Below are 55,173 nucleotides of genomic sequence, written 5' to 3'. Positions count from 1 at the left end.
GTTGACACCCTTACTGACAAAGAAAAAACTGAAATCAAGTCAGGATAAGGGTTGGAGTGCTTACTGCAAAAATTGTTAAGAAAGATCCCTATAAGGGATAGCTTGATAAGGGGGGTGTCTGACAGTTTTTAACACCTAACTACTTAAGCTTGTTGGTAGTGAGGATCAATTGCGATTAATTTATTAACAGTTTGATAGAATTCCTGCTGATAAAATTCCCGTTGATTGCTGTCGAGAGCATTAATTAATTGTTCTTGACAGTAGCGACGATATTCCATTAAACTAATTTTTTCCAGAGCTATAATAGCATTTTTTATCTGTTCTTCTGGCTGAAATATTTCTTGACTGGTATGTTCATTTAAGTGAAATAAAGAATTGAAATCACGATTTTTGTCTGTAGTTATCATCAATAAATGATTCTGTAAAGCTGACATCAAATCTCTTGGTTTAGTAATTTGGGTTTCTAACTCTAGAATTACTTGCCATAACCAACGATAATCAGGGACATTAAAAATTAAATCTTTTTCATCCAAAGATTCTAAAATTATTTCCCGATATTCAGGATAATGGAGATAGATTAATAATAGTAACCATTCGGCTGCTTCTGAGCCGTTTTTTTCGGATTTATCTAAGATGCTTTTCCTCTTGATTGCCAGAGATTTTCCCTGTGGACGGTGAGCTTCGTCGAACCGAGGTTTATTAACCTGTTTAGAGAGATTTTTTAAAATATATGGCAAACGAGTAGCATCTTTTTGAGCCAAAATTTCAGCACAATAATCTAGATAAAAAGTGCGTTGATTGCCATCGATTAACTTTTGCAGTAAACTCACCATACTGCTAGACACTTGTTGAAAATGTAGTCCCTGTTTTAAATCTTTGTTCACCAACATTTGCGATATTTGCCAATCAATCCAAAAAGGAGATTTTTCGATCAGTTCTCGATAACTAAGATATCCGTCAGCACGAGATTTAAGAAATTCATCGGCATCTTTACCATCGGGAAGATTGAGGATTTTTAGGTTAACTTGTCCTGAATAAACTAGGGAGTTAATTTCCTCGATCGCTCTTTGTGTCGCTTTAATTCCCGCTTGATCAGCATCAAAATTAAAGATTATTTGTTTACTTTCACTGTAGCGCAAAAGTAATTTAATTTGCTCTTGACTTAAAGCTGTTCCTAAACAGGCAACCACATTAGTAATACCAGCAGCATGGAGAGCGATTGCGTCAAAATAACCCTCGACAACTATCGCTAAATCTTGCTGAATAATTGCCTGTTTAGCTCGATCGAGAGCAAAGAGAGTTTTTCCTTTTTCAAATAGAGGAGTATCGGGAGAATTTAGATACTTTGGTTGTTCATTACCTAAAGTGCGACTACCAAAAGCGATCGCCCGTCCTTGACTATCAAAAATAGGAATCATTAAACGATCTCGAAATTGATCGTAATAACCACTACCATTTTGACGCGCTTTAATTAATCCCGCTTGTTCCACTAAAGCCACAGGATAGCGCTTTTGTTCCACTAAATAACGATAGAGCGTTTCCCAACCTTCTGGAGAATATCCCAGTTGAAAAGTTGTGATAGTTTCTGGGGTTAGTTGTCGTTGTACCTTGAGATAATCTAACGCTTTTTCCCCTTGGAGTTGACTAAGGGCGTGTTGATAAAAACTCACCGCCACGGCCATTATTTCGTATAATTGTTCTTTGAGGGATAATTTCTGTTCTAATTCCTGACGCTGTTCTACTGCTAGAGTTTTAATCGGGATTTGATACCTTCTAGCAAGATCGAAAACCACTTCACTAAAAGATTGTTTCCCCACTTCCATGAAAAATTTAATCCCGTTTCCCCCCGCACCACAGCCAAAACAGTAATACATTTGTTTGGCAGGACTAACCGTAAAACTAGGGGATTTTTCCTCGTGAAAGGGACATAAACCGACGTATTCCCTTCCCCTTTTTTTGAGGACGACTCTCTCGGAAATTAAATCCACAATATCAATTCTTTGTTTAACTTCTTCGATCGTATCTGGATGTAGTCTCGGTGTATCCATAATCAGTTATCAGCAGTCAGGAGTCAGATGTGAGTTTTAAGTGAGCAGTATATATTAAGTGAGCAGTATTAAAGCTGATCACTGAAAAATCTCCCCAACACCTACCACCCCCACTAACACCCTTTTTGACTCCCGGAAATTCGCACCCATAAGTAATAAGAAAGGACTTGACTTTGGCGGGGGCTTGTGCTACGCTTTTCTTATAATGGTAATCTGTGCAAATCCCGTTTAACTCAAATATTTCAATTATGAATAAAATCTTTTAAAAATATTATCTCAAAATCTCCCGACAAAAGCAAGCAAAATTTTGCCAATAATTGTTAAGTTTTGTTAAAAAGAAATGCAGAGACGGGCAGGAAAAGAACTGATTACTGATCACTGAAAAACTTCCCCACTGCGATGGCTGCATTTTGTCCTCCGAAACCGAAACTAAGACAGAGACAATTGTGCAGGGAAAAATTAACAGCCGATCTAATTAAATTTAATTGAAAAGGCGACTCGCGCACACCGACACAGGGGGGAATTAGCTGATTTTTCAGAGCCATTAAACAAAAAGCCACACCTAATGCCCCCGAAGCCCCTAAAGTGTGTCCTGTTGCGCCTTTTGTCGAGCTTACAGCCACTTGCGAACCAAAAATGCTGGCGATCAGGTTTGCCTCCCGTTCATCGTTTAAACGGGTGCTAGTGCCGTGGGCGTGAATGTAATTAATTTCATCTTTTCTTAATTGACTTCTGTGCAAACATAGTTCTATGGCTTTGGTAGCACTACGATTATCGACCGCCGGGGCGCTAACATGATCGGCATCACAGGTAAAACCATAGCCCAAAATTTGCCCGTAGATGGGGGCATTTCTGCTTAAAGCCAGTTCTTCCGATTCAAGGACTAAAATTGCGCCACCTTCGCCCAAAACTAAGCCCTCCCTAGCTCTATCAAAAGGATAACAGCCCGTTTTCGCCAAAGCTCCCATCTGTTCAAATCCCACCAGAGTTAAGGGAGTGATCGGAGTTTCGATCGCCCCGGCTAAAACTCGATCGCATTCTCCCATTTTGATTAATTCTATACCCTGAGCGATCGACCAGATGCCCGTGGCACAGGCCGCCATGGGTGCTAAGACTGGGGCGCTGGTTTCTATCAATCTAGCGGTCAATACCGAGGCGCGATCGGGTAAACTATCTAACCAGTTTTCTACTATTCCCGTCGCTGCCATCCGTTCCCATAAACCCTGACAACCGCGACTAGAACCGATAGTGACAGCACAATCCTTTAAGGGAGGGGTTAACTTCGCGTCTTCGAGGGCAGCAATCAGGGCAATTTTGGTTAAATCCTCTAAAAATGCTGGTTTGTGACCGATTAAACCCAGGGGTAACGCGGGTAAATCAGAAAAGGGTTGTTGTCTAGTTATACCAGTTTTGCCCTCTAGTAATCTTTGCCAACTCTGACTTAAATTTCCCAGAGAACTGATCAACCCAATTCCCGTCACCACAACATTCATTGATCAGTTATCAGTTATCAGTTATCGGAATATTAAATGATTGGGTGGGTGACGGCGAACATTAAATTATCGTCCCGCGAACCCACCCAATCTGAGGGCTATTTTTTCAGATTTTCTGCACCGGAAATAACTTTGGCCGAGTCAATTTTATCCCCTTGTTTAATCGTATCGATCACTTCCATTCCCTTAGTGACATAACCAAAAACGGCATAATCACCATCGAGGAAATTGATATCCGACAGGGCAAAATAAAACTGAGAAGAAGCGGAATTAGGTTGTTGAGAACGGGCCATCGCGATCGCACCGCGTTTATGGGGTAAAGCGACGATGGGAGTGCGCGACGTGGCCTGTTGACCGATTGCTTTCCCATAAATCGGCTCTTTTTCGTCTTTAAGGAGAATTTCTAGGGGAACATAACGAGGTTGCTTGGTTTCTGGATCAACAAAACCACCGGTTCCGCGACCTTGGGGATCACCACCTTGGGCGACAAAAGGCTGCGGTTCTGTAACCACGCGATGGAAAGTTAAACCATTATAAAAACCTCTCTCCACCAGATCCACAAAATTACCGGCAGTAACTGGGGCCGCATTGCCATCAATTTCGATCGTTACCGGTTTACCTTTGATGATCATCTCGACGACAGCAGTTCCATCTAAGCGGGGTTTGTAATTATCCATGTTGACACTGCCCGAACTGGCAGGTTGAGAGGTTTGGGTGATACTAGAATTATCGGGGGTGGAGTTAGCTTCTGGGGAAGAACAGCCGAAAAGTGTGGTCGTTGTGATTAAAAAAACACAAACCACAGACAGCCAGCCAGATTTTCTTATCTTCATCATTTTATAGCCAAAAAGAGCGAAAAAAGGCCTACAATCCCTCTAGAGGAATTTCCAGAAAACGAGCGAGTTCCGCTCCTTGATTTTCCAATTCCGAGAGGGACATGGGATCACCGACGCGAGTTAGAGGGATATCGCGACGCTGTTTAATCCGTAGGAATAGTTCCCGTTTCGGGTTGAGTCCTTCTCGCACTTCGGCCCGCACAGCTTGCGCATCTTCCAGGGGCCAATCGAGATCAATGCGACGATTTTTGCCGGGGTAGCCCCAACGAAAGATTTTAACTTTGCCGGTTTCCTTATTAAACTCGTTGTAACCACCTCCGACATTCCAGAGGAGAGATAACCAGAGATAGATGGCTAAAAGGGTCCCCGCAGTGCCATAAAAGAGGAGGGCGACCCCTTGGGGAATGAATTGTAAGGCACTGGTATCGCTAACGAGAAGTAGATTGACCTTAAAATAACTGGAAAGACCGGCAAGGAGAAACCCTAGACCGCCAATAGAGACGATTACAGCCCAAAAATAGTTACTAGGGCGACGCGCTCCCACTACTTCTTGCCGTAGGATCAGGCTATCTTTACTTGTTGTTTGCGCTTTCATGAATTCTTTTTAAGGTTGCCTAGAGTTATTTTACCAGCTTTTTTCTCGCCACTTCCCCAACCCCGCCCCAGGGATACAGCCGTTGATTTTTCTGAGTGTACCCATGTTTGTCATAATATTTACTTATAGGTGAGTGGGGGAAGTTTAGGGGAAAATTCCCTAATCGTAATTCTCCTCGGCAACAATCATGCGTTATATTTATTCGGGGTTTCCTTAATTTGTACCCAGTAACGGCACATTCAGATACAGCACGGGTTATGGTCTTTTGTCAAGGGGGAAGTCTAATAATAATTATAATTCCTATGTTGATGTTAACTTAGCACCCCACAGACAAGGTGCGTTACATTTTATGGTTCTTCGTTACTTGGTATGGTTCGATAGGGTGGCGTAAATCGACTAAATCCTTATCTGGCAAAAGATTTAATTGATTAGTTCGCTCTAGATCAAAAACAATTGACAAAAATCGCTAAATGCCTTTCTCTATAAGGGTTCCATCCCTTATAACCCTCGTCCATTGCATAAGACAAACCGAAGAACCCATTTTATTAAAGCACCAGGTAATAGCGGCGTGCTGCTACGCAGTGCCTTGGAAACCTCACTATCGTTCAACACTTCTCATCCATCATCCATCTTCTCCTTGCTGCCTCACGATCTAAGTCGAACTTAATTTTGAACTTATTATTCTCCAGAATTTCCTGAATTGATCTAAGCTCATGATCCCCTAAATGGTCTGCTAAATAAGCTTCTATCAAAACCTCCACCAGTTGAGTAATAGTATCTTTCGGCATTTGAATATGTTGCCGAATATAATTTATTGCCTTTCTATCATCGGTCAGCACTTTGCCACCGATACGTCTGGCGACAACAAAACAGGACAGTTCTGCATCACTCGCACGTTTTGATTGAGGGACGTTTGACATCTCAACTAAATCCTCGATCTCTAGAGGAAATGTTGTAATTTCACCATAATCAATTAGTTTTTTGTAATAATTTAAACTATCAGAATGTCCCTGCTCAAATTCTAATTGAACATACACTGTAGTAATCACAGAGTATCCAAGCAATTTAAGAAGATGAAAGCGATTAATGTACATGAAGTGAATAATCGCACAAGTATCGATAGATACTACGCCCATCATTAACTACTGACCTCCAAAAACGTTAGAAGTTCATTTAGAAGCTGATAACCATCTTCCAAAGGTAGCAGTAGCATATCTAGGAGCTTATGGTGAGTAATCTCTCCTCTTCTATATGCCTCCGTACACAAATCAATGAAATGCCAGGATAAACCTTGACGTATAATTTGTGCAGATTTACTTCGCATACCTGAAGATAGCGTCGGTGGAGTCTCAGGATCAAATTTCTCGTCATGTTTAATAACCAAAAGTTTTTCTTGCATTAATTGATCTTTTAAAGCTTCATTGAACCATTTAAGATCAGATAAACGGATAATTACCACTTGAGAACTGACTCGAAATCGTTCAGCAATTTGCCGAATGAGACTAACCCAAGCTTCGTAGCTTTCTGCGGGTGAGTAATCTGACTCAATTCTTTGTTTTGGAACTAGAAAGTTGCCTGCAAAACTATTGGCTCTCCACTCAAGTTTAGACCGATCATTTGAAGATTTTAAGTATGTAACTTCCTGCCCTTCAGAAGAGTCAAATAAAGCATGACAGTACTCATGAGCGGCAGAAAAATTTTGTCGGTATAAATCATCAAGATAGTTGATGAGAATACAGTGACCAGCGACCGGATGGTTAATATATAGTCCAGATATATTTTCATCTTCCAATTGACGTTTGAATATATGAATGCCTTGATTTCTGATTAACTCAAATATATTTTCTACTGGCTGTTGCCCTAAACCCAAACGTTCTCTCTCCAAAGAAGCTGCTTCTTCACCTTGTCTTTTGAAGTAGCTATGATTAAACGGATATTGTGCGTAATTAGGAATTTTTGTAGGCTGACGCTGAAATACTTCCCTTTCTAGGAAATCTTCGTACTCACAAAGCCGAACAAATTCCTGAATAGCAATGCGATCGCTTTTGGAAAGGGCAGCGTTGCGACGAAATATTTCTTGAACTTGGGACTCTGCTGATGGGTAGTCGCCTGTAACTAAGTACCTGAAGTCACGGCGGTACATCACAGATAACAACACCAACTGGTCGCCAGTAATTCTATTCCTGCCTTCTTCAATATCTAGATATTCCTGCAAACTTATTTGAAGACGCAATGCCGACTCTTGCGGAGTAATTGAAAGACTTTCTCGCGCATCCTTGAGCTTTCTGCCTAAAACTACATAATCAAATGCCATCGCTAATGAGAAAAACAGGAATCCAGTCCCATTATATTGGGAGCATTTCATTTATGCAAGTGAGTAATTATATAGTCATTTCAATTAAAGGTGAGATGCTCCCCTATTTCTAGCTCGGATTCACTCTTGCTAAAAATTCTACCAGACAAATAGAAAAAAAGGGAGGTCTAAGAACCCCCCTCAATAGTTAATAATTAGATGACAGCCAAATTAGTAGCGGCCGGCGTTGGGTTTATGAACAATAAAGCTCATGGTTTGACATTGTTTGATGTTGTCAAAAGCGATAACGCGGATGTAGCAATCAGAATACTCGGTGCGGCACTCGCGAACTTCATTAAGAACTTCTTGGGGGCCAGAAACAGAGAATAAAGGCAGTTTCCACATCGTCCAATGATAATCCGCGGGTTTGGGATCTTTTTCAAATTCCACAGCAGGAATATAACCCTGATCGATCATGTATTGAATTTGTTTAGCAATTTGTTGATCGGTGAGGGGGGGCAAGTAGGAGAGAGTTTCGTAACGCTTCTCTTTAGGTAAAGTTTTCATGGGTTTCTTGATTCCTTATGGGTTGGGTAGATCATCAACATCGAGATTTAATTCCGATGTCTCTGGTTGACTTATAGCAGTACGGGTGAGACGTTCCAAAAGTTGCCGACGATGTTCGGTATTGTCATTAATAATTCCCGTTTTTACCATCTCTGGCAAGAACTCTAAAACCTGTTCGGCTAGATGTTCTCTTACCGTCATGATCCGCAAAACTAACTCTTTATTCTCAGTCATTAACCCCGCAATATAGGCCTCGCCATCCTGAATGGAATGGCTAGAAGTATAGTGACTCAGCCAAATAGCCAAAGTCGGATTAGTTTCTGACAATTGATCGATAATCGTGCGAACCGCTTGGTAAGTTAGGTAACTTTGTAAGACTTTCGCGGTATCTTGAACAACTTTTTTCGGATACATTTTATACAGTTTTCAGTTATTGGCTAGACAGTTATCAGTGTTGAAATTCTAGCGACTGCTTGCCGATTTTGGGCAAGTCCCCGGCATTATTTTGCACCGATAACTGCTAACAACCTTCTGAAGGGCTGTATTAGAGGGTATCCATAGCCTCGAACTCGAATTTGATTTCTTTCCAGAGTTCGCAAGCGGCAGCCAGTTCAGGACTCCAACGGCAAGCTTCCCGGATAACGTCGTTACCTTCGCGGGCCAAGGAGCGTCCTTCGTTACGAGCTTGGATACAAGCTTCCAGAGCCACACGGTTAGCGGTGGCACCAGGTGCGTTACCCCAGGGGTGGCCGAGGGTTCCACCACCGAACTGTAAGCAGGAATCGTCACCGAAGATTTCCACCAGCGCGGGCATATGCCAAACGTGGATACCACCAGAAGCAACCGGCATTACCCCGGGTAAGGAAGCGTAGTCTTGGGTGAAGAAAATACCACGAGCGCGATCTTCTTCTACATAGTCTTCACGCATCAGGTCAACAAAACCCATCGTGATTCCGCGTTCACCTTCAAGTTTACCGACAACGGTTCCCGAGTGCAGGTGATCACCACCAGAGAGACGTAAGCACTTAGCTAAAACGCGGAAGTGGATACCATGATTTTTCTGACGGTCGATAACCGCGTGCATTGCCCGGTGAATGTGGAGCAGTAACCCTTTGTCGCGGCAGAATTTAGCCAGGGTGGTGTTAGCGGTGAAACCACCGGTGAGGTAGTCGTGCATGATGATGGGGGTTTTGATTTCGGCAGCGAATTCAGCCCGTTGCATCATCTGCTCGCAGGTAGGAGCAGTTACGTTGAGGTAATGTCCTTTAACTTCGTTGGTTTCTGCTTGGGATTTAACGATCGCCTCTTGTACGAAAAGGAAACGATCGCGCCAACGCATGAAGGGTTGAGAGTTAATATTTTCGTCGTCTTTGGTGAAGTCTAAACCACCGCGAAGACATTCATAAACGGCACGACCGTAGTTTTTAGCGGAAAGGCCGAGTTTGGGTTTGATGGTGCAACCGAGTAAGGGGCGACCGTATTTGTTTAATTTGTCCCGTTCAACGGTGATACCGTGGGGAGGACCTTGGAAGGTTTTGATTAAAGCGACGGGGAAACGGATATCTTCTAAACGGAGACCGCGTAGAGCTTTGAAACCGAAAACGTTACCAACGATCGAGGTGAGGATGTTGGTGACGGAACCTTCTTCAAATAGATCTAAAGGATAGGCAACGAAACAGAAGAACTGGTTATCTTCGTTGGGTACGGGTTCGATATCATAACAACGGCCTTTATAGCGATCGAGGTCGGTTAAGTTATCGGTCCAAACGGTGGTCCAGGTACCTGTGGAAGATTCCGCCGCTACCGCCGCACCTGCTTCTTCAGGAGGAACTCCTGGTTGGGGTGTTACCCGGAAGCAAGCTAGTAGATCGGTATCTTTGGGGGTGTAGTCGGGGGTGTAGTAGGTCAGGCGGTAGTCTTTTACGCCGGCCTGGAAACCTTTGGATTTGGCTTGCACCATTGGGATTATTCCTCCATAAACTGCATGATTAGTCGCACCTGTAAAATCTCGCCGTCAACCGACATAGATTTTTCTTAAGCTCCTGTCCCCTGCTGCTAGGAGCGAAGTTAGGGAGCAATTTTCACTAATGTTTTTTTCAACTGATCATCTTAACACGAACTTTACCCTATTCTGATCATTTTTTTTCTCTATCCCTAAAATTTTGATTGTTTTTTTTTCTCGGGGGGATTAGTTTCTTTAATCTGTCGTCATCTAACTTTGACAATCTCTACAAAAACACAAAAAAATCAACAAAAATTTACCTGATTGACACGCAGAAACTTCTGCTCATCAGGCTTTGAGCGATTAAAGCTAATCCTTAATTGAGGAAGATTATCAATAATTACAACCTCAAAAAATGTCGGCAATCGCTAAAGATGAATTAGATTTCTAAGCAATTATACCCAGTACCTAGAGGACAGTTAGACAGCAGTGAACTCTAGATAAATTAGGTCTAATTACTCAGTAATTATTGTTGAGATTTTTGGCTTGTGAACGATTATTTTCCCCTTCAAGAATTATGGTTATTGTTGCCATTAAAACGATGACGTTCTGGAAATAGCGTGACCAATAACTGATTGATATAGACCTTTCCGACCACCGATGCTTGATTCGGTCGGTTAGTAGTAGATGCTTGTTCTCTGGTTTCCGTAGGACCTGCCTCGGCCACCATTTCCTCGCCATCCCAAGGACTGGCCACGGTTTCGGAGACCACTTCCTCCACTGACGGCACTGGGGACACTTGACTGACTACGGGTTGCGGTTCCGGTAAAGGGGGTCTTTCCGGTTCCGATGGGGTCGCTGACACCTCGATGGTAATTTGACGGGAAGTATCTCCGATCAGGGAACCGGACGGCACGATCGACATCGCTGCCACAGAAGCATTAAAAATCGTTGTGGTTGACCCGATACAGGCATTTTCACCGATTTCACCCCGACCGACGACGAGAACACCTGTACCTAAAATTGCTCCCGCACCGATAGCAATAACACCCTGATAGGCGGTTAAAATTGTTCCCATACCCAGGCAAGCACCCGCACCGATAATTATTTGGCTATTGGGGGCTGCTCGGAGAATCACCCCCGGAGCCACGATCGCACTCTCATCAATGGTTACATCACCATTGACATAGAATTCCGAGCGGCTAATAGGTTGAACGGGGGGTAAGGACATAATTGACAGTTATTCAGTGATCAGTGATCAGTGAGCGGGGGTTAGGGGGTAGGGGTTAGAGTTTCCGGTATTTTTCCCGGTCTGCCAACACCTAACACCTATCTCCCTTCACCGATCGCCGAGTCCTGAAATTAAGGGCGTTGAATAATCGATTCGAGAACACGACGTTTCGCTTGGGAGTCAATCCCGATCAGACGAACGTATTCCCCTTGATGGTCGCGCAGACAGGTTTCTAAAGCGGCCACCACATCGGATTCGCGACTGCTCTCGATCGGGGTGCAGCTTTGCCAAGAACTGGTTTTAAAACGACGTTTATCCGCGTGTTCGGCCCCGATTTTGTGACCTTGGTTCAATAAAGAGCGAATTTGAGTGATCGTTTCTGCGGTTAAGGTACTGGTTAAAGTGGCAGTACCGCCGCCAGAAGAACCAGAAGCATAGCTTTTGAAACTCGGTTCAGCAACGGTGGCGGTTTTACTGCTGCCATTACTACTCACCGAACCATCGGGACGCTGAATCACCGTTTCTAAAACCCGTTTTTTGGCCTTAGCATCGATACCCAGTAAGCGGACGTATTCGCCGCTATGTTCCCGTAAACAATCTTCCAAAGCAGTAATTACATCGGATTCGCGATTGCTTTCGATCGGGGCGCAACTCTGCCAAGAACTGGTTTTAAACCGGCGTTTATCCGCGTGTTCGGTGCCGATTTTGTAGCCTTGGGCGAGCAGGGAACGAATTTGAGCGATCGTTTCTCCACTTAAGCTACCACTGCTGCTATGACTGGCTCCGTTACTAGCGGGGGCGCTGTAGCTGCTGGCTTTGCCGCTGCCGTTACTAGCGGGGGCGCTCCCGGGGCGGTGAATAATCATTTCGACGACGCGTTTTTTCGCTTGCGGGTCGATCCCGATCAGGCGGACATACTCATCGCTATTTTCAGTCACGATCGCTTCAATATCGCGAATGATGCCCGCTTCGCTCTTGGTTTCGATCGCCGGTCCGGTTAACCAAGAACTGGTTTTAAACCGGCGTTTATCCGCGTGTTCGGTGGCGATTTTCAGTCCTTGGGCCAGCAGGGAACGCACTTGTACCGACAGGTCGGAATGGCCGTTACCGTTGCCATGACCGCCGTGGACGGCGGTGGTGGTGCGGGCCGGTTCTCCCGGGGTGTCTTCGGGGCGTTGGATAATCATTTCCAGTATGCGCCGTTTAGCGGCGGGATCGACTCCGATCAGGCGGACGTATTCGCCTTGCAGGTCTCTCAGGGATGCTTCTAGGGATTGGGATACCTGTTCTTCGCGGCCACCGTCGATAAAGCCGGCACTTAACCAAGAACTGGTTTTAAAGCGGCGTTTGTCAGCGTATTCGATGCCGATCTTGTAGCCTTGGGAGAGGAGGGAGCGAACCTGCGCTCGAATGTTTGTATTTAAACTCATAGGTGTCACCGAATTTCTATATAGCGTCTCATTAGCGATGTTTATAGCGGCTGCTGGTGCAGGAGTCGCTGGGCTGTGGGCTTTGACCGGGACGCTGGGGGCGAGGTCGATATCGACAATGTGACGGGTGAAGGCTCGATCGATTTCTGTGACATCGGGTAAGCGATCAGCCTGCTGTTGGCTGGTGATCACGGAACCGGATGGCACGAATTTACCGGCGGGGATTTCCACGTCTTGAACGAGGGCGTGCATCATGACGATGCAATCGGCCCCGATGCGGGCATTAAAGACGGTGGAGCGAAAACCGATAAAACAGCGATCGCCCACATAGGCTGGCCCGTGAATGAGTGCCATGTGGGTGATGCAGCTGCCCCGGCCGATCCACACCGAATATTCTCGGCCGTCATCTCCCACCACACGGCTTTTTTCTAAACCGTGGATGATTGCCCCGTCCTGAATTTTGCTGTCGTCGCCAATGTGAAAGGGGGTTCCTTCATCGGCGCGGATGGAAGTCCCCGGAGCGATCACCACTCGCGCCCCGATCTCGATAGCGCCACTGAGGTTAGAGAAGGTGTGGACTTTGGCACTTTCGTCTATGCGCGTTTCCTCTGGGGATTTGGTCCGCTTTTTCGGACTAGCCGCCGTTGTGCGGACGACCATAGTTAGTCTTCCTCCATACTGAATTTGGCTGGCTGGTTGTTAATTAACTGTGTTTGGGTTCTATCGATGTTTAACCGGATTGACGAAATTCGTCTCTCTTGCTGTAGAGGGTGCGATTTTCTACGGTTATAGTGTCAATAATCCCCACCACCATCGCGTCAAGGGGGCGATTGTTCTGTCCGTCTTCGATACGGGCGGCTCCTCCCCGGGACACTAGCACCCATTCATTAATCCCCGCTCCGACAATATCACCCGCTACTTCATATTTAGGCAAAAGTTGCCCTTGGGCGTCGATGAATTGCAAAAGCAGAAGTTTCACTCCCGTCATACTGCGCGGTTTCAGGGTGCTAACGACGGTTCCGCAAACTTTGGCAATTTGCATGGAATTTGTTTACACTAAAAGTTAGTTGCGCTCTAGATTCGTCTTAAAGGTTGTGGGTTAACACTTTCACGAAACTGTTCCACGGCTTCTGTATAACGCATGGGAAGAACGTATTCGAGGTTTTCGTGGGGACGGGCGATGATGTGGGTCGAGAGGACTTGACCACCTTTAACACGATTAGATGCCGCTTCTGTCCCCGCCGATACGGAGGCCTGTACTTCCGAAACGTCTCCCCGGACGATGACGGTGACGCGACCACTACCAATTTTTTCGTAACCTACTAGGGTTACGCGGGCGGCTTTCACCATGGCATCAGCCGCCTCGACGACGGCTGGGAAACCCAAGGTTTCCACCATGCCCACTGCAATTGACATAATATTTTTGTCTCCTAATGGTTGGCTTTCTTCGACTCTATAGATGCTGACCCCGATCAACGGTGTTTAATAGCTGCGGAATTGCTCTACTTCTTCGGTGTAGCGAATGGGCAGCACGTATTCGAGGTTTTCGTGGGGACGAGCGATGATATGGGTAGATAGCACTTGTCCTCCGTTAACCCGGTTGGCGTTTTCCACTCCAGCGGCTACAGAAGCTTGCACTTCTGAAACGTCTCCCCGGACAATGACAGTGACGCGACCACTACCGATCTTTTCGTAACCCACTAGAGTCACCCTGGCGGCCTTGACCATGGCATCGGCCGCTTCCACAACGGCGGGAAATCCTAGGGTTTCAATCATTCCTACTGCAATTGGCATTTTTTTGTTCCTCGCTTGTCAAGCCAAACTAAACTATTAATTTCGTTAGCGTTATCAACTTTGTTTCAGTCAAATTCTTTCCTTGTTACTTTTCCTGCTCTAGCTTTGGTGGCAGTCGGGATCGTGGCAAGGTGGGGGTAAGACCATCCTAAATTTTATCTCGATCGTGACCGTTTTCATCCACTAATTTTATTTTCTAGGGCTGGTTGGTAAAAATTTGACGAGTCAGGCAAAATTATCAACCTAAAAAAAGCATAGGAAACTATGACACCTTTGACAATATAAAACATTATGATTATTTCTCATCTTCAGGTTAATGAAAGTTAATCATTCCTTTACTTCGCTCATCAGCCTCAGCAATTCTCAGGACATTGACAGCTAAAACCTTTGCTATGACTGCATTTGCGCTTTAACTTTTCTCTTGGCAGCTCAATTGTCTCTGCTGGATTTACTGGCAGATAAAAGCCTATTTTTCCCTGATTTCGGCTTTTTTATAATTTTTTTATACTATATACGGCTGGGGTTGGGTAGAGGGGTGAGGGGAGTGGGAATTATAAATTATGAATTATGAATTATGAATTGGGAGCATTCCACTTTTGCCATAAGCAATTATACTTAGATGCGAAATGCTTAGATGGCAAGCTTTTTCGGTAGTTCTGGGAATTATAAATTATGAATTATGAATTATGAATTGGGAGCATTCCACTTTTGCCATAAGCAATTATACTTAGATGCGAAATGCTTAGTGGGCTGCTCCCTTATGAATTGGGGAGACGGGTAGCCTTTTTCAGTGATCAGTAATCAGTGAAGCGAAAACTCACCTCTAATCACTGGTAACTGATCACCGATCACTGACTCTAGCGATCGATCTCGCCTTCGTAGGGTTGGACACCGATCGAGGGATAATTATCGTGGTTAGGGCTGAAAACTTCTAAGACTGCATGAGCTAACTTTTGGAAAAAGTCGGGACTCTCGTGCAAGGATTTAAGTGCCGCTTCTAATTCCGGACGGGAGAAATCGAAGCCTTGGGAGCGAGCTATCTCTAGTAATTGCTGAGGATCTTGGGTTGAACGCATTTTTTGACCTAATTCTTCGTTTTTGGCGGCTAAGGCGAAGAAATCGAACACTTGATTTTTAGACATATAAATACTTTTCCTTTGATGATTAAAGGTTTGGCCTCGGCGGCGTGGAGGTTAAACTGCCTAGTTATGGTTTATTTTTATCCTACCAGTCAGGAGATATCCTCAAAGCAAAAGTTTCGTTTTTATTTGCTTGTATGGCTGAGTATGCTTTTTCTGGGGTGTGGGCTTCGGCCGTGAGCTCAGCCGAACGGGTGTGGGGTGTGGGGTGTGGGGTGTGGGGACAATAAATAAAAATAATCTCCTGACTCCTGACTCCTGACTCCTGACTCCTGACTCCTGAATCCTGCCGACCGCCGACCGCTTCTTTCAAGTCAGAGAATAAATAGCCTAAAATAGAAACCTGCACTCTTGTTTCTGTAGCCAGCATCATGAATAAGTCCCCACGTCGTTACCATATCACCACCTTTGGTTGTCAGATGAATAAAGCTGACTCCGAACGCATGGCGGGTATTTTAGAAGATTTGGGGTTTCAATGGTCTGAGGATGCCAACGAAGCCGATTTAATCCTCTACAATACCTGTACAATTCGCGATAATGCCGAACAGAAGGTTTATTCCTATCTCGGCAGACAGGCTAAACGCAAACAAACTCAACCCGACCTTACTCTAATTGTCGCTGGCTGCGTGGCTCAACAGGAAGGGGAACAATTATTAAGACGGGTTCCCGAAGTGGATTTAATTATCGGTCCCCAACACGCAAACCGCTTGGGAGACTTATTACAACAAGTTTTTGACGGTTCCCAGGTGGTGGCTACCGAACCCATCCACATCATGGAAGATATCACCAAACCGCGCCGGGATAGTAGTATTACCGCTTGGGTGAACGTCATCTATGGTTGTAATGAACGCTGTACCTATTGTGTGGTTCCGGGGGTGCGCGGGGTGGAACAATCGCGCACTCCTGCGGCAATTCGAGCAGAAATGGCACAATTAGGACAACAGGGGTATAAAGAAATCACCCTTTTAGGTCAAAATATCGATGCCTACGGACGGGATTTACCCGGAGTGACGGCAAGCGGCCGACATCTGCACAATTTCACCGATTTACTCTACTACGTTCACGATGTGGCCGGCATTGAACGTCTCCGTTTTGCCACCAGTCACCCCCGCTATTTTACCGAACGTTTGATTAAAGCTTGTCAGGAATTACCTAAAGTTTGTGAACATTTTCATATCCCTTTTCAATCGGGGGATAATGATATCCTCAAGACCATGAAACGGGGCTATACTCAGGAAAAATACCGACAAATTATTGCTAATATTCGCGATTTAATGCCGGATGCTGCCATTAGTGCCGATGCGATTGTCGGATTCCCCGGAGAAACAGAGGCACAGTTCGAGAATACTTTAAAATTAGTCGATGAGATTGGTTTTGATCAATTAAATACGGCGGCCTATTCTCCCCGTCCCGGTACTCCTGCCGCTATTTGGGATGATCAATTAAGTGAGCAGGTAAAAAGCGATCGCTTACAAAGATTAAATCATTTAGTGGCCACAAAAGCCGCTGAACGTTCCCAAAGATATTTAGGCAGAATTGAGGAAATTTTAGTGGAAGACGTTAACCCTAAAGATGCTGGTCAAGTTATGGGAAGAACTAGAGGCAATCGCTTAACTTTCTTTACGGGAAATATTGAGGAATTGCGCGGCACATTTGTTAAGGTTAAAATTACCGAAGTCCGTCCCTTTAGTTTGACGGGAGTGATCTTTTAAGTAGTGGTGCAAAACTAATTTCTTGGTTAGGAGAGGCAATAGGCAATAGGCTTCGGCCGTGAGCTCAGCCGAACGGCAAAAGGTAGTTAAATATGTGTAACTAATTTTGCTTAGGTACTTAATAGTTCACAGTGACCCCTCTTATTCAGGGGGATCCCCCCGCCTATCGGCACCCCCCTTATCAAGGGGGGCAGGGGGGATCAAAGGCAAAATCTATCTTCAATTTAATTATAACTAATTACTTACTTTATGGATATTATCGCTATTTTGCAGCAAGATTATCAAAGATTTCCCCTCGATCAAACCTATGATATTTATGCTGATAACGTTTATTTTCAAGACCCTCTCAATCAATTTCGGGGGATTAAACGCTATCGGGAAATGATTGGTTTTATGAGTCAATGGTTCCAAGCTATCAAGATGGATGTCCACGCAATTGAACAGCAGGGAAATATTATTAATACCCGTTGGACATTGCACTGGACAACCCCTTTACCTTGGCGGCCTCGCATCGCTATTTCTGGACGCAGCGAATTAACTCTCGATGACAATAATCTGATTATTTCTCATATCGATTATTGGGATTGTTCGCGCTGGAATGTGCTGCGTCAGCATTTACCTTTTCCCGGTTCTTAACTAGATTTTTTAACCAGAAAATGCCGACCAACGAGCGCTCGTTTGCTTGACAAAATCCTGTAAAAATGCTAGGCGTTGATTTTGTTCCCAGACCTGTTTAACTTTATTCTGCAAACTCGTCCAATTCCAATCATTATTCAGTTGCTCGTTAATTTCCTGTTCTTGGAAATATTCAACTAAACTTAAACCTGCTAAACGAGTTAGATAGGCTGCTCCAATTCCCTGCACTGTACCACCGGCAATATAAGTAATCGCATTTCCCTTGAGAATCGTTCCCAATGCCTGGGTTGTCACCTCTACCATGCCCAATTGTACCATCATTTTACCCAGGGTAGTCATGGCTGTTTTTGCTTGTTCGAGGGACATTTTTTGTTGATAAATTGCCCCTAAATCCACTAACATTTGAGCGTTAGTGGCTGCCGCTAAAACTAAATCTAGGGCTGCGAGAGGATTAGCAAAAGTGGCAGTAGCGGCTATCCATTGGTATTGTTCGATAACAGGTAAAGCCTTTTTGCGTCGGGATTGATTAAGTAATTGTTTGGTTTCCTTGGCTAATTCTAGCGCTTGTCTCCAGATAGTTCCAAGAACTAATTCGGACTTTTCTTGTTCGATAATTTGTCGGAGATAATTATCTAGATTATCAATAACAATAGCTTGGGGTTCCGTCCATTCCTTGATTTCTCCATTGCTTTGATGTTGACGAACTTTTAGGGGTTCAGGGGCAGCAGCTATGGCTAAAATATGATGAGCGGGAATAGTTTCTTTTAGTCTTTGTTTCAGGGAAAGAAGTATTTCTTCTCTGGTTTCGGCAGGTAAACGATCCTGTTTATTCAGTAACAGGATAACACGCTGGTGCATTCGATCGAATTGCTGGAGGATTTGCCATTCGGAATCGCTTAAATCCCCATTGATCAGATACAAAACTAAGTCGGCTGCCAGGGACTTTTTCTGGTTAGCGGTGGAGTCGAAAGTTAGAAGCGGTTCCGTTTCCAGAAAAGCGATAGATTCCCCAAAGTTGCCGCTTTCTAGTAGTTTTTTTAAGGCAGTTTTACCAGTTTTTCTCGCACCGGTAATGGCAATTTTCAGGTCTTGGCGACTAAATTCTTGATTTAATTGGGTTAAACTGGTTTTGAGAGGGGTTAAGTCTTGATTAGGGTCTTCTTTGGCCAGATAATTAATTATCTTCTCGGCTTTGCTAATCGCTTGTTTAACCTTTTCTAGACTCAGGGGAGTGGGATGGGAAAAATCGATTTTCGTGTTGGGTTTTTGCCAAAACCAGATACCAGCACCAAGAGCAATCACACCGAAAATACCCCATGAACCGATTTCGCTCAGTGTACTATTGAGAGTTTCCCCCAGGGTGAAAGCGATGGTAATGCCTATCCCCGTCACTAAAATCGGTTTACCCAATCTTACCGTCATTTTTCCTCATCCTCGCCAACTGCTGTGATTATTCTAGCTTTTTTGTGCTGGATTTCATCCCAAACTCAACTTTTTAGCCGACAATTCCTCGCAGGTGTCCCGGCCGCTCTTGCCTAAAAGGCCCCAGATATGTCATAATGATCGATTGCGTGTAAATTTACCCGATCCCCTGTTGTTATGGCTAGTAAAAAAGGCGTTCGCCTGATCATCACTGTAGAATGCACGGAATGCCGCAGTAATCCCGATAAGCGTACCCCCGGCGTTTCTCGCTACACCACCAGCAAAAACCGTCGCAATACCACCGGCAGACTGGAAATCAAGAAATACTGTCCCCACTGCAATAAGCACACCGTCCACAAGGAAATTAAGTAAGCACACTTTAGTTAAAAAGTCAAGCAATCTTTACAAATCTATGAGCTACTATCGTAAACGTCTCTCCCCCATCTCCCCCAGTCAACCGATTGACTACAAAGATACCGAACTCCTCCGCAAATTCATCACCGAACGCGGCAAACTTCTACCTAGACGCATCACCGGTTTAACTTCTAAACAACAGCGAGATTTAACGGAAGCGGTGAAACGCGCCCGTTTAATGGCTTTATTGCCTTTTGTCAACCAAGAAGCCTAAATTCAGTGATCAGTAATCAGTAATCAGTGAACAGTGATCGCTGAAAATAACACATATAAGTAATAGGACAAAATTAACTTCTTGGTGAGGATAGGCACTCATGCACTTATGGAAGAGGTAGTTAGATATGTGTAATTAATTGTATCTAGCTACTTAACTTAAAACTTAAACCTGATCACTGATAAGCGATCTCAGTATATTGGGGTTGCTTTCTCGTTTTTGCAAAGAAATATATCGAAATCGGCAGCGGATAGGAAAATTCGTGCGAGAATCTTAAAAAATAATTAAATCGCCCTAGGAGTAGCCAACGATTTTGTGATTATCGATCCAAATCCACCAATTAGCACAATGGGAGGCTCTTATGGAAAAGCAGCCGTCAGAAATCGATACCGAGTTGGATGCACAGCTAAAAGAGGAGGATTCCGAGCAGTTTCTGCGTAGTATATTTAATTCCGTGCAAGCGTCGATTTTTGTGGTGGACGTGCTGGAAAATAGAGATTTTCGCTATGTGGGTGCAAACCCCGTTCATGAACGCTGGACAGGATTGCGCTCATCAGAGATTAAAGGCAAAACTCCCGAACAAATCCTTCCCCCCGATGATGCGCGTAGTGTGCGGCAACACTACAGTGATTGTGTGCGTTACGGAACGACTATTTCCTACGAACAGTATTTACCTTTTCAAAATATACCCTACTGGTGGCTAACAACTTTAACACCCCTACGGGATAACAATGCGCGCATCTATCGTTTAGTGGGAACCAGTACCAATATCACCGAACGCAAACAGGCTGAAGAAGCTTTAAGATTACAAGCAGAACGGGAACAACTACTGGGGGTAATGCAGGAAAGAATCCGGCAATCGTTGGATCTCGATCGCATTTTGCAAAGAACTGTTAAAGAAGTGCGACAATTTCTCAACTGCGATCGAGTGTTAATTTATCGTTTATTCCCCGATCATAGTGGCATGATTGTGGTGGAATCCCATACTGCGAGGATTAATTCTGTCTTAGGAAACAGGATCCAGGATCCCTGTTTTAATTTATCCCCAGAACGTCTGGAAAATTATCGTCGCGGGAGAATTCAGGTTATTGAAAATGTCCATAATTCGGGACTTGATCCCTGTTATCGCAGCTTACTCACCTCTTTGCAAGTACAGGCTAACCTGGTGGTGCCAATTATCTGCGATAACCAACTTTGGGGGTTACTAATTGCCCAAAATTGCCAAAAAACTCGCTCTTGGCAATCCCAAGAAATCGATCTGCTCAAACAATTAGCCATTCAAGTGGGAATTGCCATTCAACAAGCGGAACTGCACCAACGGGTAAAATGCTTGAATACTGCCTTAGAATCGGAGGTTCAGCAAAGAACCGCCGAATTGCAGATGACTTTGAAGTATGAAGCATTAATCGGACGGATTACCGAAAAAATTCGCGATAGTCTCGATGAAAATCATATTCTGCAAACCACCACTAGGGAATTAGTCCAGGTTTTACCCGTAGAAAGGGCCCAGATTGAGCTTTATGATCCCAGTCGCAGCAAAGCCACCATTGTCCACGAATATACCACTCAAGAGCTTATCTGTCAGGGAATTACCCGTCAAATTAGCGATTTTCCCGAAATCTATCAACCGCTGCTGCACAAACAAATTTTACAATTTGTTGATCGTCTTCCCCTTGACAATCCGCAAATCTGTCGTGTTAACCGTTGCGCTTGTGCTATCTTTGACGATCAGGGCTTTTTGGGCAATCTTTGGCTAATTCGACCAGCTAATCAGATTTTTAACTCCTTAGAAACTAATTTGATTCAACATATTGCCACCGAATGTGCGATCGCTATTCGACAAGCGCGACTCTACGAATCTTCCCAAGCACAAGTGAGGGAATTAGAAAAACTGGAAAGATTAAAAAGCGAATTCCTGAAAACCCTTTCCCATGAACTGCGAACCCCGATTACCAGCATTCGTCTAGCGGTGGAAACCCTAGAAAGTCTCCTAGAAGATCAAGGGATCGAGATCGATCCAGAGAATTCGATCGGTCAACTGTTGCAAATTCTTAACATTGAATCTCAGCGTCAGAGTAAGTTAGTTAATGATCTGTTGACTTTAACCTATCTGGATGCGGAAAGCGAACCCCCGGCGATCGAAGCGATCGACTTACTTTCTTGGCTACCCTTATTAGTGGAACCTTTTCGCACTCTCACCCGCGAGCGACAACAGCAGTTAATTTTAGATATCGATGGGGATATACCGGAGATTAACACCAGTCTGTGTCATATCGAGCGCATCATAGCGGAATTACTGACCAATGCTTCCAAATATACCCCAGAACAAGGAATAATTCGGGTAAATGTGAGGCGTGCGGACGAGCAAATATTAATTAGTGTGAGCAATTCAGGGGTAGAAATCGTCCCAGAGGAATTATCAAAAATATTCGCCCCTTTTTATCGCATTCCTAACCACGATCCCTGGCGCTACAGTGGTACTGGTTTAGGTTTAGCTTTGGTCGGCAAACTGATTAAACCCCTGAATGCTACCATCGATGTCACCAGTGCCAACGCTGTCACCACTTTTACCCTCACCCTGCCAATCTAGTCGAGCAGAAAACTTTTTAGAAAAAAACCTTGCAATTATTTCGAGGGCGTGCTATATTGAGAAAGGACTGAAAAACGCCGAGATAGCTCAGTTGGTAGAGCAGAGGACTGAAAATCCTCGTGTCCGCGGTTCAAATCCGCGTCTTGGCATCGGAAAAACAATAAAATCTGCCCTGTATTTACTTTCTAGTCTGCTAGGTTTTGTAAATGCAAGAATAGGCGGTGAGAATGCGTCTTAGCTTATCAGTGATGATACGGGCTGCCTATCTTCGCTCGGATTTGGATATTCAGTTCACTGATTACTGATCACTGAAAAGTCTCCCCAACCAGCAATTACTTTTTGATTTTGGGCTTGACGTAAGCGGTCACGGATTAAGATAATCTAACAAGTATGTACGACAATGAAATCCTAGACTCTAGCAACTCCTTAAATAATCCTCTCGATGGGAGCGATCCGGATCAAGCAGCGGAAATCCCCCCCGATCCCGAGGAAATGCTTTCATTGCTTACTTCTGCTCATGTCAGCGAGAGGATGATCGCGGCCCGCGCCTTTTGTGAATTGCGTGACGAAAGAGCGATCGCCCCGTTACTAGAAATGTTAAGCGATGTCTGTCCCCTAGTGCGTGTCAGTGTCGCCTATGCTTTGGGACGAAATCCCAGTCTTAGCGCCGTGGAGCCTTTAATCGATTTACTGGCCAGAGATTGGAATGGTTACGTCAGAAAAGGGGTAGTTTGGGCCCTGGGTAACTGTGGCGATCGCAGGGCGATCGAGCCTTTGGTTCATGCTCTTAAAACTGATATTTCGGCGGTGCGATTATGGGCTGCCAGTAGTTTGGCTCAGATTGCCAAGGTCAATTATGAAGATATCATCACCGTGTTGCCACCTTTAATTGAAGGATTGCGCCGAGATTTAATTGCAGCGGTGCGGAGTAATTGCGCCTGGTCGATCGGTCAATTATGCCGAGAATTGCCCTTCAATGTGATTTATGCCACGGCGATCGATGCTTTGATCGAGGCCTTGGTGGAAGATGAGGATTTAGGTGTCAAGGAAGATGCGAGAGGTGCTTTATTAAAAGTGGGCGACCCGAGAGGATTACAATTGATCGAGGAATTAGAGCTTGAAGGAATTATCTAAACCGCTAATTTTGGGCGTTACAGGGGCATCAGGGCTGATTTATGCTGTCCGTACTCTCAAATATCTACTTTTAGCCGACTACACGATCGATCTAGTGGCCTCCAGATCAGCTTACACTGTCTGGCAAGCGGAAGATAATATTCGGATGCCGCCAGAACCGGAGCTGCAAGAACAATTTTGGCGCAGTCAATGCGGGGTGATGGAAGGGGGAAAATTACGCTGTCATCGTTGGGGTGATGTGGGGGCAACGATCGCCAGTGGTTCCTATCGCACCCTTGGTATGGTAATTATTCCCTGTAGCATGAGTACAGTGGCCAAATTAGCGGGGGGGTTAAGTTCCGATTTGCTAGAAAGGGCGGCGGATGTGCAGATTAAGGAGGGCAGAAAATTGGTTTTAGTGCCGCGAGAAACCCCTTTTAGTTTAATTCATCTGCGTAATTTAACCACTTTAGCCGAGGCGGGCGTTAGAATCGTGCCAGCAATACCGGCATGGTATCACCATCCCCAATCGATCGAGGATTTAGTCGATTTTGTCATCGCTCGTACTCTCGATCAGTTAGATATCGATTGTGTGACAATTAATCGCTGGCAAGGACATTAACAGTTATCAGTTATCAGTTATCAGTTATCAGTTATCAGATGTAAGTTTTAAGTTAATTAGTTAGTTAGTTATCTTTATCTTTATACCTGTTTACTGTTTACTGATCACTGTTTACTGATCACTGTTTACTGATCACTGAGTCAAGGGAGGTAAAAATGGGCTGGATTATGGTCTTATTTGCAATCGCTGTAGGCGGATTACTGATCTGGCAGAATCTGGGGGTGATCACTTTGGTCTTTTTTGGCGGTATTATGACGGTAAAACTGCCCCTAGCGGTCTGGGTGTTACTTTTCACCTTGGCGGGAATTATCAGTGGTTTAACCCTGCAATTTCTCTATAGTTTTGGTCGTCCTTTGGCTGCCCCAAAAGCTTCCCCTCGTATAGGAAATAATCCTACAGTCCCACCGCCATCTCCCCGACCTACCTATATTCAAGATTCTGCTCCGTCTCCACCCCTTCGACGTAGCTCAGGGCAAGCGAGTAACGATTGGGAAAGAGATAGCGGTGATGATTGGAATTTTGATACACCCCCCCTTCGACGTAGCTCAGGGCAAGCCGAAAAACCGACGATCATTCAGGAGCGGGAAGATTTCTCGTCTAGGCTTGCCGATCAGGAAAGAGTTGATTTTGTCAAGCCACCAAGTGACAGTTCTCAAACTGGCTCGGTTTATTCCTATAGTTACCGCACGGCCAAACAGACTCGCGGGGAAAAGGCCGATCAAGTGTACGATGTCAATTATCGGATTATTACGCCCCCCGCCCAGGATCAAAACCAAGATCGGGAGGTAAACAAAGGGGATGAGGAAGAGTGGATTTAACTTTGACAGAGACAGAAACAGTGCTGATCGGCTAAAAATTGCTAAAAAGACGGTAAAAAAAGGCTAAAAAACTTAACAATGCCCAAAAAAGCTAATTGGGGCTTGCTCAATAAATCTAAAAACCTTGTTGGGTAAGACTTTTAGACTTTTTGGAAACCAAAAAGTACCAGCTCTGGGAGTGATCGGGTGGAAAATTCAGGTACTTTTTCCCTGAAAATTAGGTAATTGACCAGATGAAAATCGCTAAAACCCTACACCCTACACCCTACACCCGTTCGGCTGAGCTCACGGCCGAAGCCCACACCCCACACCCGTTCGGCTGAGCTCACGGCCGAAGCCCACACCCTGCCCCCACCGAAAAACTTTTTGCCGCAAACCCTAATTATGTCCCTTGTTGGCTCTCTGGTTCGTTAAAGAAAAATCTAGGCTAATCCGATAATAACCTACTTGCAAATCCTGCTAGGGGGGCTTTATCTGTTAAAATTTCTTGTCGTCGTGAAGTAAAGCGGGAAGAATATGCGAATTCTATTTGTGGGTGCCGAGGCCGCCCCAATTGCCAAAGTTGGGGGAATGGGAGACGTAATTGGGGCATTACCGAAAGTCTTGCGTCAGCTAGGTCATGATGTGCGGATTTTTCTACCCTACTACGGTTTTCTTGCGGAAAAAATGGACATCCCTTCCGAACCCATTTGGTCAGGATTCGCCATGTTTCAGGATTTTTCAGTCTATGAAACGGTTTTACCCGATACAGATATTCCTCTCTACCTCTTTGGTAATCTAGCTTTCTCTGGACGCAGTATCTACGGAGGCGAAGATGAGGCCTGGCGATTTACCCTATTTGCCAATGGTGCGGCGGAATTCGCCTGGAATTACTGGAAACCGCAAGTTATTCACTGTCATGATTGGCATACGGGCATGATTCCCGTCTGGATGCACCAAGACCCCGATATTAGCACCGTTTTTACGATCCATAATCTCGCCTACCAGGGTCCTTGGCGGGAGGCGTTAGAAAAAATGACTTGGTGTCCTTGGTATATGCAGGGCGATAATACTATGGCCGCGGCGGTTCAATTTGCCAATCGCGTCACGACTGTCTCTCCCACCTATGCCCGTCAAATACAGACCCCCATTTATGGCGAAAATTTAGAGGGATTATTGTCCTATATTTCCGGCAATCTGGTGGGGATTGTCAACGGCATCGATACGGAGGTGTATAACCCGGCTAAAGATGTTTATCTTAAGCAGAATTTTACCCCAGAAACCATCGAAAAACGTCTGGCTAATAAAATTGCCCTGCAAGAAGAAGTGGGGCTACAGGTCAGTAAAAGTGCCTTTGTCATGGCGATGGTGACGCGTTTGGTGGAACAAAAAGGTATTGATCTAGTGATGCAAATTTTAGATCGCTTTCTCACCTATACTGATGCACAATTGATTATTTTGGGTACAGGCGATCGCTATTATGAAACCCAACTGTGGGAGATGACTTCCCGTTTCCGGGGGCGAATGTCCCTGCATCTTCTCTATAGTGATGCTCTTTCCCGTCGCATCTATGGGGGGGCCGATGCTTTGTTAATGCCTTCCCGTTTTGAACCCTGTGGCATTTCCCAATTAATGGCCATGCGTTACGGTTGTATTCCCATGGTACGCCGCACCGGTGGTTTAGTCGATACGGTATCTTTCCACGACCCAATTCAGGAAAAAGGAACAGGATTTAGTTTCGATCGCTATGAACCTTTAGACCTGTTTACCTGTATGATCCGGACTTGGGAAAGTTTCCGTTATAAACAGGATTGGCAAAAACTACAGCAAAGGGCAATGACTCAAGATTTTAGTTGGTATAAATCCGCTTTGGAATATCTAAAAATCTACAAACAAATCACCGGACAATCGGAGCAATTATCCGATGAAGAAAAAGATAAATTTGTCGCCCTGACTAGCAGTTAAATCCTCCTTGATTAGGGGTGAAGATATATCACCCCTACTGGCTAGAAATTAATCGGTAACGGCATTGAGAAGAACTTCCGCTAGGGTCATATCTTCCATATCATCGATAGTAATCGTGTCAACGATATCGAATTTGGCCCCCGCCGATTCTAGTTGATCGTCTAAAGCTTTAAGAAATTCGGTTGCTTGTCGATCATGGCCTACTTGAATCAGAGAAATGGCTAATTCTTCATCCCTATCGAGTTTTCGAGAAGCTTCGATAATTTGACGCATCACCGCTTTGCGATCATCTGGTTCTCCGTCGGTAATCACCAGAATAGTTTCTCCGTTGGGTTTAGTTTTGCCAGCAGTTTTGCGCTGAAAATAATTATTGAGGGCATCTTGAAGAACAGCGGCTAGGTCTGTCCTCCCCATAGGTTCATTTTCTTGATAAATTTGTGTCACCTTATCGGAAGTAACATTATCATAGCGTCGGAAACGTCCGGAAAAAAGATAGATAGTGATGCCGTCGGGATCGAATTCCTCGCACTTTCTAGCCAAGGCGAGGGTGGATTCTTGGGCAATTTGCCAACGGGTTTTCTCGCTGGGTTTATCAGCAGTGGACATACTGCCACTTTTGTCAATAATCAGAGTATAATCTCTGTTTTCTACCATAGGGGCTATACCTCCAAGCAATTTGCGCTCGTCCTAGTCTAATAATTATTAAACTCTAGGATGGAAACTCTACCTCGATCGACTAGGGTTTTTTAACTATTGGGGGAAGGAGACAGCGTAATCAACAGCAGAAACTATCGCCAGAAAACCAGTCGGGCTAAAATGAAAAAAGTATGAAAATTATTTCCTTAGCCGATGAGTGATAGCAAATCGATCGCCTCAACCGAGAAAAAGCCAGATAATCCACCTTCTTGGAGTTTTTGGACGGTGTTTAGTTCCACCTTCCTAACCATATTTTTTGCTGAAATCGGCGATAAAACCCAATTAGCCACCCTTCTCATCAGCGCCGAATCTCAATCCCCCTGGGTGGTTTTTGCCGGGGCAGCCAGCGCTTTAATCGCTACCAGTTTCCTCGGTGTCCTGATCGGTTATTGGATTGCTCGTCGTCTTTCCCCCAAAACCTTAGATATCGGTGTCGCTATCCTTCTCCTTTTGATCACTGGTTTACTCATCGGCGATATTCTCTAAGCAATCAGTGATCAGTGTGACTGTTTACTGTTTACTGTTTACTGTTCACTGTTCACTGTTCACTGAAAAAAGCTTCCCATCTCCCTAGAATTTATGAATTGGCAATTATTCGGACTGACATTTATCACGGTTTTTTTGGCAGAAATAGGCGATAAAAGTCAATTAGTAGCGATCGCTCTCGGTGGCAGTTCCAAATCACCCAAAGCTGTCTTTTTTGGCTCAATTACCGCCTTAATCTGCACCAGTTTCTTAGGAGTCCTTGCGGGCGGCAGCATAGCGCAGTTATTCCCCGCTAAGATATTAAAAGCGATAGCGGCCATTGGTTTTGCGCTGCTTGCTGTCCGGCTGCTTTGGCCAGATTCGGATTGATAATTGGGTTTCCGGCAAAAAGCTTTTCGGTGGGGGCAGGGTGTGGGGTGTGGGGTGTGGGGTGTGGGGTGTGGGGTGTAGGGTGTGGGGTGTGGGCTTCGGCCGTGAGCTCAGCCGAACGGGTGTGGGGTGTGGGGTGTGGGCTTCGGCCGTGAGCTCAGCCGAACGGGTGTGGGGTGTGGGCTTCGGCCGTGAGCTCAGCCGAACGGGTGTAGGGTGTGGGGTGTAGGGTGTGGGGTATCGGAAGAATAAATAGAAATAATCTCCTATCTCCTGACTCCTGTCTCCCGACTCCTGCCTCCTGTCTCCCGGCTCCTGATAGCTAAAAAACTGAGGCAAATTCCAGAAAAATAATTAATTTTTCCTGAAAAAGTAGCTAAAACTACAAAAAATATCCAAAAAGTAGCGAAAATCACAAAAAATCTGCTAACCTAGCCGTAATATCACACAGATATTTGTAGAAGGATTCCCGAAAATCTCCTCAGCAAAAACATCCGTGTGAAGTAGCTAATATTGTCAGCGAGGTTAGTTCAAGATCATCATGTCAAATTTAGGACGACGTAAATTTCTCCTGTACGGTTCTGCCACTTTGGGAACCAGTATTCTGTTAAAAGCTTGCGGTGGACAAAACCAAACCCCCACGGCTAGTCCTAGCCCAGCTGCTAGTCCCGCCCCGGCTTCTGGAGAGACGATTAAGGTGGGTATTCTGCACTCCCTCAGTGGCACCATGGCCATCAGTGAGACCAGCGTAGTCGATGCGGAAAAACTGGCGATCGAGGAAATCAATGCCGCCGGCGGTGTTCTTGGTAAACAGATCGAGGCAGTGGTGGAAGATGGCGCTTCCGATTGGCCAACTTTTGCCGAAAAAGCCACCAAACTGATCGATCAGGACAAAGTTGTGACTGTCTTCGGTTGTTGGACTTCCGCCAGTCGTAAGGCGGTTTTACCCGTGTTTGAAGCCAAAAACCATATGCTCTGGTATCCTGTCCAGTACGAGGGTCAAGAGTGTTCTAGAAATATCTTCTACACTGGTGCTGCCCCCAACCAACAGATCGAGCCGGCAGTGACTTGGTTGCTGGAAAATAAAGGAAAAAAATTCTTCCTCGTCGGTTCCGACTACGTTTTTCCCCGCACCGCCAACACGATTATTAAAGAGCAGTTAAAGGCGAAAGGCGGCGAAACCGTGGGCGAAGACTACCTACCCCTAGGTAACACGGAAGTTACCCCGATTATCACCAAAATTAAGCAAGCTTTACCCGATGGTGGCGTTATTTTCAACACCCTCAACGGTGACAGTAACGTGGCTTTCTTTAAACAACTGCAAGCGGCCGGTTTAACTCCCGATAAATATCCGGTCATGTCGGTGAGTGTTGCTGAGGAAGAAGTTAAACAGATTGGTAAGGAATATCTCCTCGGTCAGTACGCTTGTTGGAACTATTTCCAAACCGTAGATACCCCCGCTAACAAGAAATTTGTTGCGGCTTTTCGAGCTAAATATGGTGAGGATCGCGTGACCAATGACCCCATGGAAGCGGCCTACATCATGGTCTATCTCTGGAAGCAAGCGGTAGAACAAGCGGCAACCGCCGATGATCTCGACAAAGTTCGCGCCGCGGCCGTGGGACAAAAATTCGATGCTCCCGAAGGACCGGTGGAAATGTTCCCCAATCATCATATCTCCAAAACCGTCCGCATTGGTCAGGTGAGAGATGATGGTCTATTTGACATCGTTTGGTCAACTCCGGGGGTAGTGGATCCGCAACCTTGGAACCAATTTGTCCCCGAAACTAAGGGCTTTGCCTGTGACTGGACGGATCCGGCTAAGGGCGGTAAGTTCAAAATGGAAAAATCCTAGTTTTAGGAATTTTTCCGGACAGTAACGAGAGTGAGGTGGGCATTACTGCTCACCCCACTTTTTAAAGATTAAAAATGCACGGGAATAACGAAAAGTGTCAGCATTATTGGAAGGATTGTTTAATGGTATTAGCATCGGTTCTGTGCTATTGCTGGCCGCTTTAGGACTAGCGATTGTCTTCGGACTGATGGGGGTGATTAATCTCGCTCACGGTGAGTTAATGATGTTAGGGGCCTACAGTACTTTTGTGGTGCAGAATGTCTTTAAAGGTTTCGGTTCTCCCCTCTTTGATACTTATGTTTTATTCGCCCTACCGATCGCTTTTTTAGTGTCGGGATTGGCGGGATTATTATTAGAAAGGGGGGTGATTAGGTTCCTCTATGGCAGACCCCTAGAAACGCTGCTGGCCACTTGGGGAGTCAGCTTAATCCTGCAGCAATTTGTCAGAAGTGTCAACGGGTTATTAGTAATTAGTTTAATAGTTTTCTGTCTGTTATTTTTCGGAGCGATGACGGTGTTAAGTCGTCGCCTAGATTGGGAGAGAATTCGCAATTTAGCTATTGGTATCACCCTGCCTTTATCCCTAGCTATCGCTGGATTATTAGGCTATCTTTTATCTTTTAATCCGGTTCTCGCTCGACCCTGGTTTAGTGCCAGAAACGTCGATGTCACGGCTCCTGCCTGGTTACGGGGAGGTTTACCTTTACCCAGTTTTCAAATGCCCTACACCCGTCTATTTATTATCATTTTAACTGCCCTTTGTTTGTTAGGGACTTATTGGTTTTTAAATAAATCTTCTTGGGGTTTACGCATTCGTGCCGTCACCCAAAATCGCCAGATGAGTGCCTGTTTAGGCATTCCGACAAATCAAGTGGATGCTTTGACTTTTGCCCTCGGTTCGGGATTAGCTGGAGTTGCCGGTTGTGCGATTAGTTTCTTGGGTTCCGTCGGTCCAAATGTGGGACAGAATTATATCGTTGATACCTTCATGGTGGTGGTGGTGGGGGGAGTGGGTAATCTCCTGGGAACTATTATCGCGGCTATGGCCATCGGTGTGGCTAATTATTTAATTGGTTCGGGAACTTTTGCTCTGATTTTTGGTTCCGTAGAAGCCCTAAAACCCCTAACGGATTTCTTCACCTTTTTCTCCACCACTAGCATGGCAAAAGTGATGATTTTTGCTTTAATTATTGCTTTCTTGCAATTCAAACCTGCGGGAATTTTTCCTCCTAAAGGACGTACTGCCGAGTTATAGATTATGATTACCGAAACCATCACTAGAAACGAATCCCGACAACGGGAAAAGAAAAAGTTAATCACGGAAATCGCTGTTATTGTGGGATTGGTGGTCATCTTTGCGGTGTTGCTGCCCTTAGCTTTGTCTGCCTTCCGCTTGCGTTTATTGGGGCGATTTCTTTCCCTGGCTATTGTCGCTTTGGGGATAGATTTAATCTGGGGTTATACGGGTTTATTAAGTCTTGGTCATGGCATCTTTTTTGCCCTCGGTGGTTACGCTTTGGCCATGTACCTAAATCTTCAGTTACCCCCCGGACAAATGCCCGAATTTTTTACTCTCTACGGGGTGACAGAATTACCTTTTATTTGGCAACCTTTTTATTCCCTACCTTTGACAATTCTAGCCCTAATTATCGTACCAGCGATCGTGGCAGGATTATTGGGTTATTTAATCTTCCGCAACCGCATTAAAGGGGTTTATTTCTCGATTTTGACCCAAGCGGCTTTACTGGTATTTTTTAACTTTTTTAACGGCCAACAAAAGTTAATTAACGGCACTAATGGCTTAAAAACCGATACCCAAACAATTTTCGGGTTGCTGGTGGGTTCCGATGCCGTTCAAGTGGCCTTTTATTTACTCACAATTGTCTGTTTACTGGCTATTTATCTCCTCTGTCGTTGGTTAACTACCGGCAGATTTGGGCGCTTGTTAGTCGCCATTCGCGATGATGAGGTGCGTGTCCGTTTTTCCGGTTATGATCCTACTTGGTTTAAGGTGTTAGTTTTTGCCATTTCTGGGGCGATTGCTGGTGTTGCCGGCGCTCTTTATACGGTGCAAACGGGAATTATCACTCCTAACTCTATGGATGTGGCTTTTTCCATTGAAATGGTGATTTGGGTGGCTGTGGGGGGACGTGCTACCCTTGTGGGGGCAGTTGTCGGTACTTTATTAGTACGCATGGCCCAAACTTTTTTAAGCGAACAATTTCCGGAAGTCTGGGTATTTTTCCAAGGGGCCCTATTCCTAATTGTGGTGACAGTGCTTCCCGATGGTCTTCTCGGTGGAATTAAACGTTTGCTGACTCATTTTGGTTTCCGCAAAACTTTAATCACCTATCCTAGTATTGAGGAAGCTCCGGAAGTGCAATTGGAAAGAGAAGAATTAGAGCATAAGTGACCTTATTCTGTTAGTATTCTCCGAGTCAGGAGTCGGTCGTCAGGAGTGGGTCGTCAGGAGTCAGGAGATTATTTTTATTTATTCTTCCCACACCCTACACCCTACACCCTGCTCCCCAATTCATAATTCATAATTCATAATTACCAATTCCCTCTTAGAAATTATGACTGGAAAAATCTTAGAAATCGAGAATCTTACCGTTAGTTTTGGGGGTTTTAAAGCTCTCAATAATCTTAATTTCAGTATGGATACGGGAGAATTGCGGGTGATTATCGGTCCCAATGGTGCGGGAAAAACCACTTTTTTAGATGTGATTACGGGGAAAGTGCAACCCACCATCGGACGGGTATTATTTAAAGGTCGAGATCTCCGCAAAATTCCTGAATATGCGATCGCTCGTTTAGGTATTGGTCGCAAATTTCAAACTCCTAGGGTATATTTAAATCTAACTGTCCGAGAAAATCTCGATTTAGTTAGTAATCGCAATAAAAATGTTTTCTCAACTCTTTTCGGTCGTCCTCCCCTAGAAGATAGCAGAAAAGTTATTGGTTTATTGGAAACTATCGGGTTAACTGCTAAAGCTGATTTATCCGCTTCTTTACTTTCCCACGGCGAAAAACAACGCTTAGAAATTGGTCAATTAGTGGCCCAGTCACCAGATTTACTGCTAGTAGATGAACCCGTAGCAGGATTAACCGATGAGGAAACGGAAAACGTGGGTAATTTGTTGTTAAATCTAGCGGAAAGTCATTCGATTATTGTCATTGAACACGATATGGAATTTGTCCGGCAAATTGCCCGCAAAGTCACGGTTTTACACCAAGGAACTGTTCTATGTGAGGGGAATATGGAGCAAATTCAAAATGATCCGAAAGTTATTGAAGTTTATCTAGGTTCCTCGGAAGAATAAAAAGTAAAATGATTAAAATTAGTTAAAAAGGGTTGACAATGTTACACATATCTGATCTCAATGTTTACTACGGAGAAAGTCATATTTTAAGAGATGTTGATCTTAACATTAATGCGGGAGAAATGGTCTGTTTAATCGGACGTAATGGCGTGGGTAAAACTACCCTATTAAAAACCTTGATGGGTATCTTAAAACCGCGAGCGGGAGCAATTAATTATGAGCAAGAAAACCTGATTAATAAAACCTCAGATCAAAGAGCCAGATTAGGACTGGGTTATGTGCCGCAGGGTAGGGATATTATTCCCCGTTTAACGGTAAAAGAGAATTTAATTCTCGGTTTAGAAGCTTTACCCACAAGGAGAAAAAATGCCACAATTCCCGAAGAAATCTTTGATTTATTTCCCGTTTTAAAAACCATGTTATCGCGGATGGGAGGGGATTTAAGCGGGGGACAACAACAGCAATTAGCCATCGCTCGCGCCTTAGTGGGGGAACCAAAATTATTAATTTTAGATGAACCCACGGAGGGAATTCAACCGTCAATTATCCTCGAAATTGAAGCGGCAGTGCGGCGTATTGTTGCCAGCAAAGGAATCGCCGTTTTATTAGTAGAACAACACCTGCATTTTGTCCGCCAAGCTGATCGATATTACGCCATGCAGAAAGGGGGAATTGTTGCTTCCGGTTTCACAAGTGAATTAAGTCAAGAAGTCATTCAGCGATTTTTGTCGGTTTAAACTTAACTTTTTCCTTGATAAGTAGGTAGGCGTTAAAAATTATCAGACACCCCCCTTATCAAGGGGGGATTAAGGGGGGATCGGCACCCCCCTTATCAAGGGATATCCCCCCGCCTATCGGCACCCCCCTTATCAAGGGATATCCCCCCGCCTATCGGCACCCCCCTTATCAAGGGGGGCAGGGGGGATCAAAGACAAAATCTATCTTCAATTTAATTATAACCACTTACTTATATGACTCAAATAGTCGTAATTGGTGGCGGGGCAGCGGGATTTTTTGGCGCAATTAAAGCGGCAGAATCTAACCCAAAAGCTGGCGTTACTATCCTAGAAGCGGCAAAAGAACCTCTGGCGAAAGTGCGGATTTCGGGAGGGGGACGCTGTAATGTCACCCATCATTGTTTTGACGTTTCCCAATTGGTTAATTATTATCCTCGCGGTGGCAAAGCACTACGGGGAGCTTTTAGTCGTTTTCAACCCCAAGATACTATTAAATGGTTTGAATTGCGAGGGGTAAAACTCAAAACAGAAGCGGATGGACGAATGTTTCCCAGCACCGATAATTCTGAAACTATTGTTAATTGTCTGCGGGAAAGTGCGACTTTTGCTGGGGTTAATTTAAGGCTAAATTCCCCAGTTAAATCGGTTAAAAAACAGGAAGAAAGTTTTTTAATTGAATTAAAAAGAGATGAGCAAATTAGGGCAGATAAGCTTTTAATTGCTACGGGAAGTAGTCCTTTTGGTTATCGCACCGCTCAAGATTTAGGTCATTCTCTAGTCTCTCCTGTCCCTTCTTTATTTACCTTTCAAATTACCGATCCTCGTCTGAAAGATTTGTTAGGGGTTACTGTGGATAAAGTGCGAGTTCGTCTTGGGGGAAGTAAATTAGAACAAATCGGACCTTTGTTAATTACCCATTGGGGAGTCAGTGGACCTGCTATCCTAAAACTCTCTGCTTGGGGAGCGCGGGTACTTCACGAGCATCATTACCGAATGCCTTTAATCATTAATTGGTTGGGGGATTATCATCCTGAAAAATTGCGAGAAATTATCTTACAAACTAAAAGTGAATATCCCAAAAGAAAACTTTTTAATTATTGTCCCTTTGAGCAGTTACCTAAGCGTCTTTGGCAGAGTTTATTAAGTTACTTGACTGTTAACGCGGAAACTCCCTGGGCCGAATTATCTAAAAATACTCTCAATCGATTAATGACTGAATTACAGCAAGGGGAATATCAAATCAAAGGAAAAGGGGTGTTTAAGGAGGAATTTGTCACCTCTGGGGGAGTGAATCTTCAGGAAGTGGATTTTAAAACTATGGAAAGTAAAATCTGTCCGGGGTTATATTTTGCCGGGGAGGTATTAGATATCGATGCAGTCACGGGGGGATTTAATTTTCAAAGTGCTTGGACCACTGGTTATCTCGCCGGACAAGCCATGGGCAATAGATAGCAGTATGCGGGTGTATTAGGCTGCCCCAATACACCCGACGGCAATCAAACTCCGAGAAAATCTCATTTTAACTGATAGTTGATAACCGATTCCTTGATGCTGTTATTCCCAAATTGGACTGGCTGCAATTATTTCTTGGGAGGCAGTGGTAAATTGACGGAAATTTTCCACGAAACGATGGGCCAATTCTCGCGCCTGTAGGTCGTAGGATTCGCCATCTTGCCATGCTTGTCGCGGGTCGAGGATTTTTTTGGGAACTCCTGGGACAATTTCGGGGACGAGAACTTGAAAGATGGGATGAGGATGGAAAACTACTTCCTCTAAATCGCCATTTAAAGCGGCGGAAACCATAGCGCGGGTGTGTTTGATCGAAATGCGATCGCCGACTCCGTAGGGACCGCCGGACCAACCAGTATTAATCAGATAAACCGAGGTTTCGGGGTGTTGTTCTAAACGTTGCCCTAACATTTGGGCATAGACGAGGGGTGACAGAGGGAAGAAACATTGACCGAAACAACTGGAAAAAGTCACCTGTGGGGCGGTGATTCCCCGTTCCGTTCCCGCTAATTTGCTAGTATAACCGGAGAGGAAATGATACATCGCCTGGTTCGTGGTTAATTTGGCGATTGGTGGCAGTACCCCAAAAGCATCGGCAGTTAAGAAGATAATAGTTTTTGGGTGGGTTCCCATGCCAGATACGGCACAATTAGGGATATAACGCAGGGGATAGGCGGCGCGGGTGTTTTCGGTCAAACGTCCATCATCGTAGTCGGGAAGGCGATTATCGGGGGAAAGGATCACGTTTTCGAGAATAGTGCCAAATTGAATCGCTGCCCAGATTTGGGGTTCGTATTCGGCACTTAAACGGATGGTTTTAGCATAACAACCGCCTTCAAAGTTAAAAATGCCGTCTTCTGACCAACCGTGTTCATCATCACCGATGAGGCTGCGTTTAGGATCGGCGGAAAGGGTGGTTTTACCCGTACCGGAGAGACCGAAAAAGAGGGCCGTATGACCGTGTTTATCCATGTTAGCGGCACCGTGCATCGGTAAAACCCCTTGTTTGGTCATCAGGTAGTTCATCATCGAGAAGACGGATTTTTTGATTTCGCCAGCGTAGCGAGTGCCACCGATGAGAACGATTTTTTTGGCCAGGTTGAGGACGATAAAGGCTTCGCTGTTCAGGTCGTCATCTTCGGGATCTCCCTGTAACCCCGGCAGGGCAATCACGGTAAAATCAGTTTCATGGGCAGCTAGTTCGACCGCACTGGGCCGGAGGAATAACTGATGGGCAAAGAGGTTATGATAGGCGATTTCGGTGACGACGCGCACGCCAAAGCGACAATTAGGATCGGACCCGACGTAACCATCGAAGATATATAGGTCTTTTCCCTGCACATACGCGAGGACTTTTCGGTATAACTGCTGGAATTTTTCCTCGCTAATCGGGGCGTTATGCTGATTCCAGTCGATTTCCTTTTCGCTATTGGCTTCTTTGACAATGAATTTATCTTTGGGGGAACGACCGGTATATTTACCCGTTTCCACCACTAAAGCCCCATTATCGGCTAAAACGCCCTCATGATGTTCGATCGCCTGTTCGACTAATTGCGGTACGGAAAGATTGCGATAAACGCGACCGAGATTTTTCATGCCTAGGTTTTCGAGGCCGTAGGTGGGATGAATTTGATTTTCTAATTCGTAGTGGAAATTGACATTCTCCATGCGATCGGACAAGGGACAAGAGATACTATCATTGGTCAGCGTGTGTAGAGTCGGCATAACCCCAATTCTCCTGATAATTTAGTTGTCGGTTTAGAGGTAAGTTCTAGGTCTCTGATAGTGCAGTTATAGGAACTAGAAAACCCTCGTTCTCTGTCTTTTTCACTCCCAGACACCTAAGAAGCTATATTGATTAGTTTATCTGACGATATTTCCCTGATTAATCTGGTCTTTCGCTGTCGGTAAAGCCAATCCTAGAGCGGTAATTCAGGATTATTTGCGTATTTACCCCTCATCTCCCAGTCAGGGTTTTTACCTTTTCCCTCTTGCCGATCTAACTGCTTTTTCTAGATATTTTTAGTCTATCTGTACAATAGGATGCAGACGATGTTTTTTTTACAAAAGTTAACAGCTACACAAAATTGATCCGCTAATCTAGAAGTTATCTTAATTGTCAGGTAGGAAGTCTCTGGTTTTGGGCAACGTCAGAACAATAGCTGGTTGTCTAGAGATGATGACAATGATCCTAAACGTGGTCAAATTGATTTCGCCGCTAATCAAAAAAGTCGATTGACACAGGGCCAGTTAGCGGCCAAAATTGACTCTATTAGCCGTTGGCAAGCTCTAGAATTGATTGTGTAACAGGTTAATTAAGTCTAGCTCGATCTCGAAAAAAAACAACTAATAATGATCATCGCAGGAGAAAGAAGCGGAGTCGGTAAAACTACGATTACTCTGGCAATCTTGGCCTATTTAATCAGTCGTGGTGATCGAGTGCAATCTTTTAAAGTCGGGCCCGATTATATCGATCCCATGTTCCATACTCATTTTACCGGTCGCCCCTGTCGCAATCTAGATCCGGTTTTAACTTCCGAAGACTATGTCAAAACCTGTTTTGCCCAACATTGTCAAAATGTCGATTATGCTCTGATTGAAGGGGTAATGGGGCTATTTGATGGTATTCAATTAAGCGATACTCAATTTCCCGATTATGCCAGTACCGCCCATATTGCCCGTATTTTAGGGCTTCCTCTGCTGTTAGTTATCGATTGTAGTCGTTTATCTACCTCTGTCGCCGCTATTGTCCGCGGTTATCAATCTTTAGACAAAAATCTCCATCTAGCCGGAGTTATCCTCAATCGGGTTGGCAGCGATCGCCACCTGCAATTACTGCAAACCGCCCTAGAATCCATCAATATGCCGATTGTCGGGGTTTTGCGTCGTCAAGATTCCCTGACAATTCCCGATCGCCATCTAGGATTAGTTCCCAGGGATGAACTAGGAGAAATCAGGGAACTGCAAGATCAACTGGCTTCTATTGCCCAAAACTGCTTTAATTGGGACATTCTCTTGCCTTTACTCACTATTTCTCCCCAAGAGAACCCGAAAAATCCCACAGGAGAAAATAAGCTTTTTCCCCCTATCCGTATCGGTATTGCCAGAGATAAGGCTTTTAACTTTTATTATCCCGATAATCTCGATATTTTAGCCAATTTAGGCGCGGAATTAATCTTTTGGAGTCCCTTGCAAGGGGCAAATTTGCCCGAAAACCTGCAAGGGTTGTACTTTGGTGGCGGTTTTCCCGAAATTTTTGCCCCAGAATTAGCGGCTAACACCCCTATCTTAACTCAGGTGAGAAAAGCGATCGCAGATGGAATGCCCACCTACGCCGAATGTGGGGGATTAATGTATTTATGTGACAAAATAGTTGATTTCGAGCAAAAAAATCATTCTATGGTGCAAATAATCCCCCAATCTGCTATAATGTCTCCGAAGTTAACCCTAGGTTATCGACAAGCCATCGCCCAACAGGAGACGATCCTGCTCAAAGCAGGTCAACCAGTGCGCGGCCATGAATTCCATCGCTCCCAACTAAGCGGGGTGAGCGACGCACCGATTTATCAACTGCAAGCATTCCCCAAAAGTGATATCAATGGCGAAGGGTGGCAAGGTAAGAATCTGCACGCTTCCTATCTCCACCTACATTTTGGGGGCCAACTGGGCCTGCCGAAAAAATTTTTAGCTGCCGGCCTTGATTTTTCCGCACAGCTGCGTTAAGCTAATTGCAGATAAATTTGATAATCAATCCGTTAAGGGATACAGGAGGTGATGTCGATGGTAGAAAGTAGTAAAAGCATGGGTCTCCTAATCGACAATAGCCGGCTGTGCGCCGGGGCTGTTCTCTAGACCCCCACGTCTAAACAAGATTTAGACTAGCTGGAGTTCCTTCCGGCAGTCTGGTGTCGATTCCGATGACCCGCTACACCGCCCTTACCGAGCAATTGGTAAGGGCGGATAGTTTTTGAGGGTTGCTAGGCGACGGGGAACTCCAGAAACCTGCCCGACTCGTTTAGATGAGCCTGTTATTTGAGCTTAAGTTTTCTCCCAGTAAGGATGCTAACCTACTTTAGTTTTTGTTTAAGTACCGTTAGGATCAACAGGGTGGCCACTTTGTCAACCGGTCAAGGGAAAAAATGAGATCGCATCTTTCCCTAAGCAATCAAATCGTGTATAATGGCAAGAGAATAGAAAGGCTATATGCGTCATCAAACTGTGTAGTCAACCTATAAGGTGTGAGGAAAAACCATCATGTTAAAAATGTTCTGGAAATCATTGCTGGTTAGCCCAGCAATTTTAGGGGCTACCTTGGTAGCTTCCGCTAATGCTAGTAGCTTCGATCCCGTCAAATCTACCAGTGTTTCTACCGAATTTAACAATCTAGAAATCGCTCAAGTTCAGGACAACGGTGCAGGAACTGGCGAACTACTCAATCAGATCGAACAGTACGGTAACGAAGGACAGTCCGTACCCGTGGAAGGCAACAGCATCGATCAAGTCACCAGCGTTAACCAACTGCGCGATGTTTCCCCCACCGCTTGGGCCTATGAGGCCTTAAGAAGTCTTGTGGAGCGCTACGGTTGTATTGTTGGTTATCCCGATCGCACCTTCCGGGGTGACCGAGCTTTAACCCGTTGGGAGTTTGCGGCTGGTTTAAACGCTTGCTTAAACGTGATGGAACGTTTAATTCAAGATGGTGTCAACGTCCTCAAGGAAGACTTAGATGCCCTCAAGCGCTTGATGGATGAGTTCCAAGCCGAGTTAGCAGCCTTGGGAGCTAGAGTTGACAACTTAGAAAGCCGGGTGTCTTTCCTCGAAAATAACCAATTCTCCACCACCACCAAATTAGCTGGGGAAGTTATCTTCGCTGTCACCGATACGGTCGGTGCTGGTAGCCCCGCCTCCCAGGCCGCCATGCAATACCGCGCTCGTTTGCTGTTAAACACGAGCTTCACCGGTCAGGACGTGTTGAAAACTCGTTTAGCGGCGGGTAGTGCCACTCCCTTTGGATTTGATTACAAATCCACCACCACACTGCAAAATGGTGATCCCGCTTCCGTCAGATTCGATAACCTGCAAAGCCCTTCCCTATTCCAAACTTGGACAGCCGCCGGTAACGGTAGCAATGTTGTTCTTGACTGGTTGGCCTACTATACCCCGATTGACTTAGGTTATTTTGGTCGCTTCAATACCTACGTCGCCGCTTGGGGTGGTATTTGGAATGACTTCGTTCCCACCACTAATCCCTTCTTTGAAGACTTCGACGGTGGTAATGGTGCTCTATCTACCTTCGCTTCCGAAAACCCCATCTACCGTATCGGTGGTGGTTCTGGGGGTGGTGTTAGCCTACAGTTAGGCTTCCTCCAAAGCATTCTTGGTCCGACTTCCCTCTCTTTGGGTTACTTAGCCGGTGGTGGTGGCTCTAGTTCTGCGGCCAATCCTAACCCGGGTAATGGTCTCTTTAACGGAGATTACGCCGCTTTAGCACAGATTAACGCTAACCTCTTTAACTTCCTCAACGTCGGCTTCACCTACGTTAACGCTTACCAAGGTGCCGATACCGCCATCTTCGGTAACGGTGGTTCCTTCGGTGCAACGGGAAGTTCCGCTGCTAACCTTTCCCAAACTCAGTTGAACAACCTGCTCAACGTCAACGGCAACCCTCCTGGAGATGTAACCCTACAGGATGAAGTCGGTTTCTTCAACTTCGGAGCCAAAGTATCCAATAGCTACGGTTTAACCGGTGCAGTGGATATTGGTTTCGCCAGCTTGAGTGCCTTCGGTTCCTACTCCACCGTGCGTTTACTCGGTCTCGGTGATGCGGAAGTGTGGACCTACGGTGCTGGTATTGCCTTCCCCGACTTAGGTAAAGAAGGAAATATCTTAGGTCTGTTTGCTGGTGCCCAGCCCTACATCGGTCACTTAAGCTTCCGGGAAATGGGTCTAAAAGTATCTAACATCGTTCCCTACCACGTTGAATTGTTCTACAAGTACCAAGTCACCGACAATATTTCTATCACCCCCGGTGTCATCTGGATTTCTGCACCTGAACAGTTCAAAGGTACTGGTAACGAGTGGATTGGCACTCTCCGCGGAACCTTTACTTTCTAGAATTTCCTAAATTAAACCCGAAACCCCACTCATGGTGGGGTTTTGTTTTAGGCAAATAAGGGACTTCCAGAGAATAAAATACCCAACAAAAAAATAGAAAAGTGTTTTTTTGAAAAAGTAATTATTTTTGTCTAGGAAAACAAAGAGTCTCCCATTACAACCTATTTTTCCGAAAAAATAGGCAGCATAAACTTTTATACTTCCGAGCTTTTTCGAGTATAACAAGGACAAGTCAAAGAATCAAAGACAGTTTTTAGCAAACCATCTTAGTTAACTACAAACTAGGTCTTATCATAATAGATATCAATAAACCATTGTCCCAAATTGGGAAAGTCTTGATTCGTTGATTCTGTGAGACGTTCGATTTTTTCTTCAATTTTTTCCCTAGCTTTTTTAGTAAGCTTTACTCCTTTTTGTAAGTTTCAGTAATCAACTTAACAATCGGGTGTTTTCCTTTCCAAGTCATAGTTTGAGCGAATTTCCAAGCTGTTTCGATTTCATCTAAAATACTCCCATTCCAACGGTTTTCTAGCCCAATTCTAAGACTGTTTGTGCCATGAATCTTCTTTTAGCTGCACCTTTTAATTGAAGTGCAGTTTCACTGAGCAATTTCTTGAGGGAATCAGTTAATTCCATATACACTTAAAAGGAAAAACTTGATTAATAATAGACCTCGACCTAATATTATCTCAAGACCAAAAGTTTTTCTAGTTAAGGAATCTAACGGAATATAGCGTTTCCTGTTCGTAAAAGGTACATTATAGCAAAGAGCGGGGTGGTTAGGACAATCAATCGCTGAAACCCTTGACCGATAAGAGTTTGAAAATTGAAAGCGTCCTAACTAACTCGTTCTATGCCATATTGATGTTGAAAAGCTTAATTAGCAAAGGTTTAACTGTGCCACACAGGTGTGAGACTTGCTATAAAAATTATTTTAATTACCTCATATTTTTTCAGTGAAATTGAATTAGCAACGATAGATATAGCGTTTCCTAAGCTAGTGAGGTACACCTATTTTCTTCCCTTTTGCCTTTTGCCTCTTGCCTCTTGCCTAAAACCCATAACTTTTGTACCTCAGCAGACTGAAAAACGCTATATACATTACAGCTATCGAACTATTTAGTTAATACATAGACTAAAGGCAAGCTGTGACTGGGTTATAATTTTTGGAGATGTCTAATCTTGAGAATGAATAGTTTATTTTTTAGAAGTCCCTTAACCGTTTACTTTTGACTTGATTGCGGGTGGACACTGAGCTTGTCGAAGTGTGGATTTGGGGCAAATGCAAAGCGGGATCCTGCGCTGTCCAACCGACGGGAGTATCTAAGCGCACCTCAAAATGAAGATGGGGGGGAATAATATCTGGTTGTCCGGTGGTGCCAACCGCACCGATAACGTCTCCTGCTCGTACCCGTTGGTCAATTCTCACTGTAACCCTGCTTAAATGGGCATAACGGGTCTGCCGGCGACCTAAATGATTAATTACTACCAAATTACCATAGGCCCCTTCCTGACCCACATAAATCACGAGACCATCCTCGGCGGCTAGAACGGGTGTACCTATTGGTGCAAGAAGATCAATACCACTATGAAAGAGATTTTTCTGTTCCGTGGGGCTTTTCTGCCAACCGTAGGCTAATCCGACAGTGCTGGCCAAGGATAAGGGATAAGAACTTAATCCAGTATAATCCGATCGCTTGCCGGCGGCGGACCAATTGCTGCCGGGGATAAAAACTATTGTCGGCCGGCGACCACAACCGTTAAGCTCAAAGAGTATATCAGCACGAATACCATAGGCTGCTTCTAAATCGCGCCAAGTGGAACCCTTGGGTGCTTCGATGCGAATGCCATTCATCGGGGGAATAAAGATTTCTTTCCCGACGGGAGCCAAACCATTTTTGAGAATAGTCGGATTGAGTTTAATTATCGTTGCGGGGATGAGAGCGTATTTTTCGGCGATGGAGGCGATCGTTTCTCCCGCTTGGATCTTATGGCGTTGTAACCTTGATAAAATCGGCAGGGGACAAACATTATCAGACCCTTGGGCAAAAATTAATTTTTGATTTAAGCCCAAAAAACCTAGACAAAAAAACAAAATTGTGCTAGTCAAACTTAGCCAAATTTTCTCACTTCTGATTCTCCGACCCATGACCATAAAAAAAGCGATTTCTTAATTACAAAACCCGGAGAATACTAGGAATACTGTCAATAGCTTCTAAAGACTCTATTGCCGCTAAAGCGTTGCGGAAATTGCCCTCCCGCACATCGTGGGTGACAACGACAATTTCGGCCAAATCACCCCTAATACCAATTTGTACCACGGATTCTAGACTAACCCCATGGTCGCCGAAAGCCATACCTAAATGACCGATTACCCCCGGCACATCGCGACAGAGAAAACGAGCATAAAAACGGGTCGATAAATCCTCCATGGGGGCGATTTGACAATAATGCTGGTGAATACAGCTTAAAAGCGGGTCAAGTTCCTTGGTTTTGCCACTACTTTTTAAAATTCCGACGATATTCATCACATCCGATACTACTGCACTGGCCGTCGGTCCGCCACCGGCACCCGGTCCATAAAACATCACTTGTCCCAAGGGTTCCCCCTCGACCAGAATAGCGTTATAGACTCCGTTAGCATTAGCGAGGGGATGGGTTTTCGGTACTAGGGTTGGATGAACCCGCAACTCTAGGGTATCGGAATCCTCCTTAACCGTATCTTTCGCAATCGCTAATAATTTAATCACAAATCCCAGTCTATCAGCGTAGGCGATATCGACGGCGCTAACTTGCCGGATACCTTCACAGTAAACATCTTCCCGTTTTACCCGACCTCCAAAACCCAGAGAGGCTAAAATAGCGATTTTATCGGCTGCATCGAATCCATCCACGTCCGCAGTGGGATCAGCTTCTGCATAGCCTAATTCCTGAGCTTTGGCCAGAACTTCGCTAAAATCTGCCCCTTTTTGGCTCATTTCCGTGAGAATATAGTTAGTTGTGCCGTTGACAATTCCCATGATGCTGCTGATGCGATTAGCGCCGAGGGATTGTTTCAAGGGTTTAATGACGGGAATGCCACCACCCACGGCCGCTTCTAGGAGGACATAAACCCCCTTTTCGTTGGCCTTGGCGTAGATTTCATCGCCAAAACGGGCAATAACCGCCTTATTTGCCGTAACAACGTGCTTTCCCGATGCGATTGCTTGGAGAATTAAAGAGCGTGCCGGTTCCAAACCCCCCAATAATTCGACAATAATATCAATTTCGGGGTCAGTAACGATCGATTCTAGGTCAGTGGTCAACAGTTGGGGAGAAAGCTCGATTTCTCTCGGTTTATCTAGGGATCTAACTCCCACTCGTCCAATGGTAATCTCTTTGAGTACGGGATGACGACCAAAAGGATCGAGGAGGATTTTCGCTGTTCCCGTCCCCACAACCCCGAAACCGAGTAAACCAATCTTAAAGGTCACGCTTTTATCTCCTGCTAGTCTGACGCAAAAAATACTAATGGCCAAGCTGTCGCCATTGTCGATTTTATCATTACAAGGTCTTTGTCTGTGGGGTTTTCTTTTGCTTCCCTGACACCACTAACACACCTCAAATGGTGGGAGTTAGCCAATTTTCAGCCCGCGAATCGCATAATCTAATAATTCGATAGGATGAATAACGGGTGTATCTTTTCCCTGTAATTGTAGATGTTTTTTAATTTGTAGGGAACAACCCGGATTAGGAGAAGCAATCACCGCAGCCCCAGTATTTAATAAATTGCGTACTTTCTGCTGACCTAATTCATCGGCAGTATCTGGCTGTAGCATATTATAAACTCCGGCACTACCACAACACAGGGCCGCATCGATAGGTTCTTTTAAGTTAATATTGGGGATTTTTTGCAATAATTGCCGTGGCTGCACCGAGATTTTTTGTCCGTGTAAAAGATGACAGGCATCTTGATAAACTAGGGTTAATTCTGTCTCGGTAATCGGCGATAAATCAGCAGTTAGTCCCACTGCATCTAAAAATTCTTGGGCATCGCGTACTTTAGCCACAAACTCCTTAGCCTTATCTTTGTATTCAGGATCATCGGCTAAAATATGATGATATTCCTTGAGAGTATGACCACAACCCGCCGCATTGATAATAATATAATCAACCTCGGTTGCTGCGAAACTATCGATCATTTGTCTGGCCAAACTTTGTGCTTGTTTTTCCTGTCCTTGGTGTGCGGGTAAAGCGGCACAACAACCCTGGGTTTTTGGGATAACCACTTCACAACCATTGGCAGTTAACACCCGCACTGTCGCTTCATTTACCGGCGAGAAAAAGAGTCTCTGCACACAACCTAAAACTACTCCCACCCGATAGCGTTTTTTAGTTTGGGAGGGAATAACATCGGGATAGTTTTTAAACAGAGAATTTAGGGTAATTTTGGGGAGAATTGATTCCATGGCCGCTAGACGGGGAAAGAGCATTTTTAAGATACCCGATTTCCTGACTAAGGTTTGTAGTCCTAGGGTTTGATATAACCAGAGGAAAGGTAAAAATAATTTGAGACGGACGGGATAGGGAAAGAGATTAAAAATGAGAAAACGAATAATTTTATCTTTAAAACTGCGGGGTTGATTGCGTTCCACTTGCGGACGAACTGCGGCGATTAATTGATCGTATTGTACTCCCGATGGACAAGTACTAACACAGGCTAAACAACCTAAACAAGTATCAAAATGTTGGCTAGTGGTTTCGTCTAAAACTGCTTCTCCTTTGTTGATGGCATTCATCAGATAAATTCTACCCCGGGGGGAGTCCATTTCTTTGCCAATAACTCGATAACTGGGACAGGTAGAAAGACAAAAACCACAGTGAACACAACTATCGATTAATTCTTGAGCGGGGGGATTTTTGGGGTCAAATCCTTGATTTTTTTGGTCGATTAATTCTTGAAAGTTAACGGAATGTTCGGAGGTTTGCATAATTTTTAATTAGATTTTGTTAAGAAAGCGTTCAGGACTAAAAATACCGTGAGGATCGAATTTAGTTTTTAGGGTTTTCATCATGGTAATCGCGTTACCTGTATAACCCCAAGGTTCAATTTTTTCTTTTAGCGATGGAGGCGCAGTTAACACCGTTAAATAACCCTGATTGGCGCTGCATAAAGAGCGAATTTTGTCAAGATTTTCCTCCGATTTTAAGATAACTTTACCCACGCCGCTACTAATATTAATCGAGGCTAGTCCGTTAATTTGGTCGATAACTAGAGCTAAATTGCTGGGTAATAATCCTATTTTGCCGAAAAAAATGCCCTCTTGGTCATAATTATCGATTGTTTTTCGGTATCTTTGCCCTAGAGAAACTTCTTCCTCATCCCGATAATAATTAGTCTGACAATCTAACTGTTGCCCTAAATAACTCACCTGTTGCGATTGTTCGCTAATACTTTCGGGAATGCTTTGAAAACGCAGCAGTAAAGCGACTTTTTCCCCTAATCCTAGTGCTTGCGTCATCCCTGGGTTTAAACATTCAGCCACGGTGGGAGTTAAGGCCGATTGCCGAATAACTTGACTCAATTTACTAATATTTTCGCTATTTCCTCTAATTATCAGGGTTTCTGAGTTAGGGGTTTCGGGATAGAGTCGCAGGGTAATTTGATCGATAATCCCTAAAGTGCCGTAGGAACCCGTAAATAGCTTCATCATGTCGTATCCCGCCACATTTTTCACCACACGCCCTCCAGCTTTAGCAATCTCGCCATCGTGACGGATAAAGGAGAATCCTAGGATCAGATCCCGGACTCCACCGTATCTTTGCCGCCATGTTCCCGCATCGGCCGTGGCCATAATACCGCCAATCGTGGCATTATCAGCGTAACTGGGATCAAGAGGAATAAATTGACCGCTAAGAGCTAAAAAAGCCTGTAAATCCGCCAGTTTAAGCCCAGCTTCCACGGTTATAGTTAAATCTCCCCTAGCATGGTCAATAATCCGGTTGAGATTTTGGCTACTGACTAAAATATCGGGTGACTGGACTAATCCACCCCAATCTAATTTACTGCCTTGACCGTAGGCCAATAAAGACAGACGATTTTCGTTGGCAAAACGCACCAGAGAGGATAAAGCGGTTGTATTAGCGGGATAGACTATAATTTCCGGACTTTTGCCCCTAATTGCCCTCGATAATCTTTCTTGTTCCTCTTTTGGCACTTGTGGCCAGGCAATAACTGTCGTGTCGGGGGGTAAAATAGAAGTTATCTGAACAGCGATCGCAGTCATATTTGAGAAAAGAATTGAGGAGTGAGGAGTCAGGACTTACCGGCCGATAATGGCGAAGAATGGGGGGTAATGCTGGGGCTAATCGGTAATTTTCAGCCTCTGTTAATCAGATTACCTTAGTTTGACTCTCCATCTCCCATGTCAGGCAATTCCAGCCATACTGAGGCACAAAGAAGTCAGCTAATAACTAACTGCTAAATTAGCCATACACTCGTGCCATAATGGTAGATTACCTCGATCAGTAAGCCAAGAAGTAATGAGTGTAAATTGGACGAATAGCCGCGCCAAGCGATTAAGTGCCTTACCCCCCTACGTTTTCGCCCGCTTGGATGAATTAAAAGCCTTAGCCCGCAAAGAAGGACTAGATTTAATCGATTTAGGTATGGGCAACCCGGACGGTGCTGCCCCGCGTCCAGTTATCGAAGCGGCCATTCAAGCTTTTGAAACGCCCCAATTTCACGGTTATCCACCCTTTGAAGGAACCGCCAGTTTCCGAGAGGCGATCGCTAAATGGTATTATCGCTCTTATGGTGTGGAACTCAATCCCGATAACGAAGCTTTGCCGCTGCTAGGTTCCAAAGAGGGCCTATCTCACCTGGCCTTAGCTTATGTTAACCCCGGCGATGTGGTCTTGGTTCCCAGTCCCGCCTATCCCGCCCATTTTCGCGGTCCCTTGATTGCTGGGGCGACGCTATACCCGATCATTTTAAAAGCAGAACAGGATTGGCTGATAGATATCGATTCTATCCCCGAAGATGTGGCTAAACGGGCGAAAATCCTCTATTTTAACTATCCCAGTAACCCCACCGCCGCCGTTGCCCCTCGGGAATTTTTTGAAAAAATCGTTGCTTGGGCCCAGCAATATGAGATTATGCTCGTCCATGATCTCTGTTATGCTGAATTGAGTTTTGATGGTTATCAGCCCACCAGTTTATTAGAAATTCCGGGGGCAAAAGAGATTAGTGTCGAATTTCATACCCTCTCGAAAACCTATAATATGGCTGGGTGGCGCGTCGGTTTTGTCGTGGGCAATTCCGATATTATTCAAGGGTTACGCACCCTGAAAACCAATCTCGATTATGGCATCTTTTCCGTCATCCAAAAAGCGGCCGAAACCGCCCTACAACTGCCGGATGAATACGTCAAACAAGTACAGGAAAGATACCGGCAGCGACGAGATTTTTTAATCAAAGGTTTGGGGCAATTAGGTTGGGATATTCCCCCCTCTAAGGCGACAATGTATCTCTGGATTCCCTGTAGCGTCGGTATGACTTCCACGGATTTCGCCCTCAGCGTCCTGCAAAAAACTGGTGTTGTTGTCACTCCGGGCAATGCTTTTGGAGAGGGAGGGGAAGGTTATGTGCGCGTCAGTTTAATCGCCGATATCCCGCGATTAGGGGAAGCTTTACAGCGCCTCGAAGATGCGGGAATTCGCTATCAGTAAGGAGAATTTTTCCCCCTGATTTACCCGCCAAATCCCTCTAGGCACTGGCTAAAATTGCGATTATGATAGAATTTTATCGCGGTAGCTTGCCACTTCCATGACCTACAGCTTAAGAATTGCCGATATTCCCGTCAGTGAAAGACCAAGGGAACGTTTAATCAGTGTCGGGGCGAAAAACCTCAGTAACGCCGAATTATTAGCGATTTTACTGGCTACAGGTCAAGGTAAGGGGAAACTCTCGGCGGTGGGTTTAGGACAGCATATTCTCAACGAATTGAGTAAATATCGCCGGGATCCTTTGGACGTTTTGAGGGATATTCACCCCCAAGAATTAACCGCTATTCATGGCATTGGACCGGCTAAGGCCACTACTATTCTAGCGGCGATCGAATTGGGAAAACGGGCTTTTCAACGACGACCGACGGAAAAAATGGTTATCGATAGTCCCGATACCGCTGCCGCTATCCTTGGCCACGAACTAATGTATCAGTCTCAGGAACGTTTCGCTGTTATTTTACTCGATGTCAAAAATCAGTTAATCGCACTAAAAGTGATTACTATCGGCACAGCCACAGAAACACTGGTACATCCGCGAGAAATCTTTCGAGAAGTGGTTAAACAATCAGCTACTAAGTTAATTATCGCCCATAATCACCCCACCGGGTCACTTGTGCCTAGTCAAGACGATATTTTACTCACAGAACAATTATTACAGGGGGCTACCTATCTAGCCATTCCTCTCCTAGATCATTTGATCCTCGGTAATGGCAATTTCCAAAGTCTTCGCCAAATCACGGATCTTTGGGAAAAATATCCCCAAGAAGATTAGACCTCTTGTAAAAATCAAAAATTGTTGTTGGGGTTAAGAGTCAGTAGCCAGTAGTCAGTAGTCAGGAGAATTAAGAATGAATAATAATTAATTGGCGTTGCTGATTTGAGATATGAACCCACATTCCGCATCCTCAACTGTCACATTGGCTGTCCCCCTCTAGAGACTTGAGTAAAAATACTTAGCTGGTGAGGGTTTTCTCGGCGCCCGCTAGGGGGGGTCTTGAGACCCTAATTATGAAAAAATAGGAATTGTTGAAACCCACTTTCCGCACTTCTTAACATTCAATTGATAATTTTTACTAATATATTGCTTACAACCCTTTGCCAGTAAGGACTATAGCCACAATGAGGGATTTTGATCAAGGTGAAGAATTGTAAATTTTTTTCTCAGAAAAAATCAATTATTGAAAATGTTCTCAATAGTAGTTTCTACAATCAAGGTTTTTCGTCAAAACATCTTGGGGAATGTAAAAATATATAAAAGTATATGAAGAGGTGCGGAATGTCGGCGCTAAAAATCCCTTTTTTGTCTGGAAAAAATCGAGCAGCGACCCCGAAATAGTGGTAATAGTATTGAAGGAGTGGTCTTAAAAGTGATGATATGACTGACCAGAATGGCGTGTTAGTAGAAGAACAGAGCGAGGATATTACCCGTAAGATGAGTCAATTAGCCACCGAGTCGCCGAAAAATCAATTACAGATCCTGACACAATTAGCTGGGGACGGAGAAGGTGGCCTAACTGTATTGAGAGATTTTTTATTAGCCCAGCGTCCCACTCCCGTTAATCTGGTGACAGGTAAGGCTTATCAATTGCTCTATCAAGATAATAGCGCTCAGAGCAAGGAATTTTTAGCTAATTATTTTCCCACGGGGGTTGTTCCCCTCGATAGTGCTAAAGGTATCGATTATCGACTTTTACAGGAATTATTGGCTAAACAGGATTTTCAAACTGCCGATAGTCTCACCCGTCAAAAACTCTGTGAATTAGCAGGAGAAGGAGCAATACAGAGGAAATGGGTCTATTTTACGGAAGTAGAAGCTTTTCCCAAGGTTGACATTCAGACTATTGATAATCTTTGGTTAGTTCATTCGGAAGGGAAATTCGGTTGGTCGGTGCAGCGCAAATTATGGCTCGGTGTCGGTCAAGATTTCCCGAAACTCTGGCCGAAAATTGGCTGGAAAAATGGCAATAATTGGACAAAATACCCGCAGGAATTTATCTGGGATTTAAGCGCTCCCGTAGGCCATTTACCCCTGTTAAATCAACTGCGCGGGGTGAGAGTGGCTGCCTCTTTATTCTCCCATCCCGTCTGGAGTGAAAAATAGATTGAGAGCATTCGGCCCGCTAGTGCATCAGATATTCTACATTTTCGGGACAATTTCCTCTAAGGCCGCTTCTAGATTAGGATAACGATAGTCAAAACCGATCGCTTGGGTGGCTTTTGGCAGCACTTCTTGACCTTCTAAGACGATTTTTGCCCCTTCTCCCAAGAGAATTTCGAGGGCAAAATCTGGCACTGGCAACCAAGAAGGACGCTTCATTACTTCCCCTAATATCTGACAGAATTCTTTCATCCGGACGGGATTGGGTGCAGTAGCGTTGAAAGTACCGTTAATTTCTGGGCGATCGAGACAATAGATAATTAAATTAATTAAATCATCCCGATGAATCCAAGAAAACCACTGACGACCGCTGCCAATCGGTCCGCCGGCAAATAGTTTGAAGGGTGGGATCATTTTCCCTAAAGCACCCCCATTGCCTAAAACAATACCCGTGCGAAGAATGACTAAACGAGTGCCGTAATCTTTCACTTTTTGGGCGGCTGTTTCCCACTTTTTACAGACATCCGCCAGAAAATCGCCACCGGGAGGGCTATTTTCGTCAAAACTAGCGGTTTCACTGGTTCCATAGTAACCGATCGCCGAGGAGTTAATTAAAACTTTCGGTTTCTGGTCGGCCAGTGCGGTCGCAACGCGCTCGCTACGCGAGATCGCCTCGACAATTTTCTCGGTGCCGATTTGCCGACTAGCGACGATTGCTCGTTTTGCTTCACCGGTCCAGCGTTCCGAAATCGGTTCTCCCGCTAGATTAATCACCGCATCACATCCGGAAATCTCTTTTTGCCAATCCCCCGATTCTGTGGCGATATAGGGAATAATATCTATCTTAGGATAGATTGACTGTGGGTACATTCTTCGGGCTTTATCGGGATTGCGCGTCAAAATTAGGATGTAATCGCCGCGATCATGGAGTTTGACCACCAATCGACTCCCCACAAATCCCGTCGCCCCAGTAATCGCTATTTTCATGGTTTCTTGACTAAATTTATGCTTATTTTAGCTGGTTTTTAACTATCAGAATTCAGGAGTCAGGAGTCAGGAGTCAGGAGTCAGGAGTCAATCAGGAGATTATTTTTATTTATTCTCCCCACACCCTACACCCTACACCCCACTTCTCACTTATCCTGATACCCCATACCGTTGGCTGCCGCGTAACGATTCATAAAGCGCAGAAAACGCTCCCAGTGTTCATCGGTGATTTCAAAACCACATTCTACCCGTTGAATTTCATCTCCTTCATCTCCTCCAAAAATAAACTTAGTCGAGTTGGGAATAACTATAATCACTCCTTCCTCATCGGTGAGACGGAGATCGCCGTAGGTGCGGGTGGTGAAACTTTGGAAACGTTCGATCGCTTTCAGGGTTTTAAAAGTCATCAGGACATTGCGAATCCCGGTACTTTTATTTTTGCGGAGACTAACACCGCTTAATTCTTCTGATAAACCGACAAAAAACTCGATCGTGGGAGTGGTCATAGGTGTGGGTATAAAATTTTAGTTATTGATTTTCTCTTAATTACCTTTGACAGGAAAAAGTAGTTCATGATTACTAATAAAGTAACCATGAACCGAAAAACAGCCTATTCCGCTTCTCCACCTTGGATTTTGAGGAGGAGAAAACCCCAAGCTAATCCGACGAGGACGAGAACGATCGCCACGATCGGCCCATTAAATAACATACTTTCTGCGGTCATGGTGATTGCTCCTGAGCCTACAATAATCGATAAATGGTATTTTAACCTACGAAGGCGATCGACTGCTGCCAGACTGGGGCAAAATTGAGGGAGAAAATCGGCCAATAACTTTAAGAACTTTCTTAGTATATATGTTCTAGTAATCCTGCCCCTCTGCTCAAGGAAGGATGCTCACCCCCATGCTAGATATTTTTAATACTATCTTTATATTTGCTATTGCCACTTTATGTTAATGTCTTATCTGCTTAATTCTCCACTTATACTGAGAAAATTAAGTATTGATAACTATTGGTGATGACTGGTAAAAAATCATTTATGCTCAAGATCAAGTTAATATTATTTTTAGGTTTGTTGCTGCTGAGTTGTCAATCGACTAATCTCAATGGTAATAATAGTTCAATGGCTCAGATTACGCCTGAGAATCAAGGGCAAATATTACCGATCACGGCCAAAGCAGATATTAATGGTGAGATAATTGAGTTAGAAGTGGCTCAAACCCCAGAACAACAGGCCAAGGGTTTAATGTATCGCTTGTCTTTGGAGAAAAATCGCGGTATGCTATTTCCCTTTGCACAACCTCTGATGGCCAGGTTTTGGATGAAAAATGTCTCGATTCCTCTAGACATGATTTTTCTAAAAGATGGTATAGTGAAAGCAGTTTTGCTCAATGTCCCTCCTTGTGCTGTGGATCCTTGTCCTGTCTATGGGCCAAACACCATGGTTAATCAAGTGATCGAACTAGCTGGTGGTCGAGCGAAAGAATTAGGAGTGAAAGAAGGAGATAAAATTAAGATTGAGTTTATCTCAAGACCTTAATTTTTGAAAATGGTGTTAACTTTCTTATAAAAAGTGTCCCTTGTCTGGAAATATAAGTATGGCTTTTAGAAGCTATTACGCATTTATACTGTTTAAGATATAACCATATCGATTAAGATTTTTATAGTCTATTAAATAATAGATTGAATAATCTTCACCCTTGGTATAAATTAAACAGAGACAAAATTCTGCTCGATCTAACGGGACTATCTTAAGAGAGCCAGCGATTTTTAGGAAAGCACACTCTATCATCTAGATAGCTTAGATACAGAAAAACGGTCGCAGGACTAACTGTCCTTGAAACCGATCAGGTCGTGTTTTATTGAAATTACTAGATATACTATTGAGGAAAAAGTCCCCCTATGTCCACGATTGCCTATTCCCAATTCCGACAATTTCTACAAGAGGAATTGTCCCTTCCCCAAGAATCGATCGCTATGGCCGAGCGCTCGATCCAATCTGATAAAATTCATTTACCGATGATTCTCTGGCAGTACGGTTTAGTGACCTTGGAACAATTAGATAAAATTTATGATTTTCTCGAAGAGGTGGTCTAATCTTGCTATTGGTAACTATTGACAAGGAGAATAATTGCCATGGCTGCTCATAGTTTCTGGCACAGTTTGAAAATTCCCATCTTAAAAACTACCAATCATCACTCGAGAAGTGGGTTATTTAAACCCACTTTTTTAATAGCTATACAATTGAGAATTATCGATTAACTGCTCAGTCCATGAAACCCCATGATCAATTTGCCAAAAATTACCTTGAACAATTACTTTCTCCCCTGGGAACCGTCGAAATCAGCAAAGAAGTCAGCGATGAAACCCGACAGATAG

The 55,173-nt window shown here is 44.6% G+C and carries 51 protein-coding genes, 1 tRNA gene and 1 pseudogene; 26 read left to right on the top strand and 27 right to left on the bottom strand.

Annotation, left to right across the window (positions count from 1 at the left end; all coding sequences use genetic code 11):
- Positions 1–143: 143 nt before the first annotated feature.
- The 16 genes from dnaG to IM462_RS05405 all read right to left on the bottom strand — a co-directional run bounded on the left by dnaG (position 144) and on the right by IM462_RS05405 (position 15,741).
- Positions 144–2,048, bottom strand: coding sequence for a DNA primase (gene dnaG / locus IM462_RS05485; protein ID WP_287701839.1), 1,905 nt, complete (start codon positions 2,046–2,048; stop codon positions 144–146).
- Positions 2,049–2,416: 368 nt separating this feature from the next.
- Positions 2,417–3,541: a beta-ketoacyl-ACP synthase gene (locus tag IM462_RS05480; protein ID WP_287701841.1), complete on the bottom strand. Its 1,125-nt coding sequence runs from the start codon at positions 3,539–3,541 to the stop codon at positions 2,417–2,419.
- 98 nt (positions 3,542–3,639) lie between these two features.
- A complete protein-coding gene (locus tag IM462_RS05475; RefSeq protein WP_287701843.1) occupies positions 3,640–4,377 on the bottom strand; it encodes a peptidylprolyl isomerase in 738 nt (245 codons plus the stop codon).
- Positions 4,378–4,405: 28 nt separating this feature from the next.
- Positions 4,406–4,972 carry a photosystem I assembly protein Ycf4 gene (locus IM462_RS05470; protein WP_104395423.1) on the bottom strand — a complete coding sequence of 189 codons (567 nt, stop codon included), beginning with the start codon at positions 4,970–4,972 and terminating at the stop codon, positions 4,406–4,408.
- A gap of 605 nt (positions 4,973–5,577) precedes the next feature.
- Positions 5,578–6,066 (bottom strand): hypothetical protein, encoded by a 489-nt coding sequence (locus tag IM462_RS05460; protein ID WP_287714926.1) that lies wholly within the window; start codon positions 6,064–6,066, stop codon positions 5,578–5,580.
- Between the two features lie 44 nt (positions 6,067–6,110).
- A complete protein-coding gene (locus tag IM462_RS05455; protein WP_287714924.1) occupies positions 6,111–7,337 on the bottom strand; it encodes a helix-turn-helix domain-containing protein in 1,227 nt (408 codons plus the stop codon).
- 159 nt (positions 7,338–7,496) lie between these two features.
- Positions 7,497–7,832 carry a ribulose bisphosphate carboxylase small subunit gene (locus IM462_RS05450; RefSeq protein ID WP_002741682.1) on the bottom strand — a complete coding sequence of 112 codons (336 nt, stop codon included), beginning with the start codon at positions 7,830–7,832 and terminating at the stop codon, positions 7,497–7,499.
- 15 nt (positions 7,833–7,847) lie between these two features.
- Complete coding sequence (gene rcbX / locus IM462_RS05445) at positions 7,848–8,246, bottom strand: RuBisCO chaperone RbcX (protein WP_002732424.1); 399 nt, start codon at positions 8,244–8,246, stop codon at positions 7,848–7,850.
- Between the two features lie 130 nt (positions 8,247–8,376).
- A complete protein-coding gene (locus tag IM462_RS05440; protein WP_002753365.1) occupies positions 8,377–9,792 on the bottom strand; it encodes a form I ribulose bisphosphate carboxylase large subunit in 1,416 nt (471 codons plus the stop codon).
- A 550-nt stretch (positions 9,793–10,342) separates the two neighbouring features.
- Positions 10,343–11,005, bottom strand: a complete 663-nt coding sequence (ccmN, locus tag IM462_RS05435) for a beta-carboxysome scaffolding protein CcmN (RefSeq protein ID WP_287701848.1) — start codon at positions 11,003–11,005, stop codon at positions 10,343–10,345.
- A gap of 131 nt (positions 11,006–11,136) precedes the next feature.
- A complete protein-coding gene (locus IM462_RS05430; protein ID WP_287701850.1) occupies positions 11,137–13,095 on the bottom strand; it encodes a RuBisCO small subunit-like domain-containing protein in 1,959 nt (652 codons plus the stop codon).
- Positions 13,096–13,165: 70 nt separating this feature from the next.
- Complete coding sequence (gene ccmL, locus IM462_RS05425) at positions 13,166–13,477, bottom strand: beta-carboxysome shell vertex protein CcmL (RefSeq protein WP_002741688.1); 312 nt, start codon at positions 13,475–13,477, stop codon at positions 13,166–13,168.
- 32 nt (positions 13,478–13,509) lie between these two features.
- Positions 13,510–13,851, bottom strand: a complete 342-nt coding sequence (locus tag IM462_RS05420; protein WP_287714920.1) for a carbon dioxide-concentrating mechanism protein CcmK — start codon at positions 13,849–13,851, stop codon at positions 13,510–13,512.
- Between the two features lie 66 nt (positions 13,852–13,917).
- Entirely contained in the window at positions 13,918–14,229 is a 312-nt protein-coding gene (locus IM462_RS05415) for a carbon dioxide-concentrating mechanism protein CcmK (protein ID WP_002734613.1), read from the bottom strand.
- Positions 14,230–15,086: 857 nt separating this feature from the next.
- Positions 15,087–15,371: a Nif11-like leader peptide family natural product precursor gene (locus IM462_RS05410; RefSeq protein ID WP_002741693.1), complete on the bottom strand. Its 285-nt coding sequence runs from the start codon at positions 15,369–15,371 to the stop codon at positions 15,087–15,089.
- A gap of 82 nt (positions 15,372–15,453) precedes the next feature.
- Positions 15,454–15,741: a hypothetical protein gene (locus IM462_RS05405; RefSeq protein WP_287701852.1), complete on the bottom strand. Its 288-nt coding sequence runs from the start codon at positions 15,739–15,741 to the stop codon at positions 15,454–15,456.
- Here IM462_RS05405 and miaB point away from each other — a divergent pair.
- A complete protein-coding gene (gene miaB, locus IM462_RS05400; RefSeq protein WP_287701854.1) occupies positions 15,740–17,080 on the top strand; it encodes a tRNA (N6-isopentenyl adenosine(37)-C2)-methylthiotransferase MiaB in 1,341 nt (446 codons plus the stop codon). The genes IM462_RS05405 and miaB overlap by 2 nt on opposite strands.
- A gap of 249 nt (positions 17,081–17,329) precedes the next feature.
- Positions 17,330–17,716, top strand: a complete 387-nt coding sequence (locus tag IM462_RS05395; protein ID WP_287701856.1) for a C6orf136 family protein — start codon at positions 17,330–17,332, stop codon at positions 17,714–17,716.
- Between the two features lie 9 nt (positions 17,717–17,725).
- On the opposite strand, the gene IM462_RS05390 is transcribed toward IM462_RS05395, so the two are convergent.
- Positions 17,726–19,138 (bottom strand): slr1306 family protein, encoded by a 1,413-nt coding sequence (locus tag IM462_RS05390; RefSeq protein ID WP_287701858.1) that lies wholly within the window; start codon positions 19,136–19,138, stop codon positions 17,726–17,728.
- A gap of 177 nt (positions 19,139–19,315) precedes the next feature.
- Here IM462_RS05390 and rpmG point away from each other — a divergent pair, with 177 nt between their 5' ends.
- The 8 genes from rpmG to glgA all read left to right on the top strand — a co-directional run bounded on the left by rpmG (position 19,316) and on the right by glgA (position 26,853).
- Positions 19,316–19,510 carry a 50S ribosomal protein L33 gene (gene rpmG / locus IM462_RS05385; RefSeq protein WP_002734724.1) on the top strand — a complete coding sequence of 65 codons (195 nt, stop codon included), beginning with the start codon at positions 19,316–19,318 and terminating at the stop codon, positions 19,508–19,510.
- A 40-nt stretch (positions 19,511–19,550) separates the two neighbouring features.
- Positions 19,551–19,766 (top strand): 30S ribosomal protein S18, encoded by a 216-nt coding sequence (gene rpsR / locus IM462_RS05380; protein ID WP_002732313.1) that lies wholly within the window; start codon positions 19,551–19,553, stop codon positions 19,764–19,766.
- Positions 19,767–20,127: 361 nt separating this feature from the next.
- On the top strand, positions 20,128–22,356 hold the full coding sequence (locus IM462_RS05375; RefSeq protein ID WP_287701860.1) for a sensor histidine kinase: 2,229 nt from the start codon (positions 20,128–20,130) through the stop codon (positions 22,354–22,356).
- Positions 22,357–22,432: 76 nt separating this feature from the next.
- Positions 22,433–22,505 (top strand) — tRNA-Phe (locus tag IM462_RS05370).
- 241 nt (positions 22,506–22,746) lie between these two features.
- Positions 22,747–23,490, top strand: a complete 744-nt coding sequence (locus IM462_RS05365) for a HEAT repeat domain-containing protein (protein WP_287701862.1) — start codon at positions 22,747–22,749, stop codon at positions 23,488–23,490.
- Entirely contained in the window at positions 23,474–24,091 is a 618-nt protein-coding gene (locus tag IM462_RS05360; RefSeq protein WP_002734602.1) for a flavin prenyltransferase UbiX, read from the top strand. Before IM462_RS05365 ends, IM462_RS05360 begins: the two co-directional genes overlap by 17 nt.
- Before the next feature lie 155 nt (positions 24,092–24,246).
- Positions 24,247–24,909 carry a LapA family protein gene (locus IM462_RS05355; protein WP_287701864.1) on the top strand — a complete coding sequence of 221 codons (663 nt, stop codon included), beginning with the start codon at positions 24,247–24,249 and terminating at the stop codon, positions 24,907–24,909.
- 516 nt (positions 24,910–25,425) lie between these two features.
- A complete protein-coding gene (glgA, locus tag IM462_RS05350) occupies positions 25,426–26,853 on the top strand; it encodes a glycogen synthase GlgA (protein ID WP_287701866.1) in 1,428 nt (475 codons plus the stop codon).
- Between the two features lie 48 nt (positions 26,854–26,901).
- On the opposite strand, the gene IM462_RS05345 is transcribed toward glgA, so the two are convergent.
- On the bottom strand, positions 26,902–27,507 hold the full coding sequence (locus tag IM462_RS05345) for a vWA domain-containing protein (protein ID WP_002733700.1): 606 nt from the start codon (positions 27,505–27,507) through the stop codon (positions 26,902–26,904).
- A gap of 195 nt (positions 27,508–27,702) precedes the next feature.
- Between IM462_RS05345 and IM462_RS05340 the strand changes: the two genes are divergently transcribed.
- The 8 genes from IM462_RS05340 to IM462_RS05305 all read left to right on the top strand — a co-directional run bounded on the left by IM462_RS05340 (position 27,703) and on the right by IM462_RS05305 (position 35,771).
- Positions 27,703–28,035: a TMEM165/GDT1 family protein gene (locus IM462_RS05340; protein WP_287701867.1), complete on the top strand. Its 333-nt coding sequence runs from the start codon at positions 27,703–27,705 to the stop codon at positions 28,033–28,035.
- Between the two features lie 93 nt (positions 28,036–28,128).
- Positions 28,129–28,404 carry a TMEM165/GDT1 family protein gene (locus tag IM462_RS05335; protein WP_046662945.1) on the top strand — a complete coding sequence of 92 codons (276 nt, stop codon included), beginning with the start codon at positions 28,129–28,131 and terminating at the stop codon, positions 28,402–28,404.
- Positions 28,405–28,945: 541 nt separating this feature from the next.
- Positions 28,946–30,259 carry an urea ABC transporter substrate-binding protein gene (urtA, locus tag IM462_RS05330; protein ID WP_287701868.1) on the top strand — a complete coding sequence of 438 codons (1,314 nt, stop codon included), beginning with the start codon at positions 28,946–28,948 and terminating at the stop codon, positions 30,257–30,259.
- Positions 30,260–30,353: 94 nt separating this feature from the next.
- A complete protein-coding gene (locus IM462_RS05325) occupies positions 30,354–31,514 on the top strand; it encodes an ABC transporter permease subunit (protein WP_287701870.1) in 1,161 nt (386 codons plus the stop codon).
- 3 nt (positions 31,515–31,517) lie between these two features.
- Positions 31,518–32,672 (top strand): urea ABC transporter permease subunit UrtC, encoded by a 1,155-nt coding sequence (gene urtC, locus IM462_RS05320; RefSeq protein ID WP_271950828.1) that lies wholly within the window; start codon positions 31,518–31,520, stop codon positions 32,670–32,672.
- A gap of 163 nt (positions 32,673–32,835) precedes the next feature.
- On the top strand, positions 32,836–33,582 hold the full coding sequence (gene urtD, locus IM462_RS05315; RefSeq protein WP_002732385.1) for an urea ABC transporter ATP-binding protein UrtD: 747 nt from the start codon (positions 32,836–32,838) through the stop codon (positions 33,580–33,582).
- 38 nt (positions 33,583–33,620) lie between these two features.
- Positions 33,621–34,319, top strand: a complete 699-nt coding sequence (gene urtE / locus IM462_RS05310; RefSeq protein WP_287701874.1) for an urea ABC transporter ATP-binding subunit UrtE — start codon at positions 33,621–33,623, stop codon at positions 34,317–34,319.
- Positions 34,320–34,553: 234 nt separating this feature from the next.
- Positions 34,554–35,771: a BaiN/RdsA family NAD(P)/FAD-dependent oxidoreductase gene (locus tag IM462_RS05305; RefSeq protein ID WP_287701876.1), complete on the top strand. Its 1,218-nt coding sequence runs from the start codon at positions 34,554–34,556 to the stop codon at positions 35,769–35,771.
- 102 nt (positions 35,772–35,873) lie between these two features.
- On the opposite strand, the gene pckA is transcribed toward IM462_RS05305, so the two are convergent.
- Entirely contained in the window at positions 35,874–37,553 is a 1,680-nt protein-coding gene (gene pckA, locus IM462_RS05300; RefSeq protein WP_287701878.1) for a phosphoenolpyruvate carboxykinase (ATP), read from the bottom strand.
- Between the two features lie 441 nt (positions 37,554–37,994).
- Here pckA and IM462_RS05295 point away from each other — a divergent pair, with 441 nt between their 5' ends.
- The 3 genes from IM462_RS05295 (at position 37,995) to IM462_RS05285 (ending at position 41,942) form a co-directional block, all read left to right on the top strand.
- The gene (locus IM462_RS05295) at positions 37,995–38,135 is read left to right on the top strand and encodes a hypothetical protein (protein WP_287701880.1); all 141 of its coding nucleotides are present in this window, start codon (positions 37,995–37,997) and stop codon (positions 38,133–38,135) included.
- A gap of 45 nt (positions 38,136–38,180) precedes the next feature.
- Positions 38,181–39,551, top strand: a complete 1,371-nt coding sequence (locus IM462_RS05290; protein ID WP_287701882.1) for a cobyrinic acid a,c-diamide synthase CobB — start codon at positions 38,181–38,183, stop codon at positions 39,549–39,551.
- 531 nt (positions 39,552–40,082) lie between these two features.
- Positions 40,083–41,942, top strand: a complete 1,860-nt coding sequence (locus IM462_RS05285; protein ID WP_287701884.1) for an iron uptake porin — start codon at positions 40,083–40,085, stop codon at positions 41,940–41,942.
- A gap of 281 nt (positions 41,943–42,223) precedes the next feature.
- Here IM462_RS05285 and IM462_RS05280 read toward each other — a convergent pair.
- The 5 genes and pseudogenes from IM462_RS05280 to IM462_RS05260 form a co-directional block, all read right to left on the bottom strand.
- Positions 42,224–42,474 (bottom strand): annotated as a pseudogene (locus IM462_RS05280) (ISAzo13-like element transposase-related protein); the annotation flags it as partial.
- Positions 42,475–43,146: 672 nt separating this feature from the next.
- On the bottom strand, positions 43,147–44,097 hold the full coding sequence (locus IM462_RS05275; RefSeq protein WP_287701886.1) for a LysM peptidoglycan-binding domain-containing M23 family metallopeptidase: 951 nt from the start codon (positions 44,095–44,097) through the stop codon (positions 43,147–43,149).
- 19 nt (positions 44,098–44,116) lie between these two features.
- Positions 44,117–45,415 carry a homoserine dehydrogenase gene (locus IM462_RS05270; protein WP_287701888.1) on the bottom strand — a complete coding sequence of 433 codons (1,299 nt, stop codon included), beginning with the start codon at positions 45,413–45,415 and terminating at the stop codon, positions 44,117–44,119.
- A gap of 141 nt (positions 45,416–45,556) precedes the next feature.
- The gene (locus IM462_RS05265; protein ID WP_287701890.1) at positions 45,557–46,912 is read right to left on the bottom strand and encodes a (Fe-S)-binding protein; all 1,356 of its coding nucleotides are present in this window, start codon (positions 46,910–46,912) and stop codon (positions 45,557–45,559) included.
- A gap of 9 nt (positions 46,913–46,921) precedes the next feature.
- On the bottom strand, positions 46,922–48,208 hold the full coding sequence (locus IM462_RS05260) for an FAD-binding oxidoreductase (RefSeq protein WP_287701892.1): 1,287 nt from the start codon (positions 48,206–48,208) through the stop codon (positions 46,922–46,924).
- Between the two features lie 256 nt (positions 48,209–48,464).
- On the opposite strand from IM462_RS05260, the gene IM462_RS05255 reads away from it, so the two are divergent.
- The 3 genes from IM462_RS05255 (at position 48,465) to IM462_RS05245 (ending at position 51,810) form a co-directional block, all read left to right on the top strand.
- On the top strand, positions 48,465–49,652 hold the full coding sequence (locus IM462_RS05255) for an aspartate aminotransferase (RefSeq protein ID WP_287701893.1): 1,188 nt from the start codon (positions 48,465–48,467) through the stop codon (positions 49,650–49,652).
- A 97-nt stretch (positions 49,653–49,749) separates the two neighbouring features.
- Positions 49,750–50,481 carry a RadC family protein gene (radC, locus tag IM462_RS05250; RefSeq protein ID WP_002753303.1) on the top strand — a complete coding sequence of 244 codons (732 nt, stop codon included), beginning with the start codon at positions 49,750–49,752 and terminating at the stop codon, positions 50,479–50,481.
- A 603-nt stretch (positions 50,482–51,084) separates the two neighbouring features.
- Entirely contained in the window at positions 51,085–51,810 is a 726-nt protein-coding gene (locus IM462_RS05245; RefSeq protein WP_287701894.1) for a GUN4 domain-containing protein, read from the top strand.
- Positions 51,811–51,846: 36 nt separating this feature from the next.
- Here IM462_RS05245 and thyD read toward each other — a convergent pair whose 3' ends face one another.
- The 3 genes from thyD to petM form a co-directional block, all read right to left on the bottom strand.
- A complete protein-coding gene (gene thyD, locus IM462_RS05240; RefSeq protein WP_287701896.1) occupies positions 51,847–52,794 on the bottom strand; it encodes a thylakoid membrane protein ThyD in 948 nt (315 codons plus the stop codon).
- 146 nt (positions 52,795–52,940) lie between these two features.
- The gene (psb28, locus tag IM462_RS05235) at positions 52,941–53,300 is read right to left on the bottom strand and encodes a photosystem II reaction center protein Psb28 (protein WP_002757021.1); all 360 of its coding nucleotides are present in this window, start codon (positions 53,298–53,300) and stop codon (positions 52,941–52,943) included.
- Positions 53,301–53,404: 104 nt separating this feature from the next.
- Positions 53,405–53,518 (bottom strand): cytochrome b6-f complex subunit PetM, encoded by a 114-nt coding sequence (gene petM / locus IM462_RS05230; RefSeq protein ID WP_002731506.1) that lies wholly within the window; start codon positions 53,516–53,518, stop codon positions 53,405–53,407.
- Positions 53,519–53,812: 294 nt separating this feature from the next.
- Here petM and IM462_RS05225 point away from each other — a divergent pair, with 294 nt between their 5' ends.
- Both IM462_RS05225 and IM462_RS05220 read left to right on the top strand, forming a co-directional pair.
- Entirely contained in the window at positions 53,813–54,334 is a 522-nt protein-coding gene (locus IM462_RS05225; protein WP_287701898.1) for a DUF192 domain-containing protein, read from the top strand.
- Positions 54,335–54,696: 362 nt separating this feature from the next.
- On the top strand, positions 54,697–54,891 hold the full coding sequence (locus tag IM462_RS05220; protein ID WP_002732568.1) for a DUF2949 domain-containing protein: 195 nt from the start codon (positions 54,697–54,699) through the stop codon (positions 54,889–54,891).
- The last annotated feature ends 282 nt before the right edge of the window (positions 54,892–55,173 follow it).

It is taken from the genome of Microcystis sp. M144S2 (genome assembly GCF_020246065.1).
GTDB classification, from domain to species: domain Bacteria; phylum Cyanobacteriota; class Cyanobacteriia; order Cyanobacteriales; family Microcystaceae; genus Microcystis; species Microcystis ichthyoblabe_A.
Note: the sequence above shows the minus strand (reverse complement) of the source record. Positions and strands in the feature narration are given on the sequence as shown.

Excerpts from the sequence above, each read along its gene's own strand:
- dnaG (WP_287701839.1), bottom strand. The coding sequence starts at position 2,048 with ATGGATACACCGAGACTACATCCAGATACGATCGAAGAAGTTAAACAA.
- IM462_RS05480 (WP_287701841.1), bottom strand. The coding sequence starts at position 3,541 with ATGAATGTTGTGGTGACGGGAATTGGGTTGATCAGTTCTCTGGGAAAT.
- IM462_RS05475 (WP_287701843.1), bottom strand. The coding sequence starts at position 4,377 with ATGATGAAGATAAGAAAATCTGGCTGGCTGTCTGTGGTTTGTGTTTTT.
- IM462_RS05470 (WP_104395423.1), bottom strand. The coding sequence starts at position 4,972 with ATGAAAGCGCAAACAACAAGTAAAGATAGCCTGATCCTACGGCAAGAA.
- IM462_RS05460 (WP_287714926.1), bottom strand. The coding sequence starts at position 6,066 with ATGTACATTAATCGCTTTCATCTTCTTAAATTGCTTGGATACTCTGTG.
- IM462_RS05455 (WP_287714924.1), bottom strand. The coding sequence starts at position 7,337 with ATGAAATGCTCCCAATATAATGGGACTGGATTCCTGTTTTTCTCATTA.
- IM462_RS05450 (WP_002741682.1), bottom strand. The coding sequence starts at position 7,832 with ATGAAAACTTTACCTAAAGAGAAGCGTTACGAAACTCTCTCCTACTTG.
- rcbX (WP_002732424.1), bottom strand. The coding sequence starts at position 8,246 with ATGTATCCGAAAAAAGTTGTTCAAGATACCGCGAAAGTCTTACAAAGT.
- IM462_RS05440 (WP_002753365.1), bottom strand. The coding sequence starts at position 9,792 with ATGGTGCAAGCCAAATCCAAAGGTTTCCAGGCCGGCGTAAAAGACTAC.
- ccmN (WP_287701848.1), bottom strand. The coding sequence starts at position 11,005 with ATGTCCTTACCCCCCGTTCAACCTATTAGCCGCTCGGAATTCTATGTC.
- IM462_RS05430 (WP_287701850.1), bottom strand. The coding sequence starts at position 13,095 with ATGGTCGTCCGCACAACGGCGGCTAGTCCGAAAAAGCGGACCAAATCC.
- ccmL (WP_002741688.1), bottom strand. The coding sequence starts at position 13,477 with ATGCAAATTGCCAAAGTTTGCGGAACCGTCGTTAGCACCCTGAAACCG.
- IM462_RS05420 (WP_287714920.1), bottom strand. The coding sequence starts at position 13,851 with ATGTCAATTGCAGTGGGCATGGTGGAAACCTTGGGTTTCCCAGCCGTC.
- IM462_RS05415 (WP_002734613.1), bottom strand. The coding sequence starts at position 14,229 with ATGCCAATTGCAGTAGGAATGATTGAAACCCTAGGATTTCCCGCCGTT.
- IM462_RS05410 (WP_002741693.1), bottom strand. The coding sequence starts at position 15,371 with ATGTCTAAAAATCAAGTGTTCGATTTCTTCGCCTTAGCCGCCAAAAAC.
- miaB (WP_287701854.1), top strand. The coding sequence starts at position 15,740 with ATGAATAAGTCCCCACGTCGTTACCATATCACCACCTTTGGTTGTCAG.
- IM462_RS05405 (WP_287701852.1), bottom strand. The coding sequence starts at position 15,741 with ATGATGCTGGCTACAGAAACAAGAGTGCAGGTTTCTATTTTAGGCTAT.
- IM462_RS05395 (WP_287701856.1), top strand. The coding sequence starts at position 17,330 with ATGGATATTATCGCTATTTTGCAGCAAGATTATCAAAGATTTCCCCTC.
- IM462_RS05390 (WP_287701858.1), bottom strand. The coding sequence starts at position 19,138 with ATGACGGTAAGATTGGGTAAACCGATTTTAGTGACGGGGATAGGCATT.
- rpmG (WP_002734724.1), top strand. The coding sequence starts at position 19,316 with ATGGCTAGTAAAAAAGGCGTTCGCCTGATCATCACTGTAGAATGCACG.
- rpsR (WP_002732313.1), top strand. The coding sequence starts at position 19,551 with ATGAGCTACTATCGTAAACGTCTCTCCCCCATCTCCCCCAGTCAACCG.
- IM462_RS05375 (WP_287701860.1), top strand. The coding sequence starts at position 20,128 with ATGGAAAAGCAGCCGTCAGAAATCGATACCGAGTTGGATGCACAGCTA.
- IM462_RS05365 (WP_287701862.1), top strand. The coding sequence starts at position 22,747 with ATGTACGACAATGAAATCCTAGACTCTAGCAACTCCTTAAATAATCCT.
- IM462_RS05355 (WP_287701864.1), top strand. The coding sequence starts at position 24,247 with ATGGGCTGGATTATGGTCTTATTTGCAATCGCTGTAGGCGGATTACTG.
- glgA (WP_287701866.1), top strand. The coding sequence starts at position 25,426 with ATGCGAATTCTATTTGTGGGTGCCGAGGCCGCCCCAATTGCCAAAGTT.
- IM462_RS05345 (WP_002733700.1), bottom strand. The coding sequence starts at position 27,507 with ATGGTAGAAAACAGAGATTATACTCTGATTATTGACAAAAGTGGCAGT.
- IM462_RS05340 (WP_287701867.1), top strand. The coding sequence starts at position 27,703 with ATGAGTGATAGCAAATCGATCGCCTCAACCGAGAAAAAGCCAGATAAT.
- IM462_RS05335 (WP_046662945.1), top strand. The coding sequence starts at position 28,129 with ATGAATTGGCAATTATTCGGACTGACATTTATCACGGTTTTTTTGGCA.
- urtA (WP_287701868.1), top strand. The coding sequence starts at position 28,946 with ATGTCAAATTTAGGACGACGTAAATTTCTCCTGTACGGTTCTGCCACT.
- urtC (WP_271950828.1), top strand. The coding sequence starts at position 31,518 with ATGATTACCGAAACCATCACTAGAAACGAATCCCGACAACGGGAAAAG.
- urtD (WP_002732385.1), top strand. The coding sequence starts at position 32,836 with ATGACTGGAAAAATCTTAGAAATCGAGAATCTTACCGTTAGTTTTGGG.
- urtE (WP_287701874.1), top strand. The coding sequence starts at position 33,621 with ATGTTACACATATCTGATCTCAATGTTTACTACGGAGAAAGTCATATT.
- IM462_RS05305 (WP_287701876.1), top strand. The coding sequence starts at position 34,554 with ATGACTCAAATAGTCGTAATTGGTGGCGGGGCAGCGGGATTTTTTGGC.
- pckA (WP_287701878.1), bottom strand. The coding sequence starts at position 37,553 with ATGCCGACTCTACACACGCTGACCAATGATAGTATCTCTTGTCCCTTG.
- IM462_RS05290 (WP_287701882.1), top strand. The coding sequence starts at position 38,181 with ATGATCATCGCAGGAGAAAGAAGCGGAGTCGGTAAAACTACGATTACT.
- IM462_RS05285 (WP_287701884.1), top strand. The coding sequence starts at position 40,083 with ATGTTAAAAATGTTCTGGAAATCATTGCTGGTTAGCCCAGCAATTTTA.
- IM462_RS05275 (WP_287701886.1), bottom strand. The coding sequence starts at position 44,097 with ATGGTCATGGGTCGGAGAATCAGAAGTGAGAAAATTTGGCTAAGTTTG.
- IM462_RS05265 (WP_287701890.1), bottom strand. The coding sequence starts at position 46,912 with ATGCAAACCTCCGAACATTCCGTTAACTTTCAAGAATTAATCGACCAA.
- IM462_RS05260 (WP_287701892.1), bottom strand. The coding sequence starts at position 48,208 with ATGACTGCGATCGCTGTTCAGATAACTTCTATTTTACCCCCCGACACG.
- IM462_RS05255 (WP_287701893.1), top strand. The coding sequence starts at position 48,465 with ATGAGTGTAAATTGGACGAATAGCCGCGCCAAGCGATTAAGTGCCTTA.
- radC (WP_002753303.1), top strand. The coding sequence starts at position 49,750 with ATGACCTACAGCTTAAGAATTGCCGATATTCCCGTCAGTGAAAGACCA.
- IM462_RS05245 (WP_287701894.1), top strand. The coding sequence starts at position 51,085 with ATGACTGACCAGAATGGCGTGTTAGTAGAAGAACAGAGCGAGGATATT.
- thyD (WP_287701896.1), bottom strand. The coding sequence starts at position 52,794 with ATGAAAATAGCGATTACTGGGGCGACGGGATTTGTGGGGAGTCGATTG.
- psb28 (WP_002757021.1), bottom strand. The coding sequence starts at position 53,300 with ATGACCACTCCCACGATCGAGTTTTTTGTCGGTTTATCAGAAGAATTA.
- petM (WP_002731506.1), bottom strand. The coding sequence starts at position 53,518 with ATGACCGCAGAAAGTATGTTATTTAATGGGCCGATCGTGGCGATCGTT.
- IM462_RS05225 (WP_287701898.1), top strand. The coding sequence starts at position 53,813 with ATGACTGGTAAAAAATCATTTATGCTCAAGATCAAGTTAATATTATTT.
- IM462_RS05220 (WP_002732568.1), top strand. The coding sequence starts at position 54,697 with ATGTCCACGATTGCCTATTCCCAATTCCGACAATTTCTACAAGAGGAA.